At 70.4% G+C, this 54892-nt stretch carries 49 protein-coding genes and 1 pseudogene (1 of these 50 running past the window's edge); 29 read left to right on the forward strand and 21 right to left on the reverse strand.

The window, feature by feature from the left end:
- From Vlu01_RS23230 to tkt, 9 genes are all read right to left on the reverse strand, one after another.
- A protein-coding gene (locus tag Vlu01_RS23230) for an ATP-grasp domain-containing protein (protein WP_204003206.1) crosses the window boundary here: on the reverse strand, positions 1-556 show its start. Its footprint begins 704 nt before the window's first position; the window shows 556 of its 1260 coding nt (coding positions 1-556); the start codon lies at positions 554-556; its stop codon lies off the left edge, out of view.
- A 34-nt stretch (positions 557-590) separates the two neighbouring features.
- The gene (locus Vlu01_RS23235; RefSeq protein WP_204003207.1) at positions 591-1817 is read right to left on the reverse strand and encodes an ATP-grasp domain-containing protein; all 1227 of its coding nucleotides are present in this window, start codon (positions 1815-1817) and stop codon (positions 591-593) included.
- A complete protein-coding gene (locus Vlu01_RS23240; RefSeq protein ID WP_204003209.1) occupies positions 1805-2836 on the reverse strand; it encodes a Gfo/Idh/MocA family oxidoreductase in 1032 nt (343 codons plus the stop codon). The genes Vlu01_RS23235 and Vlu01_RS23240 overlap by 13 nt, the downstream gene beginning before the upstream one ends.
- A gap of 79 nt (positions 2837-2915) precedes the next feature.
- Positions 2916-4172: an ATP-grasp domain-containing protein gene (locus Vlu01_RS23245; protein ID WP_204003212.1), complete on the reverse strand. Its 1257-nt coding sequence runs from the start codon at positions 4170-4172 to the stop codon at positions 2916-2918.
- Between the two features lie 166 nt (positions 4173-4338).
- On the reverse strand, positions 4339-5103 hold the full coding sequence (gene pgl, locus Vlu01_RS23250; protein WP_204003214.1) for a 6-phosphogluconolactonase: 765 nt from the start codon (positions 5101-5103) through the stop codon (positions 4339-4341).
- A gap of 56 nt (positions 5104-5159) precedes the next feature.
- Positions 5160-6179 (reverse strand): glucose-6-phosphate dehydrogenase assembly protein OpcA, encoded by a 1020-nt coding sequence (locus tag Vlu01_RS23255; RefSeq protein ID WP_204003216.1) that lies wholly within the window; start codon positions 6177-6179, stop codon positions 5160-5162.
- A gap of 94 nt (positions 6180-6273) precedes the next feature.
- A complete protein-coding gene (gene zwf / locus Vlu01_RS23260; protein ID WP_204003323.1) occupies positions 6274-7845 on the reverse strand; it encodes a glucose-6-phosphate dehydrogenase in 1572 nt (523 codons plus the stop codon).
- A gap of 258 nt (positions 7846-8103) precedes the next feature.
- Entirely contained in the window at positions 8104-9285 is a 1182-nt protein-coding gene (gene tal, locus Vlu01_RS23265; protein WP_204003219.1) for a transaldolase, read from the reverse strand.
- A gap of 17 nt (positions 9286-9302) precedes the next feature.
- The gene (gene tkt, locus Vlu01_RS23270; RefSeq protein ID WP_204003221.1) at positions 9303-11441 is read right to left on the reverse strand and encodes a transketolase; all 2139 of its coding nucleotides are present in this window, start codon (positions 11439-11441) and stop codon (positions 9303-9305) included.
- Between the two features lie 287 nt (positions 11442-11728).
- Here tkt and Vlu01_RS23275 point away from each other — a divergent pair, with 287 nt between their 5' ends.
- From Vlu01_RS23275 to Vlu01_RS23285, 3 genes are all read left to right on the forward strand, one after another.
- On the forward strand, positions 11729-12685 hold the full coding sequence (locus Vlu01_RS23275) for a heme o synthase (protein ID WP_204003222.1): 957 nt from the start codon (positions 11729-11731) through the stop codon (positions 12683-12685).
- Positions 12686-12936: 251 nt separating this feature from the next.
- The gene (locus Vlu01_RS23280; protein WP_204003226.1) at positions 12937-13272 is read left to right on the forward strand and encodes a hypothetical protein; all 336 of its coding nucleotides are present in this window, start codon (positions 12937-12939) and stop codon (positions 13270-13272) included.
- Between the two features lie 6 nt (positions 13273-13278).
- Positions 13279-14199, forward strand: a complete 921-nt coding sequence (locus Vlu01_RS23285) for an ATP-grasp domain-containing protein (protein ID WP_204003228.1) — start codon at positions 13279-13281, stop codon at positions 14197-14199.
- Here the strand turns inward: Vlu01_RS23285 and Vlu01_RS23290 are convergent, their stop codons facing one another.
- Entirely contained in the window at positions 14200-15210 is a 1011-nt protein-coding gene (locus Vlu01_RS23290) for a COX15/CtaA family protein (RefSeq protein ID WP_373307504.1), read from the reverse strand.
- A gap of 97 nt (positions 15211-15307) precedes the next feature.
- On the opposite strand from Vlu01_RS23290, the gene Vlu01_RS23295 reads away from it, so the two are divergent.
- The 9 genes from Vlu01_RS23295 to Vlu01_RS23335 all read left to right on the forward strand — a co-directional run bounded on the left by Vlu01_RS23295 (position 15308) and on the right by Vlu01_RS23335 (position 23055).
- Complete coding sequence (locus Vlu01_RS23295; protein ID WP_204003232.1) at positions 15308-16117, forward strand: helix-turn-helix transcriptional regulator; 810 nt, start codon at positions 15308-15310, stop codon at positions 16115-16117.
- Positions 16114-17544, forward strand: a complete 1431-nt coding sequence (gene sufB / locus Vlu01_RS23300; protein ID WP_204003234.1) for a Fe-S cluster assembly protein SufB — start codon at positions 16114-16116, stop codon at positions 17542-17544. Before Vlu01_RS23295 ends, sufB begins: the two co-directional genes overlap by 4 nt.
- A gap of 128 nt (positions 17545-17672) precedes the next feature.
- A complete protein-coding gene (gene sufD, locus Vlu01_RS23305; RefSeq protein WP_204003236.1) occupies positions 17673-18815 on the forward strand; it encodes a Fe-S cluster assembly protein SufD in 1143 nt (380 codons plus the stop codon).
- Positions 18815-19141, forward strand: a complete 327-nt coding sequence (locus tag Vlu01_RS23310; protein WP_204003238.1) for a non-heme iron oxygenase ferredoxin subunit — start codon at positions 18815-18817, stop codon at positions 19139-19141. Before sufD ends, Vlu01_RS23310 begins: the two co-directional genes overlap by 1 nt.
- Entirely contained in the window at positions 19141-19914 is a 774-nt protein-coding gene (gene sufC / locus Vlu01_RS23315) for a Fe-S cluster assembly ATPase SufC (RefSeq protein WP_204003240.1), read from the forward strand. Before Vlu01_RS23310 ends, sufC begins: the two co-directional genes overlap by 1 nt.
- A gap of 27 nt (positions 19915-19941) precedes the next feature.
- Positions 19942-21246 carry a cysteine desulfurase gene (locus Vlu01_RS23320; protein ID WP_204003242.1) on the forward strand — a complete coding sequence of 435 codons (1305 nt, stop codon included), beginning with the start codon at positions 19942-19944 and terminating at the stop codon, positions 21244-21246.
- Between the two features lie 37 nt (positions 21247-21283).
- Entirely contained in the window at positions 21284-21760 is a 477-nt protein-coding gene (gene sufU, locus Vlu01_RS23325; protein WP_204003244.1) for a Fe-S cluster assembly sulfur transfer protein SufU, read from the forward strand.
- Positions 21757-22134: a metal-sulfur cluster assembly factor gene (locus Vlu01_RS23330; protein ID WP_204003246.1), complete on the forward strand. Its 378-nt coding sequence runs from the start codon at positions 21757-21759 to the stop codon at positions 22132-22134. The genes sufU and Vlu01_RS23330 overlap by 4 nt, the downstream gene beginning before the upstream one ends.
- Positions 22135-22407: 273 nt before the next feature.
- Positions 22408-23055: an acVLRF1 family peptidyl-tRNA hydrolase gene (locus Vlu01_RS23335; RefSeq protein ID WP_204003248.1), complete on the forward strand. Its 648-nt coding sequence runs from the start codon at positions 22408-22410 to the stop codon at positions 23053-23055.
- 104 nt (positions 23056-23159) lie between these two features.
- Here Vlu01_RS23335 and ypfJ read toward each other — a convergent pair whose 3' ends face one another.
- Positions 23160-24068: a KPN_02809 family neutral zinc metallopeptidase gene (gene ypfJ / locus Vlu01_RS23340; RefSeq protein WP_204003250.1), complete on the reverse strand. Its 909-nt coding sequence runs from the start codon at positions 24066-24068 to the stop codon at positions 23160-23162.
- Between the two features lie 231 nt (positions 24069-24299).
- On the opposite strand from ypfJ, the gene Vlu01_RS23345 reads away from it, so the two are divergent.
- The 4 genes from Vlu01_RS23345 (at position 24300) to Vlu01_RS23360 (ending at position 29188) form a co-directional block, all read left to right on the forward strand.
- Positions 24300-25904 carry an ABC-F family ATP-binding cassette domain-containing protein gene (locus Vlu01_RS23345; RefSeq protein WP_204003252.1) on the forward strand — a complete coding sequence of 535 codons (1605 nt, stop codon included), beginning with the start codon at positions 24300-24302 and terminating at the stop codon, positions 25902-25904.
- Between the two features lie 146 nt (positions 25905-26050).
- Positions 26051-26278: a helix-turn-helix domain-containing protein gene (locus tag Vlu01_RS23350; RefSeq protein WP_007072022.1), complete on the forward strand. Its 228-nt coding sequence runs from the start codon at positions 26051-26053 to the stop codon at positions 26276-26278.
- A 55-nt stretch (positions 26279-26333) separates the two neighbouring features.
- Entirely contained in the window at positions 26334-27101 is a 768-nt protein-coding gene (locus tag Vlu01_RS23355) for an enoyl-CoA hydratase/isomerase family protein (protein WP_204003325.1), read from the forward strand.
- Positions 27102-27211: 110 nt separating this feature from the next.
- Positions 27212-29188 carry an ABC transporter ATP-binding protein gene (locus Vlu01_RS23360; RefSeq protein WP_204003327.1) on the forward strand — a complete coding sequence of 659 codons (1977 nt, stop codon included), beginning with the start codon at positions 27212-27214 and terminating at the stop codon, positions 29186-29188.
- Between the two features lie 25 nt (positions 29189-29213).
- Here Vlu01_RS23360 and mug read toward each other — a convergent pair whose 3' ends face one another.
- The 6 genes from mug to Vlu01_RS23390 form a co-directional block, all read right to left on the reverse strand.
- Positions 29214-29735, reverse strand: coding sequence for a G/U mismatch-specific DNA glycosylase (gene mug / locus Vlu01_RS23365; protein ID WP_239096078.1), 522 nt, complete (start codon positions 29733-29735; stop codon positions 29214-29216).
- 113 nt (positions 29736-29848) lie between these two features.
- Entirely contained in the window at positions 29849-30610 is a 762-nt protein-coding gene (locus Vlu01_RS23370) for an SDR family oxidoreductase (RefSeq protein WP_204003257.1), read from the reverse strand.
- 62 nt (positions 30611-30672) lie between these two features.
- Positions 30673-31161 (reverse strand): SCO6045 C-terminal-like domain-containing protein, encoded by a 489-nt coding sequence (locus Vlu01_RS23375; protein ID WP_204003260.1) that lies wholly within the window; start codon positions 31159-31161, stop codon positions 30673-30675.
- The gene (locus tag Vlu01_RS23380) at positions 31158-31976 is read right to left on the reverse strand and encodes an MbnB/TglH/ChrH family RiPP precursor modification enzyme (protein WP_204003263.1); all 819 of its coding nucleotides are present in this window, start codon (positions 31974-31976) and stop codon (positions 31158-31160) included. The genes Vlu01_RS23375 and Vlu01_RS23380 overlap by 4 nt, the downstream gene beginning before the upstream one ends.
- Positions 31973-32893: a TIGR04222 domain-containing membrane protein gene (locus tag Vlu01_RS23385; protein ID WP_204003266.1), complete on the reverse strand. Its 921-nt coding sequence runs from the start codon at positions 32891-32893 to the stop codon at positions 31973-31975. Before Vlu01_RS23385 ends, Vlu01_RS23380 begins: the two co-directional genes overlap by 4 nt.
- Before the next feature lie 103 nt (positions 32894-32996).
- Complete coding sequence (locus Vlu01_RS23390) at positions 32997-33569, reverse strand: TetR/AcrR family transcriptional regulator (RefSeq protein ID WP_204003269.1); 573 nt, start codon at positions 33567-33569, stop codon at positions 32997-32999.
- A gap of 153 nt (positions 33570-33722) precedes the next feature.
- Between Vlu01_RS23390 and Vlu01_RS23395 the strand changes: the two genes are divergently transcribed.
- Both Vlu01_RS23395 and Vlu01_RS23400 read left to right on the forward strand, forming a co-directional pair.
- Positions 33723-34367 (forward strand): HAD family hydrolase, encoded by a 645-nt coding sequence (locus tag Vlu01_RS23395; protein ID WP_204003270.1) that lies wholly within the window; start codon positions 33723-33725, stop codon positions 34365-34367.
- A 186-nt stretch (positions 34368-34553) separates the two neighbouring features.
- The gene (locus Vlu01_RS23400; protein WP_204003272.1) at positions 34554-35489 is read left to right on the forward strand and encodes a serine protein kinase RIO; all 936 of its coding nucleotides are present in this window, start codon (positions 34554-34556) and stop codon (positions 35487-35489) included.
- A gap of 120 nt (positions 35490-35609) precedes the next feature.
- On the opposite strand, the gene Vlu01_RS23405 is transcribed toward Vlu01_RS23400, so the two are convergent.
- Entirely contained in the window at positions 35610-35858 is a 249-nt protein-coding gene (locus Vlu01_RS23405) for a DUF2630 family protein (RefSeq protein ID WP_204003274.1), read from the reverse strand.
- A 615-nt stretch (positions 35859-36473) separates the two neighbouring features.
- On the opposite strand from Vlu01_RS23405, the gene Vlu01_RS23410 reads away from it, so the two are divergent.
- The 4 genes from Vlu01_RS23410 to Vlu01_RS23425 all read left to right on the forward strand — a co-directional run bounded on the left by Vlu01_RS23410 (position 36474) and on the right by Vlu01_RS23425 (position 39785).
- Positions 36474-38084 carry a prenyltransferase/squalene oxidase repeat-containing protein gene (locus tag Vlu01_RS23410; protein ID WP_204003276.1) on the forward strand — a complete coding sequence of 537 codons (1611 nt, stop codon included), beginning with the start codon at positions 36474-36476 and terminating at the stop codon, positions 38082-38084.
- 306 nt (positions 38085-38390) lie between these two features.
- A complete protein-coding gene (locus tag Vlu01_RS23415) occupies positions 38391-38813 on the forward strand; it encodes a roadblock/LC7 domain-containing protein (RefSeq protein ID WP_204003279.1) in 423 nt (140 codons plus the stop codon).
- Between the two features lie 5 nt (positions 38814-38818).
- Positions 38819-39205: a DUF742 domain-containing protein gene (locus tag Vlu01_RS23420; RefSeq protein WP_204003280.1), complete on the forward strand. Its 387-nt coding sequence runs from the start codon at positions 38819-38821 to the stop codon at positions 39203-39205.
- Positions 39186-39785, forward strand: coding sequence for a GTP-binding protein (locus Vlu01_RS23425; protein ID WP_204003283.1), 600 nt, complete (start codon positions 39186-39188; stop codon positions 39783-39785). The genes Vlu01_RS23420 and Vlu01_RS23425 overlap by 20 nt, the downstream gene beginning before the upstream one ends.
- 65 nt (positions 39786-39850) lie before the next feature.
- Here the strand turns inward: Vlu01_RS23425 and Vlu01_RS23430 are convergent, their stop codons facing one another.
- On the reverse strand, positions 39851-42655 hold the full coding sequence (locus tag Vlu01_RS23430; protein ID WP_204003285.1) for an aconitate hydratase: 2805 nt from the start codon (positions 42653-42655) through the stop codon (positions 39851-39853).
- 158 nt (positions 42656-42813) lie between these two features.
- Between Vlu01_RS23430 and Vlu01_RS27655 the strand changes: the two are divergent.
- Positions 42814-43014, forward strand: a pseudogene (locus Vlu01_RS27655) (VOC family protein); the annotation flags it as partial.
- Between the two features lie 108 nt (positions 43015-43122).
- Here Vlu01_RS27655 and Vlu01_RS23435 read toward each other — a convergent pair.
- Complete coding sequence (locus Vlu01_RS23435; RefSeq protein WP_204003288.1) at positions 43123-43779, reverse strand: C39 family peptidase; 657 nt, start codon at positions 43777-43779, stop codon at positions 43123-43125.
- A gap of 464 nt (positions 43780-44243) precedes the next feature.
- On the opposite strand from Vlu01_RS23435, the gene Vlu01_RS23440 reads away from it, so the two are divergent.
- Positions 44244-45917, forward strand: coding sequence for a right-handed parallel beta-helix repeat-containing protein (locus Vlu01_RS23440; RefSeq protein WP_204003291.1), 1674 nt, complete (start codon positions 44244-44246; stop codon positions 45915-45917).
- On the opposite strand, the gene Vlu01_RS23445 is transcribed toward Vlu01_RS23440, so the two are convergent.
- Entirely contained in the window at positions 45914-46120 is a 207-nt protein-coding gene (locus tag Vlu01_RS23445) for a hypothetical protein (protein ID WP_204003331.1), read from the reverse strand. The two genes, Vlu01_RS23440 and Vlu01_RS23445, sit on opposite strands and share 4 nt — an antisense overlap.
- On the opposite strand from Vlu01_RS23445, the gene Vlu01_RS23450 reads away from it, so the two are divergent.
- The 5 genes from Vlu01_RS23450 to pulA all read left to right on the forward strand — a co-directional run bounded on the left by Vlu01_RS23450 (position 46119) and on the right by pulA (position 54638).
- A complete protein-coding gene (locus Vlu01_RS23450; RefSeq protein WP_204003295.1) occupies positions 46119-46778 on the forward strand; it encodes a hypothetical protein in 660 nt (219 codons plus the stop codon). The genes Vlu01_RS23445 and Vlu01_RS23450 overlap by 2 nt on opposite strands.
- A gap of 36 nt (positions 46779-46814) precedes the next feature.
- Positions 46815-47204, forward strand: coding sequence for a DUF6841 family protein (locus Vlu01_RS23455; protein WP_204003297.1), 390 nt, complete (start codon positions 46815-46817; stop codon positions 47202-47204).
- 154 nt (positions 47205-47358) lie between these two features.
- Positions 47359-48225, forward strand: coding sequence for a cellulose binding domain-containing protein (locus Vlu01_RS23460; RefSeq protein ID WP_204003300.1), 867 nt, complete (start codon positions 47359-47361; stop codon positions 48223-48225).
- Positions 48226-48314: 89 nt separating this feature from the next.
- A complete protein-coding gene (locus Vlu01_RS23465; protein ID WP_239096073.1) occupies positions 48315-49022 on the forward strand; it encodes a cellulose binding domain-containing protein in 708 nt (235 codons plus the stop codon).
- A 123-nt stretch (positions 49023-49145) separates the two neighbouring features.
- Complete coding sequence (gene pulA, locus Vlu01_RS23470) at positions 49146-54638, forward strand: pullulanase-type alpha-1,6-glucosidase (RefSeq protein ID WP_204003303.1); 5493 nt, start codon at positions 49146-49148, stop codon at positions 54636-54638.
- Positions 54639-54892: the final 254 nt, after the last annotated feature.

The following is a 54892-nucleotide window of genomic DNA, read 5'->3' on the forward strand; positions in this document are numbered from 1 at the left end:
CGCCTTCGTAGTCGGTGAACGACTCGTCGGTCAGCAGCCTGTTCAGTTCGTCCTGCGTACGGCAGACGAAGACTCCTTGACTGTCGGCACCCGCCCGGGGCTTGAGCACGATCGGCAGGCCCACCCGCCGGACCAGCTCCCGCACCTGGTCGGCCGAGTTCGCCGGGCCGTACGCCGGCACCCGCAGCCCGGCCTGCTCGATGTGCCGCTTCATGACCAGCTTGTCGCGGACCTTCAGCACCTCCGCCGAGTCCTTGCCGGGCACATCGAGGATGGCCCGCAACTCGGCCGCCGTCTCCAGGTCGAACTCGGACAACGCGATGATGTGATCGAACTGTCCGTACCGGGTGGACAGCTCCTTGGCCTGGGTGGTGACCGCCGCCACGTCACCGAGGTCAGGCAGCGTGATGATCGCCTCGGCGAGCTGCTCGTCCAGCGGTTCCCGCCCGGCCGGCGTGGTCAGGTACGCCACCCGGTTGCTCCGGTGGTCGACGTAGCGGTGGTACTCGCCGAACTCGTTGCTCCATCGGTTGAGGATGAGAATGTGACGGGACACGGTCAACTCCTGAACGAGGCGGTGGATGAGAAGATCATGAAAAGACGACCGCCGCGTCTACCGCGTCGAGTAGAGCGGTCGTCTCCTGATAGGTCGCGCCGGTGGCCACGACGTAGCCGAGCCGACCGGACGAGCTCCCGGGATCCGGCACCTCGGCACCGGGCGAATGCAGCAGGCAGATCTCCTTGATCCGAGGATCGTCGGCCACCCGGTGGCCGACCGTCATCGTCGTGAAGCGGTGGATCTGCGGCCGCAGGAAGTAACGGATGCCCGCGGTCTGTCGACGGACGCCGTGCGCCAGCGCACCGATCGGCTCACCCAGGTAGGCACGCAGCGTGATCGCGTGCATGTCGATGTCCTGCGCCAGTGACAGCAGGATCGGGATGTGATCGCCCGGCAACCTGGCCGCGAGCTCCATCAACAGAGGCCCCCGGTCGGCCAGCCGGACCTCGGCGTGGAACGGACCCAGCCCGAGACCGAGCGCGGCGACGACCCGTCGGACATAGGCGGTCACCTCGGCCGCCACGCCGGTCGGCAGGTCGGCCGGCAGGACGTGTCCCGCCTCCACGAACCAGGGCTCGGCCCCGAGCACCTTCTCGGTGATACACAGGACGTGTGTCACGCCGTCGTGGACGTACCCCTCGATGCTGAACTCCGGCCCCCGCACGTACTCCTCGACCAGCGCGACGGGCAACGTCTGCCGGTCCAGATAGGTGGCGGCCGGGTCGCGGATGCGGTCGATCGCGGCCAACGCCTCGTCCAGCGTGTCCACCCGACGGACGAAGAGGCTGCCGGACTGGTTGACCGGCTTCACCACACAGGGCAGGCCGACCTTCGTGACCGCGGCCTCGACCTCGTTCGGCTCGGTGACCAGCACGGCGGCGGGCTGGTCCACGGCCGCGTCGGTGACCGCCTGCCGCATCAGGTGTTTGTAGTGCAGCTTCATCGCTGCGTCCGGATCGATCCCGGGCAGACCCAGGTTGGCCGCCGCCCGGGCGGCGACCGGGACGTAGTGTTCGAAGCCGGGTAGTACGGCACCCAACGGCGAGGCGTCGTGCAACGTCTCCAGCAGGTCGAGCACGGAGGCGTCGTCGTTCGTGTCGATGATCTTCACCTCGCTCGCGGCGGCCAACCGCTCGCGGGGGATGGTCCGCTCACCCCGGTCGGCGGTCAGCACCACCGGATCGTGGCCGAGTTCCCGGGCGCGGTCGATGAGCAGGCAACCGGACGACCTTGGCTCGATGATGATCAGCCTTGCCATGATGCGAACTCCGTCAGCTGGGGAAGCGTCACCTGAGGCGGAACGGTCACGGCGGTGCTCCGAGCCTGGTCCAGCAGCTCGATGCTGCGTACGTGCATGCCGAGATCGCCGCGGGGTGGCGGGCTGGCGCCGCGCCGCGAGTCGTACGCGGCCTTCAGGAACTGGGACAGCGGCAGATCCCGGACGATCTGGCGATCGCCACGACCACGGATGCGTACCTGCCCGTAGTCGTCGTCCGAGCTCAGCGGATAGTCGGCCACGATCTGGCCGTGCGTGCCGGTCACGACCAGCCGGCGGCGTCGGATCGGTGCGGTGAGATCGGACAGCAGGGTGCTGGTGACGGCCGATCCGTGCGTCAGCGTGACCGCGGCGCCACCCATGACGTGTCCGTACTGGTCACAGGAGGACATCGGCCACCGGACGGCGGATCCGACGGCGGCGTCCACCCCGGCCAGGTGCAGCGCGAGCAGCATCTGATGCGGCAACTCGACGTCGAAGGGCGTGGTGTGCGCGTCGGTGGCCTCCAGGTTCCGCCGGAACCGGGGCTTGCTCTGCTCCATGTGCAGAGCCGTCACCTGGCCGACCTCACCGGCGGCGACTGCGCGCTCCACCACCGTCGTCGTGGTGCTCTCCAGCCAGACACTCACCGGCATGACGTCGATGGCGCCCGACAGGTCGGCGATCCGACGCGCCTCCGCCACGCTGGTGGCGATCGGCTTCTCCAGGATCACCTGACGGGCTCCGAGCGCGACGAGCTGCTCCACTCCGGACAGGTGCGCGACAGGGGGAGTGGTCAGGTGGAAGACCGCCCGACGCATCGGTACGGACATCGCGTGCAGGGCCTGCGTTGCTTCGGTCAGCGTCGCCACCCACCGGATTCCCGGCTGCGCCGGCACCGGACGTGGGTCCACGACGATCACCGTGTCGTCCGGGTCGAGGAGCGGCCGTAGCGCACGATGGTGCAGGTCACGACCGGCTCGTCCGTAGCCGACGATGACCGGCTGAAGGTCGCCTTGCATGAGGTGTCTCCCTAGGCCACACCCGTGGGGCACGAAGCGGAATCGAAAAGGGCCACAGCCCTGTGACGACTGCGTTCGGCTAGCCAGCTCGGCTGGACGACGGGGACACGGACGCGCTGAGCCCGATGGCCGGTTCGGACGGTGGTGGCTCGTCGACCAGTTCCACGGTGAGCGTGCTGCGGGCCAGCTCCATCGCCGCGGTCAACTCGTCGAGGTCGGGAGCCTGGAACAGGACGTGCCCCACCCGCTGCGCCGACGAGGAGTACGGGGTGATCGTCTCGCCGGCCCGCACCTTGAGCTTGACGTCGGCCACCCACGGCTGGGTGCGCAAGGCGTCCAGCCCGTTGACGCGTGCCACCCGACCGGCGGGGAACTGCGGGAACCAGCTGGCGCCGTGCGCTCCCGGCGTCGCGGTCGAGGGCAGGGCGACCGGCAGGTCCAGCGCCATCGCGATCAGCGCGGCGTACGGGTCGAACCGGTGGGTGAGTGCGATGACGTCCATGATGTAGTCGCCGGGCGTGCGGACCGCGACCTCGACGATCGCCGGACCGTCCGCGGTCATCCGGAACTCCAGGTGCACGATGCCGGTCTGCATCCGCATCGCCGCCACGACACCACGGCCCAGGCTGTTGATCGTGAACATGTCCGCACCGGACATCCGCGCGCCACCGACATGCGCCAGCTCGACGAAGTCCGGTGGGCCGGTCGTCTCCTTCGCGGTGACGTTCTCGAAGATCACCTCACCGCCCCGGACGAGTGCCTCCCAGCTGTACTCCGCGCCGACGAGGAACTCCTCCAGCAGCACCTTCTCCTGCGGCAGCCGGGACTGGAGCACGGCGACGAGAGTGGGCTCGTCCAGCACCTGGACCACGCCGGCGCTCCCGCTGCTGTGCAGCGGCTTGGCGATCACCGGATAGCGGTTCCGGGCCCAGCTGACACCCGATTCGACGTCCGGAACGATCAGGTACTTCGGTTGACACAGCCCGGCGGTCGCGAAACAGCCACGTTGCAGGGCCTTGTTCCGTGAGACGACGGCGGCATGCAGCGACGGGCCGGGCACGTCGAGGGCGTCCTGGACCAGGGCGGCGGCGATGACCTGCGGCTCGGCGAACCCCAACACACCGTCCGGTTCACACGAATAGGCGGCGGCGGTGGCCGCTGCCGCCCAGTCCTCCTCGGCGGTGCCTTCGGTGAGAATGAAGCGGTCCGCCTGCGGAGCGAGCCGGTCGCGGTGCAGGGCCGACTCGACCACGGTGACGCGTACCCCGAGGCGCTCGGCGGCGGTCAGGTAGGGGGTGCCCATGTAGCCGGCACCGATCAGCAACAGTTCCTTCACCGTAGCCCCTCCCGAGCCCACACCGTCGCATGGTGATCCGACCTCCCGGCGAGCGTGGACGAACAGGACTCACCTTCAGTCGGTGAGCACAGTCTTCGGTCAGGAGAGGGTGAGAGCCAGACCAGCTAGGTGACAGTCGCTGGTACCAGTTCGGTGTGCACGCCCGTCAGCGCAGGCTGCGGAAGCGGGCCGGCAGGTCGCCCGCGGCGGCGCGGTCCAGCAGCCAGAGGGTACGTCCGGTGCCCTGAACCCCGGCCGCTGGCACCTGCACCGGCCCGGCACCGGCCAGCGCCATGCCGACCGCGTGCGCCTTGTCGCCGCCACCGGCCACCAGCCACACCTCTTCGGCGGTGTTGATCGTCGAGAGAGTGAGGGTGATGCGTACCGGCGGTGGCTTCGGGCTGCCCCGCACCGCGCTGACCGGCCGGCTCTCGTAGTGCACCGGATGCTCCGGAAAGACCGAGGCGACGTGCCCGTCCTCACCGACGCCGAGCAGCAGCACGTCGAAGTGGGGCAGCACCGCGGTGCCGGGCCGGGCCGCGCGGGCCAGTTCTGCCGCGTACCAGGCGGCGGCCTCCTCCGGGTCGGCACCGCCGTCGGAGGCCGGCATGGCGTGGATCCGGTCCGGGTCCACCGGTAGCGCGTCGAGCAGCGCGGCGCGGGCCTGGGTCTCGTTACGTTCCGGGTCGCCGGCCGGCAGGAACCGTTCGTCGCCCCACCAGAAGTCGACCCGGGACCAGTCGACCGCGTCCCGGGCGGGCAGTGCGCCCACCGCACGGTAGACCGCCGCGGCGATCCGACCCCCGGTGAGCACCACCGACGCCTGGCCGCGTGCGGCCTGTGCGTCGAGCAGCCGCACCACCAGTCGGGCCGCGACCGCCTGCGCCAGCAGGTCGGCGTCGGCGTGGACCGCGACACTCGCCTCACTCATGGTGTCCTCCCAGGACCGCGTTGCGGTCGGTGTCGTGCGTACCTGAGGGTCGGGGGTCAGGAACTGGTGTTGTTCGTCGTGGCATGCGCGGTGACGCCGGCCTCGGCCCGCTGGGCGGTGGCCGGGTCCTTCCAGACGTGCACCCGCTGGCTGGGACGCCGGTCCAGGTTGGTGAGCCCGGCGAAGGCGCCCAACGCCTCCGCGTACACCTGGTCGGTGCCGAGCCGGCGCAGCTCCTCGGCCAGTTCGTCACCGAGCGGCCGGCGCACCAGCGGCAGGATCCGGTCCTCCTGGCCGGTACGCCGGAACGTGGCCACGCTGTCCTCACGGGTCAGCGTCAACTCGTCACCGTTGGCGCAGCGCAACTGGACCTCCCGCATCCGGGGATATTCCCGGGTACGGTCCCAGCGCGGCTTGATGTCGAGCCGGCTACGCAGCCAGCCACGCATCAGCGCGGCGGTCGGGTCGCTCGGTGGCGCGACCACAGTCGCCTCGGTCAGCTGCGCCTCCGTGGTGTCGAAGGCACCGGCCACCAGGGTGCGCCACGGCGTGATCCTGGTCCAGGCGAGGTCGGTGTCGCCGGAGACGTAGTCGCGGGCCCGCTGCCGCAGCGCCGCAATCGGGTCGGTGGCCTGCGCGGAGTCGGTGATGCGCCGGTCGGCGACCACCCCGAGGAAGTCGGTCGCGATCTCCTCGGGCGGCTCACCGTGCCACCAGGTGACCACTGGTACGTCCGGCACCAGCAGCGGCATCACCACGGACTCGGCGTGCAGCGCCAGCCGCCCGTACATCCGCATCACCACGGCCTCGCAGGGGCCCAGCCGCCCACCGACCACGATTTCGGCGTCGAGCCGGTTGCGGTCCCGGTCCACGTCGGAGCGGACCACCACCAACAGTCGGCACGGGTGCGCGGCGGCGGCGATGGTGGCTGCCGCCTCCGCGTCGCGGACCCGCTTCTCGTCCACCACCACGATCAGGGTCAGCGCCATGCCGCTGGCCACTCCGCCCGCGCTGCGCCGTTCCGCGGCGAGCGCTTTGACCACCTCGTTGCCGGTGGTGTCCCACAGTCCGATCACCGCAGCCTCCTGCCTCGCTCGCTCACGCCCGCCGCCTCGCTTCGCTCACCGGCGGCGCGAGGCGCGGCGCTGCTGAGCCCGATGGTTCGCTCGCTCACGCCCGCCGCCAGGCCCGGCCCTCGCGGGCCAGCATCTCGTCGGCGGCTCGTGGGCCCCACTCGCCGGACCGGTAGGGCTCGGGCTTCGTGCCGTCCCAGGCGTGCTCCAGCGGGTCGACCACGGCCCAGCTCTGCTCGACCTCGGCGGCGTCCGGGAAGAGCGTCCGGTCGCCGATCAGCACGTCCAGCACCAGCCGTTCGTACGCCTCCGGGCTGGACTCGGTGAACGCCTCGCCGTACTGGAAGTCCATCGCGATGTCGCGGACCTCCATCGTGGTGCCGGGCACCTTCGAACCGAACTTGAGCACCACGCCCTCATCCGGCTGAACCCGGATCACCAGCTGGTTGTTGCCGAGCATCTCCATGTCGGCCGCGGTGAACGGCAGGTGCGGCGCCTGCTTGAACACCACCGCGACCTCGGTGACCCGCCGCGGCAGCCGCTTGCCGGCCCGGATGTAGAACGGCACCTCCGCCCACCGACGGTTCTGGATGCCGAGCCGCACCGCCACGTACGTCTCGGTGGTCGACGTCGGCGGGACGCCGTCCTCCTCCAGGTAGCCCCTGGCTCGCTGCCCGCCGACCCAGCCGGGAAGGTACTGACCGCGTACCGTGCCCTCGCTGACGTCCTTCGGCAGCGTGATCGCCTTGAGCACCTTGAGCTTCTCGGCCCGGATCTCGTCGGCGTCGAAGCTGGTCGGCTCCTCCATCGCCACCAGGGCGAGCAGTTGCAGCAGGTGATTCTGCAACACGTCACGGGCGGTGCCGACCGAATCGTAGAAGCCGGCCCGGCTGCCGATGCCGACGTCCTCGGCCATGGTGATCTGCACCGAGTCGACGTACTGCGAGTTCCACAGCGGCTCGAAGAGGCTGTTGGCGAAGCGCAGGGCGAGGATGTTCTGGACCGTCTCCTTGCCCAGGTAGTGGTCGATGCGGAAGACGTCCTGCCGGGTGAAGACGTCGTCGACGAGATCGTTGAGCGCCTTGGCCGAGGGCAGGTCGTGGCCGAACGGCTTCTCCACCACCACCCGGCGCCAGCCGCCGCACTTCTCGTTGTCGGCCATTCCGGTGCGGGCCAGCTGCTTGAGCACCACCGGGAACGCCGCCGGTGGGATGGAGAAGTAGAAGGCCGCGTTGCCGTGGATCCCGTGGCTGTCGCGCAGGCCGTCCAGACAATTCGCCAGATTGTCGAAGGCGGTGTCGTCGTCGAACGACCCACCGACGAACCTGATGTTGTGTTCGAGTCGGGACCACACCTCCTCCCGCCACGGTGTCCGGGAGTGTGCCTTGGCCGCCTCGCGGGCCAGCGACGCGAAATCGCCGTCGCACCAGTCCCGCCGGGCAAAGCCGACGACCACGAAGCCGGGCGGCAGCAGCCCTCGATTGGCCAGGTCGTAGATGCCGGGTAGCAGTTTCTTCTGGGCCAGGTCACCGGTCACCCCGAAGATCACCAGAGCGCACGGCTCCGGGATCCGGGGTAGTCGCCGGTCCTGCGGGTCGCGCAGCGGGTTCACGCCGCCTCCTCGCTCCGCTCGTCCACGTCGTCCATCGTCGTACCCCTGGCGACCCATCGCGCCCGGGTTGCCGGCCGGGGCCGCTGACCGGTCTGGTCGGCTGCCGGCGCGGCAGCGACGTTGCCGACCGGCCGGGGCACCGGTCACGTCCGGCGACTTCCCCCAGGAGTACGGGTTTCCGGGTACCGGTAGATCAACGTCGACCGTACCGGTTGTCTGGAGAAGCTACCTACCGGTGAACCGCTTGCGTGGCAACCGCCGACCCATGCCGCCACCCGGTCCGGGTGGCGGCATGGGTGATGCCCGACGGCACCGTCACGCGTCTCCTCCGGCACGCCCGGCGGCGTCGGCGTTTTCGCGGGCGGCGTCCTTGGGGTTGTTGCTGCCCGCACTGGCGGCGGCCAACGACTTGCGGACGCCGTCGAGCAGTTCCTGCCAGCTGGCCTCGAACTTCTCCACGCCCTCCCGCTCCAACGTGGCGATCACGTCGGCCAGGTCCACGCCCACCGACTCCAGGGCGCTGAAAACCGTGCGGGCGTCGTCGTACGCGCCCGTGACGGTGTCCGGGTGGGTCTCCCCGTGCTCGGCGTACGCGTGGATGACCGGCTCCGGCATGGTGTTGACCGTGCCCGGCGCGATCAGCTCCTCGACATAGATGACGTCCCGGTAGTCGGGATTCTTGGTCGAGGTGGAGGCCCACAGGGGACGCTGCGGGTGAGCACCGGCGTCGGCCAGCGCCCGCCACCGGTCGCTGGCGAAGACCTCGCTGTAGCGCTCGAACGCCAGCCGGGCGTTGGCCACCGCGGCCTTGCCACGCAGCGCCTTGGCCTCGGCGGAGCCGATCTTCTCCAGCCGGGCGTCGACCTCGCTGTCGACCCGCGAGACGAAGAACGACGCCACCGAGCCGATCGTGCTGAGGTCGTGGCCGTTCGCCTTCGCCTGCTCCAGACCGGCCAGGAACGCCTCCATCACCTGCGAGTAGCGGTCCAACCCGAAGATCAGCGTGACGTTGACGCTGATCCCCTCGGCCAGCGTGGCGGTGATCGCCGGCAGGCCGGCCTCGGTCGCCGGAATCTTGATGAACAGGTTCGGCCGGTCGACCAGCCACCACAGCGCCTTCGCCTCGGCGGTGGTCTTGACCGAATCGTGGGCCGACCGCGGATCCACCTCGATGGAGACCCGACCGTCGACACCTCCGCTGGCGTCGTACGACGGGCGCATCACGTCGCAGGCCCACCGCACGTCGTACGTGGTGAGCATGCGGACGGCCTCTTCCACGTCGACACCCCGGGAGGCCAGGTCCCGTAGCTGCCAGTCGTACTCGTGGGCGTCGCTCAACGCCTTGGCGAAGATCGTCGGGTTGGTGGTCACTCCGGCCACGTGCTTCTCCCGGCGCAGCTGGTCCAGCCCGCCGGAGGTGAGTCGTACCCGGGAAAGATCGTCGAGCCAGACCGCCACTCCCGCGGCGGTCAGCTCACCCAGCCTGTCGGTCGTCATGTGCGCCAACGCCTCCCTCAGTTGCCGGTCGTGAAACCGGTGATGTCGCCGGCCCGGGTCAGCGCCGCGTGCGCGGCGGCGACGATTCGGTCCGGGGTGAAGCCGAACTGCTCGAAGAGCACGGAGTGCGGGGCACTCGCGCCGTAGTGCTCAATGCTGACGCTCTCGCCGCAGTCGCCGACGATGCCGCGCCAGGACATCGCGATGCCCGCCTCCACGCTCACCCTGGCCTTTACCCCGCGTGGCAGCACCGACTCCCGGTACGCCTCGTCCTGCTCGAAGAACCACTCCTGGCAGGGCATCGACACGACCCGGGTGGGGGTGCCGTCGGCCTCCAGCCGCTCCCGGGCGGTGAGGCAGAGCTGCACCTCGGAGCCGGTACCGATGATGATCACCTGCGGCTTGCCGGTGGACGCCTCGGCCAGCACGTAGCCGCCCTTGGCGACCCCGTCGGCCCCGGCCAACTGCGCGCGATCCAGCGTCGGCAGCGCCTGCCGGCTCAACGCCAGCGCGGTCGGCCGGTCGGTGTGCTCCAGCGCCTGCCGCCAGGCCCAGGCGGTCTCGTTGGCGTCGGCCGGCCGGACCACGTCCAGGCCGGGAATGGCCCGCAGCGCGGTCAGGTGCTCCACCGGCTGGTGGGTCGGGCCGTCCTCACCGAGACCGATCGAGTCGTGCGTCCAGACGTAGACCACCGGCAGCTTCATCAACGCGGCCAACCGGACGGAGGGCCGCATGTAGTCACTGAACACCAGGAAGGTGCCACCGTACGGGCGGGTGCCGCCGTGCAGGGCGATGCCGTTGAGGATCGCGCCCATGGCGTGCTCGCGGATGCCGAAGTGCAGGGTGCGGCCGTACTCGTGGCCCGGGAACTCCTTGGTGGCGTACTGGCTGGGGACGAAGGAGGGCTCACCCTTCATCGTGGTGTTGTTGCTCTCGGCCAGGTCGGCCGAGCCGCCCCACAGTTCGGGCAGCACCGGAGCGAGCGCGGCCAGCACCTTGCCGGAGGCGGCCCGGGTGGCGACCCCCTTGGCGTCGGCGGGGAACTCCGGCAGGGCGTCGGTCCAGCCCTCGGGCAGCGTCCGACCGGCCAGCCGGTCGTAGAGGGCGCGACGCTCCGGGTTGGCCTTGGACCACGAGTCGAAGGCGGCCGTCCACTCCTGCTGCGCGGCCTCGCCCCGAGCCAGCGCCGACCGGGCGTGACCGAGGACCTCCTCGCTGATCTCGAAGGAACCGGCCGGGTCGAAGCCGAGGATCTCCTTGGTGGCGGCCACCTCGTCGGCGCCCAGCGCCGATCCGTGGATCTTGCCGGTGTTCTGCTTGTTCGGTGCCGGCCAGCCGATGATGGTGCGCAGCGCGATGAACGACGGACGGGTCGTTTCCGCCTTGGCGGCCAGCAGCGCCTGGTACAGCTCCTCGACGTTCTCGTGGTAGTCGCCCTGGTCGGCGTCGCCGCGCCGCCAGTCGACCGTCTGCACGTGCCAGCCGTACGCGGCGTAGCGGGCCGCGACGTCCTCGCTCATCGCGATCCGGGTGTCGTCCTCGATCGAGATCTCGTTGTCGTCGTAGATGACGCAGAGGTTGCCCAGCTGCTGATGGCCGGCCAACGCGCTGGCCTCGTGGCTGATGCCCTCCTGGATGTCGCCGTCGGAGGCGATGCACCAGATGTGGTGGTCGAAGGCGGACTCGCCGGCCTCGGCCTCCGGGTCGAACAGGCCGCGCTCGCGCCGCGCCGCCATGGCCATGCCCACGGCGTTGCCCAGGCCCTGCCCGAGCGGACCGGTGGTGGTCTCCACTCCCGGGGTGTGTCCGTGCTCGGGGTGGCCCGGGGTGAGCGAGCCCCACTGCCGCAGCGACCTCAGGTCGTCCAGGCTGAGCGGGTAGCCGGCGAGGAAGAGCTGGATGTACAGCGTCAGGCTGGAGTGGCCGGCGGAGAGCACGAAGCGGTCCCGGCCGGGCCAGTTCGGTTCGGCCGGGTTGTGCCGCATCACCCGGTTGAACAGCAGGTACGCCGCCGGTGCGAGGCTCATCGCGGTGCCCGGGTGGCCGTTGCCGGATTTCTCCACGGCGTCCATGGCCAGTACGCGGACGGTGTCCACGGCACGGCGGTCGAGGTCGGACCAGTCAAGTGCGGGGTACTCGGGTCGGTTGGCAGCCACGATGGTTTGTGCTCCTCGGCGAGATGGGCGGAACCCTCAGTGGTGACCCTATCGAGCGTGGCTAAACGTGCGCCCGAGGATCTCAGCATGCTGGTCTGTACGTTTCAGTCCGCTTCACGGTTCAGCCTGCCGACGGGCGGCGCGCCAGCCGTCGGTGTGACGACTGGCACCGTTGCCGGGTCGCCCGGGCAGCCAAAACGACGACGCGTAGTGTGTGGGTCGGTGTGTGGACCTGAGTTGGTTCTGCCGCCGTAACCTCCCCTCCCGACGCCGGAAGGTGGCAATCCGTGAGCATGATCACCGAGCGCCCCGTCAGTACCCCTGCCGGGCAGAGGTCGGTGCGTACGGCCGGGGAGTCCCCGCTCCGCCCCCGCGATCTGCGGGCGGTGGTGGCGGCGTACGTGACGCTGACCAAGCCGCGGATCGTCGAGCTGCTGCTGGTCACCACGGTCCCGGCGATGATGCTCGCGCACGGCGGGCTGCCGTCGCTGTGGCTGGTGGCGGTGGTGCTGGTCGGCGGCTCGCTCGCGGCGGGCGCGGCCAGCGTGCTCAACTGCTACATCGACCGGGACATCGACCAGGTGATGCGGCGGACGAAGCGCCGGCCGCTGCCGACGCACACCGTGACGCCCCGCAACGCGCTGATCTTCGGCCTGGTGCTGGCGGCGATCTCGGTCGCGGTGATGGCGGTCTTCACCAATCTGCTGGCCGCCGGGCTCACGCTGGCCGCCATCGTCTACTACGACGTCGTCTACACGCTGTGGCTCAAGCGCACCACGACGGCGAACACCTTCTGGGGCGGCGCCTGCGGGGCCGCGCCGGTGCTGATCGGCTGGGCGGCGGTGACCGGCTCGCTGTCGCCGGTGGCGTGGGCGCTGTTCGGGGTGGTCTTCTTCTGGCAGATGCCGCACTTCTACCCGTTGGCGATGAAGTACAAGGACGACTATGCCCGGGCCGGCATTCCGATGCTTCCGGTGGTCGCCTCGGTCCGGCGGGTCAACGCCGAGATCGTGCTGTTCGCCTGGCTGACCGTGCTGACCTCGCTGGCCGTGTGGGCGTTGGGGCTGAGCGCGGTCTACGGCGTGCCGACGCTGGTGGTGGGCGCGATCTTCCTGGTCGAGTCGCACCGGCTCGCCGGGCGGGCCCGTCGGGGCGAGGCGGTCAAGCCGATGCGGCTGTTCCACTGGTCGACGTCGTACCTCACCATCGTCTTCGCCGCCGCGGCGCTCGACGCCCTGCTCTGACCGGTTGATGGGGGCTGATCGGGGCGGGGTGACGAGGCCCGTCGCCACGATGGTTGGTAGATGCGGATGCGTCCCGTCCTCCTCGGATCCGCCCCGGTTTGGTGACATTCTGCCGCTCCGAATGACCCGATTTGATGCTGATAAATACGGGCGAAACGGCTCCGTTGTCGGTTAAACCTGCGGGTAATGGGTATCACAAAAGCTTGCCTGTTCTCGCCCGTGCGAGTGCATGTCTGCTTAGGCTTCACGTTATGGCAGATGGTTCCGATACGACGCTGACGGCTGATCAGACCGCCTCCGGGCAGGCCCCCAACGGGCTGGTCGCGGGCATCAAGTCGTTCGCCGCCGAGCACGGCGGGGCGAAGGCGGTCATCGAGTACGTCGGCAAGCGCGGCGCCCGCATCGTCCTGGTGGGCGCAGACGGCGCTTGGGGCGACCAGTTCGCCGAGGACACGGTGACCGCTCGTGAGGCCTGCGCGCAGGCCGGGGTCGCCGTGGAGAACGCCTGGGAACGGGAGTTGATGGACCAGATGCGCCCGAGCAACGACCTCTGGCGCTCGATGGCCCGTCGCACGATGGCCCGTTGAGATAAATTGACCGACCACCACAAGTCGACCCGGGGGAAACCCCGGGTCGCTCTCGTCACCTGCACCGAACTGGCCGATCTCGACGAGGACGATCGGCTCGTTCTGGCCCCGCTGGCCGCGCGCGGGATCGCCGCCGAACCGGTCGTCTGGGACGACCCGGCCGTCGACTGGGCCCGCTACGACCTGGTCGTGCTCCGCTCACCCTGGGACTACATGTCCCGGCGGGACGACTTCGTCGCCTGGGCCGAGCGGGTACCGAGGCTCGCCAATCCAGCGGATGTGGTGCGCTGGAACACCGACAAGCGTTACCTGGACGAGTTGTCCGCAGCCGGCGTGCCCACCGTCCCGACCGGATGGGTGTCGCCCGGTGAGCCGTGGCAGCCCCCCGCCGACCACGGTGAGTACGTCATCAAGCCGGCGGTGAGCGCCGGCAGCCAGGACACCGGCCGTTACGACCTGGCCGACCCCGGACACCGGGAACTCGCCGTGGCCCACGTACGCCGGCTCGGGGCGGCCGATCGGGTGGCGATGGTCCAGCCGTACCTGAGCGCGGTCGACACCGCCGGGGAGACCGCGCTGCTCTTCCTCGCCGGCCCGACCGGGCTGACCTTCAGCCACGCCATCCGCAAGGGCCCGATCCTGACCGGGCCGGACGAGGGCGTCGAAGAGCTGTACAAGGTCGAGGAGATCAGCCCCCGCACCGCGCAGCCGGCGCAACTGACCGTCGCGGCGCAGACCCTCGCGGCGGTACCGGGCGGGTCCGACCGGCTGCTCTACGCGCGGGTCGATCTGATTCCCGGCCCCGACGGCACTCCGGTGCTGGTGGAGCTGGAGTTGACCGAGCCCTCGCTGTTCCTCGGGCACGCCGACGGCGCTGCCGACCGCCTCGCCGACGCCATCCTCACCCGGCTCGGCGGACTGAGCTGATCATGAGGTGGTGGTCGCCCCGCCCGACGTGGCGGTGACGACAACCTCGCGGTCACCGGCGTGGTGGGGTGAGAGGGGCGGGGTGGGTGGCTGGTGCTGGGCGGGGTGGGGCTCGCGGGTTGACCAGAGTGCGGCCAGGGTGGCGAGCCACACCAGGCAGGAGCCGAGCATGTGCAGGCCGACCAGCAGCGCCGGCAGGTTGGCGAAGTACTGCACGAAGCCGACAACCCCCTGACCCAGCTCGACCAGGAGCAGGGTCAGCGCGGCCCGCACCGCCCGTGCCGGTGCGCCCACCGCGCGCAACGCCAGCCACAGACCCACGGTCAGGCCGACGAGCAGGAATACCAGGTCGGCGTGGATCTGGGAGATCGTCTGCGGGTCCAGGCCGTTGCGGACGGCGTCGGCGTCCCCGGCGTGCGGGCCGCTGCCGGTCACCGCCACCCCGACGATGATGACGGCCGCGCTGACCACCACCGTGATCCAGGTGAGGGTCCGCAGCGCCGGGGGCACCACGGGAACCCTGCGGCCGTCCGGCTCGCTCACCCGACGCCACAGGGCGTACGCGGCCAGCAGCAGCAGCATCGACACCACGAAGTGGATGCCCACGATCGAGGGATGCAGCTGGGTACGGACGGTGATCCCGCCGATCACGGCCTGCGCCACGATGCCGAAGACGACGGCCAGCGCCAGCGGCACCGCACCTCGGCGGCGGGGCCGGTGCGCGAGTACGGCCAGCAGGGTGGCGCCCGCGATCAGCACCAGCACGAAGGTGAGCAGGCGGTTGCCGAACTCGATCGCCCCGTGCATGCCCATCTCGGCCGTGGTGGTGTACGACTCGTCGGTGCACCGGGGCCAGGTGGGGCAGCCCAACCCGGAGGCGGTCAACCGGACCGCCCCGCCGGTGACCACGATCGCGGTGTTCGCGACGATGTTGGCGAACGCCAGACGACGCAGCAGGGCGGCGGAGGCCAGGGATCGGACGGGTCGTTTCACGAGGCGAATCCTACGCAACGTAGTTGTCGCCGATCGGGTGACTCCTGCCCCGCGGTGGTTCGGATCACCGGGGTCGCGTTTGCGGGCCCAGATTGAATTACGTAACGTGGGCGTTGTGAAAAAGGCGGCGGGGCTCACCGAGCACCAGCCGACGGCCGACGCGGCCGCCGGCCGGTCGCTGCCCGGCGCTGCCGTCACGCCTGCCCCACCCGCCCCGACGGACACCCCGGCCACGCCGGTCGGTGAGCCGTCGACCCGGGATCGGGTCACCCTGTTGCTGCTGGAACGCCGCGCCGCCACCGCCGCCCAGCTGGGCGACGCGCTCGGCCTCAGCCCGGCGGCGATCCGCCGACACCTGGACGCGATGCTCGCCGACGGTGACGTGGTGGCCCGCGAGCAGACCGTACGCGGTCACCGTGGGCGGGGTCGGCCGGCCAGGGTGTTCCTGCTCACCGACGCGGCCCGTAGCCGGTGCGGCACCCATCACTACGACAACATGGCCACCGCGGCGTTGCGCTGGATCGCCCGCACCGGCGGTTCACGTGCGGTGGAGAGGTTCGCCGCCGAGCAGGTGGCCGCCCTGGAGGCACGGTGTCAGGCGGCCCTGGCCGACGCCGGCGACGATCCGATGGCCCGTGCCGAGGCACTCGCCGCGGCGCTGACCGCGGAGGGATACGCTGCCAGTGCTTCCACGATCGCCTCGGGCGGCCAGCTCTGCCAGCACCACTGCCCGGTGGCGCACGTGGCCGCCGAGTTCCCTCAGCTGTGCGAGGCCGAGACCACGGTGATCTCCCGCCTGGTCGGCACCCACGTGCAGCGCCTGGCCACCATCGCGCACGGCGACGGGGTGTGCACCACGCACATTCCCGGTCCGTCGCGCGCCCAGTCCGGTAAGACCGTCACCACTGTGAGGACAGATAGATGACCGAGCAGATCGTCCAGCCACTGACCCAGGAGGAGCAGCTCGCCGCCCTGGGCAACTACGAGTACGGCTGGGCCGACCCGGACGTCGCCGGGGCCTCGGCTCAGCGTGGCCTCAACGAGGCGGTGGTGCGGGACATCTCGGCCAAGAAGAACGAGCCGGCCTGGATGCTCGACCTACGCCTGAAGGGTCTGCGTCTGTTCGGGCGCAAGCCGATGCCGGCCTGGGGCGCCGACCTCACCGGGATCGACTTCGACAACATCAAGTACTTCGTGCGCTCCACCGAGAAGCAGGCCGCCAGCTGGGAGGACCTGCCCGAGGACATCAAGAACACCTACGACAGGCTGGGCATCCCGGAGGCGGAGAAGCAGCGCCTGGTCGCCGGTGTCGCGGCGCAGTACGAGTCCGAGGTGGTCTACCACAAGATCCGTGAGGACCTGGAGGAGCAGGGTGTCGTCTTCCTCGACACCGACACCGCCCTCAAGGAGCACGAGGACCTGTTCAAGGAGTACTTCGGCACGGTGATCCCGGTCGGCGACAACAAGTTCGCCGCGCTGAACACCTCCGTGTGGTCCGGCGGTTCGTTCATCTACGTGCCGAAGGGTGTGCACGTGGAGATCCCGCTGCAGGCGTACTTCCGGATCAACACCGAGAACATGGGCCAGTTCGAGCGGACGCTGATCATCGTCGACGAGGGCGCGTACGTGCACTACGTCGAGGGCTGCACCGCGCCGATCTACTCCTCGGACTCGCTGCACAGCGCCGTGGTGGAGATCATCGTCAAGAAGAACGCCCGGTGCCGTTACACGACCATCCAGAACTGGTCGAACAACGTCTACAACCTGGTCACCAAGCGTGCCGTGTGCCACGAGGGCGCCACCATGGAGTGGATCGACGGCAACATCGGTTCCAAGGTCACCATGAAGTACCCCGCCGTGTACATGACCGGCGAGCACGCCAAGGGCGAGGTGCTCTCGGTCGCCATGGCCGGCGAGGGTCAGCACCAGGACGCCGGCGCCAAGATGGTGCACGCCGCGCCGCACACCAGCAGCACCATCGTGTCGAAGTCGATCGCCCGGGGTGGCGGCCGGACCTCGTACCGGGGCCTGGTGCAGGTGCTGGAGGGCTCCTACAGCAGCGCCAGCACGGTCAAGTGCGACGCGCTGCTGGTCGACACCATCTCCCGCTCCGACACCTACCCCTACGTCGACATCCGTGAGGACGATGTGTCGATGGGGCACGAGGCGACCGTCTCCAAGGTCAGCGAGGACCAGCTCTTCTACCTGATGAGCCGGGGCCTGAGCGAGGACGAGGCGATGGCGATGATCGTGCGCGGCTTCATCGAGCCGATCGCCAAGGAACTGCCCATGGAGTACGCCCTGGAGCTCAACCGCCTGATCGAGCTGCAGATGGAGGGCGCGGTCGGCTGACCCGAGCCGCCGCAGCCCGACCGGTCGGGCCGGGCGACGCGCAAGCTCGGCCCGAGGGCCGGGAACGCCGAGTCCCGGCCTGCCCTCCGGTTAATGAGACCGCCGTCGTAGAACAGACCAAGGACGAGATGACTACCCAGGCTTCCGCGCCGCCGAGCACCAAGTCGCAGGCGCTGCGTTCGTACGATGTCGCCGACTTCCCGGCCCTGACCGGCCTGGAGGAGGAGTGGCGTTTCACCCCGCTCAAGCGGCTGCGTGGGCTGGTCGGTGACGACCCGACCGCCACCGGCGCGGTTCGGCACGAGTACGCCGACCTGCCCGAGGGCGTGTCCGTGGAACAGATCGACCACGACGACCGGCGGGTCGGCAGCGTGCTCACTCCGTTTGACCGGGTCAGCGCGTTGGCCTACAGCGGGGCCACCCAGGCGCTGCTGGTGCGGGTGGCACAGGACGCGGTGATCAGCGGCCCGGCCATCCTGCGGGTGGTCGGTGCGGGCGTCGAGGGCTTGGCCTTCGGGCACACCGTCGTGGAGGTGGGTCGGTTCGCCGAGGCGATCGTGGTGCTGGAGCACGTCGGGTCGGCCACCCTCGCCGACAACGTCGAGGTGTCGGTCGACGAGGGGGCGAAGCTCACCCTGGTCACCGTGGCCGACTGGGCCGACGACGCGGTGCAGGCGCAGCATCTGAAGGTACGGCTGGGCCGCGACGCGCGGGTGCAGCACGTCCAGGTGACCCTCGGTGGCGACCTGGTGCGCCAGCACACCACCGTCGAGTACACCGACCGTGGCGGCGAGGCCGAGCTGTACGGCGTCTACTTCGCCGACTCCGGCCAGCACCAGGAGCACCGCCAGTTGGTCGACCATTCCGTGCCGGACTGCCGCAGTTACGTGGGCTACCGGGGGGCGTTGCAGGGGGAGAGCGCCCGCACCGTCTGGGTCGGCGACGTGTTGATCCGGGCTGAGGCGACCGGCACCGACACGTACGAGATCAACCGGAACTTGCTGCTCACCGACGGTGCGCGGGCCGACTCGGTGCCTAACCTTGAGATCGAGACCGGCGAGATCGCCGGTGCCGGCCACGCCAGCGCGACCGGTCGCTTCGACGACGAGCAGTTGTTCTACCTGATGGCCCGGGGGATTCCGGAGGCCGAGGCGCGTCGGCTGGTGGTGCGCGGCTTCTTCACCGAGCTGCTGAACAAGATCCCGGTGGAGCCGCTGCGCGAGCGCCTCGGGGAGGCTATCGAGGCTCGGCTGACGAAGGCGGGCGTTTGATGATCCGCATCTGCGCCACCGAGGACGTGCCGAAGGGCACCGTGATCAGCGCCGACGTCGACGGCACCCAGATCGCGCTCGTGCACGGCGAGGACGACCAGTTCTACGCCGTGTTCGACGAGTGCTCGCATGCGGCCGTGGCGCTCTCCGAGGGAGAGGTCGACGGCTGCACGCTGGAATGCTGGCTGCACGGTTCCCGTTTCGACCTGCGTACCGGCGAGCCCACCGGGCCGCCCGCCACCGAACCCGTACCCGTCTACCCCGTCGAAGTCCGCGACGGTGACATCTACGTCAGTCTGACGCCGAGCAATGGAGTGACCCGATAATGAGCACCCTGGAGATCCGCGACCTGCAGGTGTCGGTGAAGCTGCCCGAGGGTGAGCTCAAGCCGATCCTGACCGGTGTCGACCTGACCGTGCGGTCGGGGGAGACCCACGCGATCATGGGCCCGAACGGCTCCGGCAAGTCGACCCTGGCGTATGCGGTCGCCGGCCACCCGAAGTACGAGATCACCGGCGGCTCGGTGACGCTGGACGGCGAGGACGTCCTGGAGATGTCCGTCGACGAGCGGGCCCGCGCCGGCCTCTTCCTCGCCATGCAGTACCCGGTCGAGGTGCCCGGTGTCTCGGTGGCGAACTTCCTGCGTACCGCCAAGACGGCCATCGACGGTGCGGCGCCGAAGCTGCGCACCTGGGGCGGCGAGCTGCGCGGTGCCATGGAACGGCTGCACATGGACCCGGCCTTCGCCCAGCGCAACGTCAACGAGGGCTTCTCCGGCGGCGAGAAGAAGCGACACGAGATCGTGCAGTTGGAGCTGCTCAAGCCGAAGATCGCCATCCTCGACGAGACCGACTCGGGCCTCGACGTGGACGCGCTGCGCGTGGTGAGCGAGGGCGTGAACCGGGTGCGTGACACCGGTGACACGGGCCTGCTGCTGATCACCCACTACACCCGGATCCTGCGCTACATCAAGCCCGACTTCGTGCACGTCTTCGTCGGTGGCCGGATCGTCGAGGAGGGCGGCCCGGAACTGGCCGACAAGCTTGAGGAGTCCGGCTACGAGCGGTACGCGGCCGGGGCTGGTCCGGCGCGGGTCTGATCTGCGAAGGAAGGACCGGTCACGACGATGACCACCATCGCGATCCCGCCGGGGATGCCGCAGTACGACGAGGTGCCCCGCTACGACGTAGCGGCGGTACGCGCCGATTTCCCGATCCTCGATCGGGAGATCAACGGGCATCCGCTGGTCTACCTGGACAGCGCCAACACCTCGCACAAACCGCGCCAGGTGCTCGACGTGCTGGCCGAGCACTACGCCCGGCACAACGCCAACGTGTCCCGCTCGGTGCACACGCTCGGCACCGAGGCGACCGAGGCGTACGAGGGGGCCCGGGCGAAGATCGCCGCGTTCATCAACGCGCCGAGCGTCGACGAGGTGGTCTTCACGAAGAACTCCACCGAGGCGATCAACATCGTGGCGTACGCGTTCTCCAACGCCTCGCTGCGTCCCGACGCCGACCCTCGGTTCCGGCTGGGGCCGGGCGACGAGATCGTCATCTCGGAGATGGAGCACCACTCGAACATCGTTCCGTGGCAGCTGCTGGCCGAGCGTACCGGTGCGACGTTGCGCTGGTTCCCGGTGACCGACCACGGCCGGCTGGACGAGTCGGGCCTGACCGACCTGGTTAACGAGCGGACGAAGATCGTCTCGCTGGTGCACATGTCCAACATCCTCGGCACCGTCAACGCCACCTCGCGGATCACCGCCCGGGTTCGCGAGGTGGGTGCGCTGCTGCTGCTGGACTGCTCGCAGTCGGTGCCGCACATGCCGATCGACGTGGTCGACCTGGACGCCGACTTCATCGTCTTCACCGGGCACAAAATGTGCGGCCCGACCGGCATCGGGGTGCTCTGGGGCCGGACCGACCTGCTGGCGGCGATGCCACCGGTGCTCGGCGGCGGCTCGATGATCGAGACGGTGACGATGGGCGGCTCCACGTACGCCGCGCCGCCCGCCCGGTTCGAGGCGGGCACTCCGCCGATCGCCGAGGCGGTCGCGCTCGGCGCGGCCGTGGACTACCTCACCAGCATCGGTATGCGGGCGATCCAGTGGCACGAGAAGCAGCTGACCGCGTACGCGCTGGACGCCCTGGGCACCGTCCCCGGTCTGCGGATCTTCGGCCCGGAGGTGCCGGTCGGTCGGGGCGGCACCATCTCGTTCGCGCTCGGCGACGTACACCCGCACGACGTGGGGCAGGTGTTGGACTCCCTCGGTGTGCAGGTGCGGGTGGGGCACCATTGCGCCCGCCCGGTCTGCACCAGGTTCGGGGTGCCGGCCACCACTCGGGCCTCGTGCTACCTCTACACCACCACCGAGGAGATCGACGCCCTGGTAGCGGGCCTGGAGCGGGTGCGGAAGGTGTTCCGATGAGCCCGGCGACGCAGCGAATCGACGGGGGTTCAGCCTGATGCAACTGGAATCCCTTTACCAGGAGATCATCCTGGATCACTACAAGCACCCGCACGGTCGCGGGCTGCGCGACGCCGCCGACCCGGCCGACCAGGTCGGTGAGGCGCACCACGTCAACCCGACCTGTGGCGACGAGGTCACCGTCCGGGTCGCCAGCGACGGCGAGACGCTGCACGACGTGTCGTACGACGGGATGGGCTGTTCGATCAGCCAGGCGTCCGCGAGCGTGCTGCACGAACTGCTGACCGGCCGCGGCGCGGCGGAGGCGTTCGAGGTGCACGAGGCGTTCCTGGCGCTGATGTCCGGTCGTGGTCAGGTCACGCCGGACGAGGACGTGCTCGGTGACGGGGTGGCGTTCGAGGGCGTTGCCCGCTACCCCGCCCGGGTCAAGTGCGCGCTGTTGCCGTGGATGGCGTTCAAGGACGCCGCGGCACGCGCCGGTGTGGGCGCGAGCCCGACGGAGGTGAAGGCATGAGCGAGAACGGTGTGACCGAGGCGGCCGAGGCGACCGAGGCAGGCGGCGGTAAGGCCGCCGTCGCCGACATCGAAGAGGCGATGAAGGACGTCGTCGACCCTGAGCTGGGCATCAACGTGGTCGACCTCGGCCTGGTGTACGGCGTACACGTCGACGATCAGAACGTCGCCACCCTGGACATGACGTTGACCTCGGCGGCCTGCCCGCTCACCGACGTGATCGAGGACCAGGCCCGTCAGGCGCTGACCACCGGTCCGGGTGGCGGGTTGGTCAAGGACATGCGGATCAACTGGGTCTGGCTGCCCCCGTGGGGGCCGGACAAGATCACTGACGAGGGGCGGGACCAGCTCCGCTCCCTCGGTTTCAACGTCTGATCCGGCGGCCGGTCGCCGTGATCATCGAGCGCGACGCCCAGACGGGCGTCGCGCTCGATGCGTCTAGCCGGCGGCCGGCGCACGGGCGGGCCGTCACCAACGCAGGACGCCCCAAGCTGTTGCCGCCTCCGGGCGGTCCCAACAGTTTCGGGGATGTTGCTGCCTCCTGGCCGGTCTCAGGTCACAGTTTCGGGGATGTTGCTGCCTCCTGGCGGTCTGATGCCACTCTGCCCGCCCAGGGGTGCCTGACTCCCACTGCCGTACGGTCAGGGGATGAGTAGCCGACCTGCGGCCGGGGGCGGCCGGTGGGTCGACGTCGACCCGGCCCGGATCAAGCGCTGGATCGCCGGCTTCATCGACCGGCACGGCCCGCCCACCGTCACCGTCCAGGAGTACGGGTTACTGCTGGCCGCTCCGGACGGCGCCAGCGCCGGGCTGCACAGCCCGCCGGGTGCGCCGGCCACCACCGACCTGGATGCCTTCGTGGCTGCTGCGGTCGCACCGCGCCGGATCGGTCTGCTGCTGGCGCGCAAGGGGGCGGTGGCGATGGGGATCGCCGAAGGGGAGCGGCTACCGGTGCACAAGGTCGACACCCGTTACGTACAGGGGCGTACCGCCGCAGGTGGTTGGTCCCAACAGCGGTTTGCTCGCCGCCGGGACAACCAGGCCAAGGCAGCGTTGGTCGAGGCGGCGGAGTTGGCGGTGCGGCTGCTGCTGCCGGAGGTCGATCGCCTGGACGCGGTGGTCACCGGCGGCGACCGGCGGACGGTGGACGGGATCCTCGCCGACCGGCGACTCGACTCGCTGGCGGCGCTGCGCGCGGAGCGGCTGCTCGACGTTCCGGAGCCCCGGTACGCCGTGCTGCTCGACGCGGCTGTCGCCGCCCGCGCGGTCCGCATCCTCGTCCGCGACCCCGCCTGACGACTCCCCGCCATGATGCAAGGAAGGGCCCCTTCTTAACACGAGCGGGTGAGAAGGGTTCCCTTCTATACCGCAGGCGTTAACAGGGGGCCCTTCCTTACACCTCAGACGGTGCCGGTGAAGGTGTCGCAGGTGGCCGGGTCGCCGCTCTCGTAGCCTCGGTTGAACCACTGCTTGCGCTGTTCCGACGAGCCGTGGGTGAACTCTTCCGGATTCACCGGCCGGTCGGCGCGCTTGGAGATGGCGTCGTCACCGATCGCCTCCGCGGTGTCGATGGCCTCGGCGATGTCCCGCTCGGTGATGCTGGTGAAGATTTTCTGGCCGCTGTCGTCGGCCGTGCCGGTGGCGTTCTTCGCCCACGCACCCGCGTAGCAGTCGGCCTGCAACTCCAGGCGTACCGACAGGTCGTTGGCGTTGCCCGGGTCGCGCTGCTGCTGGCGGCGCACCTGCTCGTTGGTGCCGAGCAGATTCTGCACGTGGTGGCCGTACTCGTGGGCCAGCACGTAGGGCTGGGCGAACTCGCCGTCGGCGCCCAGTTGCGTGGCGAGCACCTCGTAGAAGGAAAGGTCGATGTAGACCAGCGAGTCGGCCGGGCAGTAGAACGGGCCGACACCGGAGTCGGCCTGACCGCAGGCGGTGTTGACGGCCTGGCTGAAGAAGACGGTGCGGGTCGGGCGGTACTGCTCGCCGAGGGACTCCGGCAGGGCGGTACGCCAGTACGCCTGGATCGAGTTGACGTAGAGGGTGTTGCGGCAGTCGAGCTGCTCGATGGCGTTGTCGGCGGCGCAACGCTGTTCCAGCGCGGCGTTGTCGCCCTGCTCCTCGCCGCCGGTCATGGCGTTCAGGCCGAAGCCGCCACCGACGAGGGCCACCAGCACGGCGATGACGATGCCGACGATGCCGCCGCGCCCGCCGCCGATCGGGATGGGGATGCCCATCCCGCCGCCTCCGCCGCTGCCCCGCCGGTCCTCCACCTGGCTGGTGTCGATTCGTGCGTTCTCGTTCAGCTCCATGGTGACCCCGATCAGTCAGTGGCTCGTGGGCCGGAACCGGTCCGGTCGGCCCTCCGGTACCCGACGATCTTGGTCGGTAATCCGCGTGGAGCGCCGGCCGGGGCCCGGTACAATTGACGCCGTGCTGCGCTGCGAAGGCTGAACGCCCCGCGCCGACGGGTCACCTGGATCCGCCGGCGCTTTCGTGTGCCCTGAGTCAGCCCTTCGGATCCCGAGAGCGAGTACCTGGAAATGATCACTGCCACCGGCCTTGAACTGCGCGCCGGAGCCCGGATCCTGCTGTCGGACACCACGCTGCGGGTGCAGCCCGGTGACCGGATCGGCCTGGTCGGCCGCAACGGCGCCGGCAAGACCACCACGTTGAAGGTGCTCGCCGGAGAGGGCCAGCCGTACGCCGGCCAGGTCGACCGGCGTAGCGCCGTCGGTTATCTCCCACAGGACCCGCGTACCGGCGATCTGGACGTCACCGGCCGCGACCGGGTGCTCTCCGCCCGCGGCCTGGACGTGCTGATGGCCGGGATGAAGGAACTGGAGGCGCGGCTCGCCGAGGACGGCGACGAACGCCTGGTGCGCCGGTACGGCGCGCTGGAGGATCAGTTCGCCGCGCTCGGCGGGTACGCGGCGGAGGCCGAGGCGGCCCGCATCTGCGCCAATCTGGGGCTGCCCGACCGGGCCCTGGCCCAGACCATCGGCACCCTGTCCGGTGGGCAGCGTCGCCGCATCGAACTGGCCCGGATCCTGTTCCGGGACGCGGGCGAGAACGGCGGTGGGATCCTGCTGCTGGACGAGCCCACCAACCACCTCGACGCCGACTCGATCACCTGGTTGCGGGGTTTCCTCGCCAACCACAAGGGCGGGCTGATCGTGATCTCCCACGACGGCGACCTGCTGGAGTCGGTGGTCAACAAGGTGTGGTTCCTGGACGCCACCCGCAGCGTGGTCGACGTCTACAACCTGGGTTGGAAGGCGTACCTGGCGGCGCGGGAGACCGATGAGCGTCGTCGCCGCCGGGAACGGGCCAATGCCGAGAAGAAGGCTGGCGCGCTGATGGCCCAGGCCGACAAGATGCGGGCCAAGGCCACCAAGACCATCGCCGCGCAGAACATGGCCCGCCGGGCCGAGCGGCTGATGTCCGGCCTGGAGGAGATCCGGGTCGCCGACAAGGTGGCCAAGGTGCGGTTCCCCGCCCCGGCGCCGTGCGGCAAGACTCCGCTGACCGCGTCCGGCCTGTCCAAGTCGTACGGCTCATTGGAGATCTTCACCGACGTGAACGTGGCGGTGGACCGGGGTTCCCGGGTGGCCATCCTCGGGCTCAACGGTGCCGGCAAGACGACGCTGCTGCGGATGCTCGGCGGCCTGCTGGAGCCGGACACCGGCGAGGTGCGCCCCGGTCACGGTCTGCGGTTGGGCTACTACGCCCAGGAGCACGAGACGCTGGATGTGGAGCGGACCGTGCTGGAGAACATGCGAGCCGCGGCGGTCGAGCAGACCGACACCGAACTGCGGAAGATTCTGGGCGCGTTCCTCTTCTCCGGAGAGGACGTCGACAAGCCCGCCGGCGTCCTCTCCGGTGGGGAGAAGACCCGGCTGGCCCTGTCCACCCTGGTCTGCTCCGGTGCCAACGTGTTGTTGCTCGACGAGCCGACCAACAACCTGGACCCGGTCAGCCGGGAGCAGGTGCTCGACGCCATCGCCCGCTACCCGGGCGCGATCGTGCTGGTCACGCATGATCCGGGTGCGGTGCTCGCGCTCAAGCCGGACCGGGCGATCCTGCTGCCGGACGGCGACGAGGACGCCTGGAGTGACGACCTGCTGGAACTGGTCGAGCTGGCCTGAGCCCGCCGTGCCGTCACCTATCGGGAAGCTGACATTGCATAGCGTGTCGGTTGGCGAATAGTTGATATCTGGCGCATGATCGTCCGAGACGGTCTAATAGGTGGGACCGTATCCGAACCGCACAGTCTGGGACGTGAGGACACAGCATGGCAGCCACTGGCACAGCCACCAGCACTGAGAAGGGTCGCCGGATCGTCGGAGCCGAGCGTCAGACGCTCGCGAAGGACCTCGTCAAGCGGTACACCGGGGGCGAGAGCATCCGGGCGCTCGCGGCCTCGACCGGACGATCGTACGGATTCATCCACCGCGTGCTCACCGAGTCCGGGGTGCAGCTGCGGCAGCGTGGCGGCGCCCGACGTCGCAAGAAGGCGTGACCCGCCCGTCAGCTTCGTCCAGCACCGCCACCACCACCGCGACCCGGGCCGCCCGGTGACCGCCGAGGCGACCGGGGTCCGGCTGGAATGCGACGGGCCGGTCGCCACGGTCACCCTGTGCCGGCCCGACGTGCTCAACGCGCAGACCCCGGCGATGTGGCGCGCGATGAGCGACTTCTCCCGGGAGCTTCCCGGTGACGTGCGCGTCGTCGTGGTGCGCGGTGAGGGGCGAGCCTTCTCCGCGGGCCTCGACCTGTCGGTGGCCGGTGCCTCCGGTCCCGGCTCCTTCGCCGAGTTGACCACCCTGCCGGAGCAGGAGTGCGCCGACCGGATCGCCGACTACCAGGGCGGGTTCACCTGGCTGCACCGGCCGGACGTCATCTCCATCGCCGCCGTTCAGGGGCACGCCATCGGTGCCGGTTTCCAGCTCGCGCTCGCCTGTGACCTGCGGGTGCTGGCCGAGGATGCGAAGTTCTCCATGGCCGAGGTGACGCTGGGCCTGGTCCCTGACCTGGCCGGCACCAAGCGCCTGGTCGAGCTGGTCGGCTACGCCCGCGCGTTGGAGATCTGCGCCACCGGGCGGCGGATGGACGCCGCCGAGGCCGATCGGATCGGTCTGGCCACCCTGGTGGTTCCCGCCGCTGAGTTGGACGACGCGGTGCGTGATCTGACCGCTGGCCTGCTCGCCCACAGCCGCGACGCGGTCGTCGAGATCAAGGCGCTGCTCGCCGGAGCTGCCGGGCGTACCCACGCGGAGCAGCAGCGCGCCGAGCGGGAAGCGCAGACGCGACGGCTGCGGGATCTCGCCGGCCGGGGAGAATAGTAAGGACCGTCCGGGAAGATCAGGGTTACTCGCGTGGTTGTCGTAGTCATCGGGAGAATTGACCCGACAGCGTACGGCGTCCTGACCCGGAGGTGAACGTGTCCCACCCGATGACCGGTGGCGGCGTGGGCGGTTGGAGCATGCTCCGGTCGATGCGTAGTCAGGACGACATCTCGGCGCACCGGCTGAAGCGAGGTGTCGCTCGCCGGATCGTGGCCTTCGCCCACCCCTACCGACGCGACATCGCCATCTTCCTGATCACTGTGATCGTGGCCGCGGTGATCGGGGTGGCGACCCCGCTGCTGGCCGGCGACGTGATCGACACCATCACCCGAGGCGGCTCCGACGCCGGGGCGTTGGTGATCCGGCTGGCCATGTTCATCGCCGCCCTCGCGGTCGCCGACGCTCTCCTGTCGCTGGCCCAACGGTGGTATTCGGCCCGCATCGGCGAGGGCATCATCCTCGACCTGCGTACCCGCGTCTACGACCACGTGCAGCGGATGCCGTTGCAGTTCTTCACCCGCACCCAGACCGGCGCGCTGGTCAGTCGGCTCAACAACGACGTGATCGGCGCTCAGCGGGCGTTCACCTCGACGCTGTCGGGCGTGGTCAGCAACGTGATCCAACTGGTCCTCACCGCCGTTGTGATGCTCACCCTCTCCTGGCAGATCACCGCGCTCTCCCTGGTGCTGCTGCCGGTCTTCATCATCCCGGCGCGCCGGGTGGGCCGGCGGCTGGCCGAGATCACCCGCGAGTCGTACGACCTCGACGCCAAGATGAACGCGACCATGACCGAGCGGTTCGGGGTCGCCGGCGCGTTGTTGGTGAAGCTCTTCGGCCGGCCGGACGCCGAGGCGGCCCGCTTCGCCGCCCGGGCCGAACGGGTCCGCGACATCGGCATCACCTCCGCGATGTACTCGCGGACCTTCTTCGTGGCCATGCTGCTGGTGGCCTCGCTGGCCCAGGCCCTGACCTACGGCCTCGGCGGTTGGCTCGCGGTCAGCGGCCAGGTCAGCGCCGGCACCGTGGTGACCCTGGCGTTGCTGCTCACCCGCCTCTACGGCCCGCTGACCGCGCTGAGCAACGTCCGGGTGGACGTGATGAGCGCGCTGGTGTCGTTCGACCGGGTCTTCGAGGTGCTCGACCTGCAACCGGGCATCAAGGAACGGCCCGACGCGGTGCGGGTTCCCCAGGGGGCGGGAAGCGTCGAGTTCCGCGACGTCCGGTTCCGCTACCCGAGCGCCGCCGAGATCTCCCTCGCGTCGCTGGAGGAGGTCGCCGCGCTGGACCGTACGGTCAACGAACCGGTGCTCAAGGGCGTCTCCTTCAGCGTCGAGCCGGGGCAGATGGTGGCGCTGGTCGGGCCCTCCGGTGCCGGCAAGTCCACGCTGTCCATGCTGATCTCCCGCATCTACGACGTCACCGACGGGCAGGTGCTGGTCGGCGGCGTCGACGTCCGCGACGCCCGGCTCGACTCGCTGCGCGACGAGATCGGCGTGGTGACCCAGGATTCGCACCTGTTCCACGAGACCATCGCGGAGAACCTGCGTTACGCCAAGCCGGAGGCCACCGACGACGAGCTGTGGGCGGCCCTGGCGGGAGCGCAGGTCGCCGACCTGGTCAGGTCGCTGCCCGACGGGCTCGAGACCACCGTGGGTGAGCGTGGCTACCGCTTCTCCGGCGGTGAGAAGCAGCGCATCGCCATCGCCCGGCTGCTGCTCAAGGCGCCGTCGATCGTCATCCTCGACGAGGCCACCGCTCACCTGGATTCGGAGAGCGAGGCGGCGGTGCAGCGGGCGTTGTCGGTGGCGTTGACCGGGCGTACCGCCCTGGTGATCGCCCACCGGCTCTCCACGGTCCGGGACGCCGACCAGATCCTGGTCCTTGACGACGGTCGCATCGTGGAGCGGGGTCGTCACGATGAGTTGGTGGCCGTCGGCGGTCTCTACGCCGAGCTGTACCGCACCCAGTTCGCGGTGGCCGACTCGCCTACACCGTACGCCGACGCCACCGGTCCGGAGCCGGTGATCATTCCTTCCCGGGAGTACATCGCCGACGAGGCCATGCCACCCGCTGCCGCCAACTGAGTGGTGGAGCTGCAGGCCAGCCGGTTCACCCGAGGGCGGCCGCGTGGAGTTCGGCGAAGGCGGCACCGAGGGTCTGTGGGGTGTAGTGGGCGTTCAGCCCGCTGGGGTTGGGCAGCACCCACAGCCGGGCGTCGGCCAGTTGTTCCGGTTGCGGCCCGAACCGCGCCTTCGGTCGGGCGAAGCCGATCCGGTACGCGGTGACTCCGACCACCGCGACCCAGCGTGGCTGATACCGGGCCACCTTGTCCGTGAGCTGTGCCGCGCCGTCGACCAGTTCGGCGGCGGTCAGCTCGTCGGCGCGGGCGCTGGCCCGGGCCACCATGTTCGTGATGCCGAGCCCGAATGTCGGCAGTTCGTCCTGCTCGCTGGGGTGCAGTAGGCGTGGAGTGAACCCGCCTCGGTGCAGCGCCGGCCAGAACCGGTTGCCGGGGCGGGCGAAGTGCCACCCGGTGGCCGCCGACCAGAGGCCCGGGTTGATGCCGACGAAGAGCACGTCCAGCCCGACGCCGATGACGTCCGCGATGGTCTTGTCGGTCGCTGCGGCCAGGTCCTCCCGGCTCGGGCGCGGGTACGATCGCGGCTCCTCGCGGCCCGGTCGAAGCGGCGGCGCCGACCTGCTGCGGGCGGTCCTCCGCTGGGGTCGGGGCGGCTGTCCGGCGCTCACAGGCCGCGCAGTGCGCCACCGTCGACCGGGACGGTGACTCCGGTGAGGTAGCTGGCTGCGGGGGAGAGCACGAAGGCGGCGACCCGACCAAACTCGGCCGGGTCACCGATGCGGCGCAGCGGGATGCCAGCCTCCGCCTCGGCTCGGGCGCGGTCAGGGTCGCCGGTGGCGGCGAAGAGTTCCCGGTTGCGATCGGTCAGGATTCGTCCCGGCAGCAGCCCGACCACCCGTACGCCGCGTGGGCCGTACTCGTCCGCGACGTCCTTGGCGACACCGGCCAGACCTGGCCGCAGACCGTTGGAGATGCCCAGCCCGGGCACCGGGCCACGCGCCGAGGTGGAGAGCACCAGCGCGATGGCACCGCCCTCGGGCAGCGCGGCGGCGACCGTTCGTACCGTGCGGACGCTGCCGAGGAAGACGGTCTCGAAGGACTGCCGCCACTGCTCGTCGTCGACTGACGCGGCGCTGCCGGCGGGTGGTCCGCCGACCGAGACCAAGGCACCGTCGACACGGCCGAAGTGACGTTGCGCGGCGGCCAACAACCGTTCCGGTGTTTCCGGGTGTGTCAGGTCGGCGGTGACGCCGACGGCCCGGTCGGGCCCGCCGAGGCCGGCGACGGCTGACTCCACCGAGTCGGAGTGCCGGGCGGAGAGCACCACCCGGGCGCCGTCGGCCACCAGGCACTGCGCGGTGGCGTAACCAAGTCCACGGGAGGCGCCGGTGAGCACGTACACCCGATCGGTCAGTCCGAGATCCATGCCGACGATCCTGCCCCAGCCTGTCCGGTGGGAAACAGCCCGGTGCGGTGCCGGAGTGCGGTTCAGGGACGGGCCGGGCGCAGCAGGCGTACCCGGCCGGCGAACTGGACGGCGATCGCGCCGCCGGCCTGTCCGAGGGCGGGGAACCGGCGGCGGCGCGGGGTCCGGTGCCCGTCGTAGTGGAACTCCGCCTCCCGTACGGCCAGTTCCTCGGCGCCCAGCGGCGGTAGGGCGGCGCGGGCGTGCAGCGCGCGGGCCAGCTCCCAACCGTCGCGTAGTCCGCCACCACCGGGTCGGCCGGCTGCCCAGTCGATGAACGTCGTCGGCCAGGCGGGACCGAGCCCGGCGGCGAGCAGCGGCCAGTGCCGGGCGACCTCGCCCGCGCGCTTGCGCAGCAGCGCCGCGCGGGCGGCGGCCAGCGGACCAGGTGCGAAGCCGGCCGGCGGCGGACCGTCGGCCACCAGCGCCGCGACCAGCTCCGCCTGCCGGGAGGCGAGTGTCCCGGTGGGCGTCCCGGTCGGGTCGGGCGGTCCGGCTCCGGCCGGTGTCACGTCACCACCGGGAAGCCACAGGCGGCGGCGACGGCGTCCAGCTCGGTACGTAGCTCGCCCGCCGGTGGATAGTGCCCGTCGCGCTCCAGCATCGCCGCCGGTGGGCGGTGCCGGGCACACAGCTCGGCGAGCAGCTCCAACACCTCCCGCCCGATCGGGTCGGTGTGCGTGTCGTGGTAGAAGCCGCCGCGCTCGGCGCCGCCCGCGACGTGCAGGTACGCGACCCGTTCCAGAGGCAGGCGGTCGAGCAGCGCGACCGGGTCGGTGCCCCGGTTACGCGCGTTGGCGTAGACGTTGGCGACGTCGAGCAGCAGCAGCGCTCCGGTGCGTTCCAGGATCTCGTTGAGGAACGCCGCTTCGTCGAGTTCGTCGTCCGGCCAGTCGAACAGGGCGGCGATCGGCTCCAACGCGATCGGCACCGGCAGATCCGCCTGGGCTCGGGCGATGTTGGCGCAGACCGCGTCGACCGCCTCGTGGGTGCGAGGTAGCGGCAGCAGGTGGCCCGCCTCCAGGCCGCCCGCTCGGACGAAGGCGATGTGCTCGCTGACCAGTGGTGCCGCCAGTAGCTGCGCGACCGCCGCCAGGTGGGCGACCCGGGCCGGCTCGACCGGTGCCGCGCCGCCGAGGGAGAGCCGCACCCCGTGGGGTACGACGGTGACGCCACGGTTGTGCAGCTCGAGCAGGCCGTCCGGCGGCGGACCGGCGGCCGGCACCGACTCGGCGATCACCTCGACGAAGCGTAGGCCGGGCAATTCGGCGACGAAGCCGGAGATCTCCGGGCGCCAGCCGATGCCCACACCGTACGGGGTGTTCATCCGCCGCACCCGCCACCGCAACCCCCGCCGCCACCGCAACTCCCACCACTGCAGCCGCCACTGGCACCTGCGGTGCTGCCGCCGCCACACCCTCCGGTGGTGCTGGCGCCCCCGGCGGCGACGTGACGTTGGATCTGAGCCTGCTGGGCGAAGACCGGATCAAGTGCCCAGAGTGACGCGGTGCCGTAGAGGGCCACGGCCATGCCCGCTCCCGCCGCTCCATAGGTGGCGTACGCCGGGTTGGCGGCGGGGGCGAGGTGCCGATTGCGCTGGCGCAGCGTCCGTAGCGCGGCCTCGGCTGCCCGGGTCCGGCGAGGTACCCGGACGAGCAGCACGATGGTCAGTGCGGTGAGCGCGAGGACGGTGAGCACCAGGTACCAGACCGGGCGGTCGTTGGCGAGCCCGGCGACGATCCGGACGACACCGAGCACCACCAGCGCGACCAGCAGCAGCGGACCCTGGCGCAGTGCGGCCCGCCGGTCCGGACCGAGCGCCAGACCACGCTGGTCAAGTCCGTCGCGTAGCTCGACGAGGGCACGCTCGACCCATTCGGTGCGGCGCAGGTCCCGGGCCGGGATGCGCTGCGTCGCGGCGTAGTGGATGGCCCGATCGAGTTGAGTGGCGGCGGGCGGCAGCGGACCGTCGGCGGTCAGCCGGCGTTCCGAGTCGACACCGATCGCACCCCGGCTGCGCAGGGTGCCCAACGAGGTCCAGACGGCGAAGTCCGCACCGCCGTTGAGGTAGGCGACCTGCTGCGGGCCCAGTTGATCGGCGGGAGGAGCGGCCCGGCCGCCCAGCAGTGCCCGACGGCGGACCAGCACGACGGCGACGGCGATCACCGTGGCCGCCAGGTAGAGCGTGATGAAGGTGGGGCCGGGAACTCCCCAGGTGTCGTAATCGACCGCGAAACCCGTCATGGCCTGCTCCTGTCGCGCGAGGGAACGCGGCTTCATTGTGGAGCGGCGATGCCAGCGTCCGGTTGCCCGGTCGGTCGAGTTACCTTCTCGTTACCTGGCGAGGTCAGCGCCGCCGTACCGCCTCCTCGACCAGGTCGAGCACCGCGCCCAGATCGCCGGCCGGTCGGCCCATGGCCAGGTGCAGCACCAGTCCGTCGTAGGCGAGTTCGAGGAAACGGGCCAGAACGTCGATCGGGACGTCCTCGCGGAGCACGCCGGCCTCCCGTTGACGGACCAGCCGGTCCTGGGTCGCCGCGGCGATGGCGGCTGCCTGCTGTGTCCAGCGGGCGGCGAAGGCGGGATCGGTACGCAGCCGCCGGGACACCTCCAGCTGGCTGCCCAGCCATCCGGTGGTGTCCGGAGAGTAGGCCCGGGCGAGCAGGTCCCGCATCACCTGGACAAGACCATTGCGGGCGACCGTCTCCACCATCGTCGCCGCGTCGTCCTCGGCGACGGCGAGGAAGAGGGAGTCCTTGTCCCGGAAGTGGTGGAAGATGGCGCCGCGCGAAAGACCGGTGGCCTCCTCCAGGCGACGTACGGTCGCACCCTCGTAGCCGTGCCGGGCGAAGCAGGCTCGCGCGGCGGCGAGGATTTCCTGTCGGCGGGCGTCGAGCTGATCCTGGCTTACTCTGGGCACGTGTCGATCGTGTCAGCTCCCTCCCGCTGATGCAAACCGTACGTACGGCTTGTTTCCTTCGTCGTCGGTCCGGTCGACGCCCGTCCCGGCCCGACCCCACCGCGTAACACTCCGCCCTGTCGGCGAGGTACCCGATTCCCGTAAGGTGCCCGAGTGCCGCTGCTCCTGCTGGACCTGGACAACACCCTGCTCGATCGAGCTGGGCCGTTCCGCACCTGGGCAGAGCGCTTCCTCGACGGCATCGGTGCGCCACCGCACGACATCGAGTGGCTGCTTTCCATCGACGCTGATGGTTTGACGGATCGTTGGGACGTGGCGGACGCCATCCGGGATCGCTACCGGTTGCGGATCCCCTCCATCGACCTGGTGGAGGAACTGCACGACGGGGTCGTGGAGTTCACCCGGCTGGACCCGCTGGTGGCGTGCGCCCTGCGGATCGCCGACGACGCCGGCTGGATGCCGGTCGTGGTGAGCAACGGCGCGGTCCGGCAGCAGGATGCCAAGATCCGCCGGACCGGATTGGACCGCTACATCGCGGACTGGGTGATCTCCGAGGAGGCTGGGGTCAGCAAGCCCAACCCCCGCATCTTCGCGCTCGCCGCGCAGCGGGCCAGGATGCCGCTGCGCGGTGCCTGGGTGGTCGGGGACGGCCCGGAGGCGGACATCGGCGGGGCCACGGCCGTCGGCCTGCCCAGCATCTGGCTGCACCGGGGACGTCCCTGGACCGACGTGCGGTTCGCGCCGACGGCGACGGTGGACACCGTGATCGCCGCTATCGCCGAGGTCATGGGCGCCTGAGTCGCTCCACGAGCGACCGGCAACCGGTCGCGCTAATTCGGTTGACCCGGCCGATCGTGCCGACGAGCATGGTCCGCGCATCGTGCACTCCGGGCGTCGCCCGGTCGAGGAAAGGGGGTCGGTCATGGCCGTCTTCGCAGGTCACTTCCTGTCTCCTGACACCTCGACCAAGGGACTACCAGCGCCATGCGCGATCACGACTTTCCGGCGCCCGAGCGCCGTACCCGCGGCGGACGCCGCTTCGACGACGACGAACCACGTTTCCTGAAGCGCGGCCGACCGGCCGCCGCCACTTCCACCGAGCCCGACGACGAGCCCGACCCGGGCAGCGACGAGACCTGGTCCTCCTGGGACGAGGCGGTGCACGGTCCGTCACCCCACCCGGAGTGGCTGGTCATCGAGCTGGCCGCGAAGGACACCGAACTCGGTGTGCTCAAGACCGGCAAGGAGGCCGACGTCCATCTGGTGCGTCGGGGACTCCCCGGCACCGACCGGTCCTGCCTCCTGGCGGCGAAACGCTACCGCGACCCCCGGCACCGGCTCTTTCACCGGGACGCGGGGTACCTCGAAGGGCGTCGGGTACGTCGCTCTCGTGAGATGCGGGCGATGACCGGCCGGACGGCGTTCGGGCGGCAGATGATCGCCGGGCAGTGGGCGGCGGCAGAGTTCGCTGCCCTGAGTCGGCTCTGGGAAATCGGCCAGCGCTACGGCACGATCACCGTGCCGTACCCGGTGCAACTGCGGGGCACCGAGCTGATGCTGGAGTTCCTCGGCGACGCCGACGAGGGAAGGGCCGCGCCCCGGCTGGCTGAGCTACGCCCCTCCGGCGCCGAGCTGCATGGGCTGTGGGATCAGTTGGTCGACGCCCTGGTCGTCCTGGCCCGGTCCGGGTACGCCCACGGCGACCTGTCGCCGTACAACCTGTTGGTGCACGCGGGGCGGTTGGCGTTGATCGACCTGCCACAGGTGGTCGACGTGGTGGTGAACCCCCAGGGGCGGGACTTCCTGGCCCGTGATGTTCGGATCGTCGCCAACTGGTTCGTCAGCCGGGGCCTGCCGATGGACCTCGCGGACCCGACCACGCTGACCGAACTGCTGTGCCGCGAGGCCGGACTGGCCTGATCCGGCGGGCTCCGGATGCCGGTCACCGTCATCCGGAGCCCGTCCGCAGCGGCCGGCCCTGCCCGATCCTGGATCGGTCGGCACCGCGTGGTCGACCCGCCGGACCACGAGGCCGGGGACCTACTGGAGATACCGTTCGACCTCGGAGACCGGGCGGCCTCCCTGGGCGTCGGGGTCGCCATGAGCCTGCCGGGCGGCGCGGCGGCGGCGCAGCAGGTCCCAGCACTGGTCGAGGGACTCCTCCAGCTGCCGCAGGCGGGTACGGGCCGCGTCGTCGGTGCCCGTCTCCTGGGTCTGTGCCTGTGCGCGCAGCCGGTGCTCCTCGTCGACGAGGTCCGAGATCCGGTTCAGGATGGTCTTGTCGTCCATGTCCCTGAGCCTGGCACAGCGAGACCGGCCGCGGCCCGCATTCCCGTCGGGCGAATCCTACGGATGGGCACCCCCGCGTTCTACCGGTCGTCCCCGCCTGCCGGCCGTGCTCATCCAGTCCGTCCTATCGATGCCGACTGATCCCGCGCGCATGACGTAGATCACCCGGGCCGGTGACGGACCGGGCTGCGCGGTGGACGCACGCCGATGCGACGGTGGCGGTCCGCTGATCGCCGATCTCGCCCGTTCGCCCGCTGAGCAGGCAGATTGTGTCCCGGGGCCGCTCGCGCGGCGTGCTGCGGCTGCCGCCGAGGAGGTCGAACACGGACGGCGCAAGGTCGTCCGACCAGTCGAGTCTTGAGTGGACAGTGGGAATGTCCACCATGAAGATTCCACGCTGCGCGACTAGTGAGGATTGCCGGTGCGATGTCATGCTCTTCGCAACCGTGGCATTTCGAAGAGTAGCGCCCCACACCCCTGGGGCCCCTTTCAGGTGGGAGCCGACCACGCCATGTCAGTCCAGAACGGACAAGCGGGATCCGAGCCCCTGCTACCGGTGTCGCCGAACCTGCCGCGTGCCCTGGCTGACGTCGGGGGTACGCCGTGACGGCCTCGATGACCACCACCTCGACCGTGGCCGCGTCGGCCGTCGTCGACGCGGCGGGCGACCTGATCGCACAGCTCGAACGGGAACCACACGGACAGGTCAGCGCCTCGGTCTACGAGACGGGCCGGCTCGTCGCCGACGCACCATGGCTCACCGGGCACGGACGACGGCTGGCGTACCTGCTCAGGCAGCAGGGCGTCGACGGCACCTGGGGTGCGGCCGATGGTTACGCCCTGGTGCCCACAGCGAGCGCGGTGGAGGCGCTGCTGGCCGCGTTGGTCCGGGCCGATCCGGCCGAGCCCGGCGGGCCCACCCGGGCGGACCTGGCCGTGGCCGGCAGGCGTGGACTGGTCGCCCTGGCCCGGCTACTCGACGCCGCACCGTCCATGCCGGACACCCCGGCGGCGGACCTGATCGTGCCGGCCCTGGCGGCCAGGATCGACGCCCACCTGGACCGGATGCACCACGCCAACGACCCGTCGGTGACCGGGGCGCCGCGCGCACTGCCCCGGGTGGACCGGCGACGGCTCGACGCGGTCGGCGCATTGCTCGTCACCGACCGCCCGGTTCCTGACAAGCTCTGGCACGCCTACGAGGTGCTGGGCCCGGCCGCCGCCGGCCGCTCCGAGATCGGCCCGGTAGCGGGGGCGGTGGGCGCCTCACCGGCGGCGACCGCGGCCTGGCTGACGCATCGTCCCTCGGTGGAGCAGTCCGCTCGGGCGTACCTCGACGACGTGGTGGCCCGGCACGGCGGTCCGGTGCCCTGCTGCACCCCGATCACCGTCTTCGAGCGGTCCTGGACCCTGGCCACGCTGACCAGGGTGGGGTTGCCGGTCCGGCCGTCGGCCAGGCTGGTCACCGAGTTGGCGGCCGCGCTCGGGTCGCCCGGCGCGGCGACCGGCCCCGGCCTGCCCGCCGACGCCGACACCACCGCCGCGACGCTGTACGCCCTCGCCCGGCTGGGTCGTCCGGTGGATCCGGCCAGCCTGGACCACTACGACCTGGGCAGCCACTTCTGCACCTGGCAAGGAGAGGACGGGCACTCGGTCACCACCAACGCGCACGTGCTGGAGGCGTTGGGCTGGCACGCCCGCCACACCGGGGACGGGGCTGCCCGGTACGCGGCCCGGGTGGCCGCACTCGCGGGTTGGCTGTCCGACCGGCAGCAGCGCGACGGGCACTGGGCGGACCGGTGGCACGCCTCGCCGTACTACGCCACCTGTTGCGTGGTGCTGGCCCTGGCCGGATACGCGCCGCCCGGGACGGCGAGAGACCGTCTCGATCGGGCCGTGGACTGGGTGTTGGCGACGCAGCGTGCCGACGGCGGCTGGGGACGCTGGTCGAGCACGGCCGAGGAGACGGCCTACGCGGTGCACATCCTGCTCGGCACGAGCCAGCGGAGCCGACCCGAGGTGCCGTCGGCTGTGCGTCGGGCACTGACCCACCTGCCCGTCGACGCCATCGAGCATCCTCCACTGTGGCACGACAAGGACCTCTACGCGCCTCTGCTCATCGTACGGGCGGCGGTGCTGGCGGCTCGGCGGCTGGCGCTCCGGAGCGCCGAGGCCCCGTCGGACGGTGTGTCCGCAGGGGATGGCCCGAGCCGAGCAGGGTCATGATCACGAGCGCTTGAGTTGATGGGGTGACGCTGTTAGGTTGCGCCGGGGTCGGTGTGCTGTGTGACGCACTCCTGACTGGCCGATCATCGAGCTCAGTGCCAGGGACGGTGTAATGGGTTCCCGCGGGACGAATCTGCGCACCGAGGTGGTGGCCCTGTTGACCTCGCTGGCGGCGCTCTGGGGCTTCGCCGCCCGGGTCACCGTCCCCGACGATGACGACGCCGTGCTGGTTGCCCGGCGAGCCGGGCGAGGACGTTCAGGCCCAAGCGAGAACGGCGATGAGCCGGGGGAGAAGAGGACGACGAAGTGGCGCAGAAGACGGCTTCGAGTGCCGACCTGACGTGGTTGCTCGATGATCTGGTCGGTCGGGTCAAGCAGGCCGAGCACGCGGTCGCGCTGTCCGCCGACGGTCTGCTGATGGCCTCCTCGCAGGGGCTCAGCCGTGACGACGGTGAGCATCTGGCGGCGATGGCGGCCGGCATCCAGAGCCTGGCCCGCGGCGCGGGCAAGCGGTTCGGTGGCGGGCAGGTGCAGCAGACAATCATCGAGATGCAGTCGTCGTTCCTGTTCGTCACGGCCGCCGGCCGCAACGCCTGCCTGGCGGTGCTGGCCAGTGAGGACGCCGACGTCGGTCTGATCGCGTACGAGATGGCCATGCTGGTCACCCGGGTCGGCAAGTACGTCGCGTCGCCGTCGCGGTCAGCGGAGCAGATCAACGGGGAGAGTTAGCTCCGATGACGGCGCAGGGAGATGTCGCCGACCACCAGTGGGTGGATGACCATGCCGGTCCAGTGGTTCGTCCGTACGCGGTGACCGGCGGCCGGGCCCGTCCGGTCACCGGCACGTTCGATCTGATCTCCCTGGTGACGGCCACCCGTGCGGACGTCGCTCCGGAGGTCGGCCTGGGCCCGGAGCATCTGGCGATCGTCGGCCTGTGCCAGCGGATGCTGTCTGTCGCCGAGGTCGCGGCACACCTGGACCTGCCGGTGGGCACCGTACGGGTCCTGCTCGGCGATCTGGTGGCGCGCAATCTGGTACAGATCCGCGAGCCGAACACCACCGTCGGACTACCCGATCACAGCATCTTCGAGGCGGTTATCAATGGACTACGGGCACTCTGAGCGGTCGTCGGGCGCGACCGTCCTGCCCACAGCGATCAAGATCCTGGTCGCCGGCAGTTTCGGGGTCGGCAAGACCACGCTGGTCGGTGCGGTGAGTGAGACCCGCCCGCTGCGGACCGAGGAGGTGCTGACCGAATCGGGAGTGGGGATCGACGACCTGGCCGGCGTCGAGGCGAAGCAGACCACCACCGTCGCGATGGACTTCGGTCGGATCACCATCAGTGATGACCTGGTGCTGTATCTGTTCGGTACCCCGGGCCAGGACCGGTTCTCGTTCGTCTGGGACGAACTGGCCCTCGGCGCGATCGGTGCGGTGGTGCTGGCCGACACCCGTCGACTGGCCGACTGCTTCCCCTCCATCGACTACTTCGAGGGCCGGGGTACGCCGTTCCTCGTCGCGGTCAACTGCTTCGACGGCGCGCGGCGTTACCGGCTCGACGAGGTGCAGGCGGCGCTCAACCTCGATCCCGGCGTGCCGGTGCTGCTCTGCGACGCCCGGCAGCGCGAGTCGGTCAAGGAGGTGCTCATCACGCTGGTGGAGCACGCGATGAAGGTCCGGTACGCCCGTCGCACCGAGTGACGCGGTGCCACCACACGCCGAGGGCTCCCACCCCGTCCGGGATGGGAGCCCTCACGGCACTCCGGTCAGTTGGCGATCATGCGTCGCAGCACGTACTGCAGGATGCCGCCGTGCCGGTAGTAGTCCGCCTCACCCGGGGTGTCGATCCGCACCACCGCGTCGAACTCCACGCCGCCGTCGGTGGTGACCTTCACCGTGCGGGGAGTGTCGCCGTCGTTGATGGCGGTCACCCCGGTGATGGTGAACGTCTCGGTGCCGCTCAGCCCCAGCGAGTCGGCGTTCTCCCCGGCGGGGAACTGCAGCGGCAGCACGCCCATGCCGATCAGGTTGGAGCGGTGGATCCGCTCGTACGACTCGGCGATGACCGCCTGGACACCGAGCAGCATGGTGCCCTTGGCCGCCCAGTCCCGGGAGGAGCCGGAACCGTACTCCTTGCCGGCCAGGATGACCAGCGGGACGTCGGCGGCCTGGTACGCCATGGCCGCGTCGTAGATGGAGGTCTGCTCGCCGGTCAGGTGGTTGACCGTGAAGCCGCCCTCCACGCCCGGGACCAACTGGTTACGCAGGCGGATGTTGGCGAAGGTGCCCCGGATCATCACCTCGTGGTTACCCCGGCGGGAACCGTACGAGTTGAACTCGTGGCGAGGCACACCGTGCTCGGCGAGGTACTGACCGGCGGGGGAGTCGGCCTTGATGGAACCGGCCGGCGAGATGTGGTCGGTGGTCACCGAGTCGCCGAGCTTGGCCAGCACCCGGGCACCGGCGATGTCGGTCACCGGCTCCGGCTGCGGTCGCATGCCCTCGAAGTACGGGGGCTTGCGGACGTAGGTGGAGTCGTCAGCCCAGGCGAAGGTGTCCCCGGTCGGGGTCGGCAGGGACTGCCAGCGCTCGTCACCGGCGAAGACGTCGGCGTACGCGGAGCTGAAACCGGTGGCGCCGATCGCGGAGGCGATGACGTCCTGGATTTCGGCGGTGCTCGGCCAGATGTCGCGCAGGAAAACCGGGTTACCCTCGCTGTCCGTACCGAGTGGCTCGTTCGCCAGGTCGATGTCCATCGTGCCGGCGAGGGAGTACGCCACCACCAGCGGCGGGGACGCCAGGTAGTTCATCTTCACGTCCGGGTTGATCCGGCCCTCGAAGTTGCGGTTGCCGGAGAGCACCGAGACGACGGCGAGGTCGGCCTCGTCCACGGCGGCGGAGATCGCCTCCGGCAGCGGACCGGAGTTGCCGATGCAGGTGGTGCAGCCGTAGCCGACCAGGTGGAAGCCGAGCTTCTCCAGGTACGGCGTGAGACCGGCCCGCTCGTAGTAGTCCATGACGACCTTGGAGCCGGGTGCGAGCGTGGTCTTCACCCACGGCTTGCGGTTCAGGCCCTTGTCGACCGCGTTCCGCGCGAGCAGCGCCGCACCGATCATCACCTGCGGGTTGGAGGTGTTCGTGCAGGAGGTGATGGCGGCGATCACCACCGCCCCGTGGTCCAGCTCGTACTCGTTGCCGTCCTCACCGACCACGTGGATGGGATCGCTGGGCCGACCCTTGGCCCCGGTGGCGGCCGACATCAGGCCGCGCGGCCGGTCGACCGGGTCGTTCAGGTCGTTGGCGGGCGGGTCGCTGGCCGGGAAGGACAGGACGCTGGCGATGTCCGCGGGCCCCTTGACCGGCTTCCGCTTGCCGTTGAGATAGTCCGGGAGCGCGGCGCGGAAGAGGGTCTTCGCGTTGCCCAGCGGCACCCGGTCCTGCGGGCGCTTGGGACCGGCCAGCGACGGCTCGATGGTGCTCAGGTCGAGTTCCAGGCGCTCGGAGTAGTCCGGCTCGGCGTCCGGGTCGTGCCAGAGACCCTGCTCCTTGGCGTACGCCTCGACCAGGGCGATCTGCTGTGGGTCGCGGCCGGTCAGTTCCAGGTAGCGGACGGTCTCGGCGTCGATCGGGAAGATCGCGACGGTGGAGCCGTACTCCGGGGACATGTTGCCGATGGTGGCCCGGTTGGCCAGCGGCACCGCGCTCACACCGGGGCCGTAGAACTCGACGAACTTGCCGACCACACCGTGGTTGCGCAGCATCTCGGTGATGGTGAGCACCAGGTCGGTGGCGGTGGTGCCGGCCGGCATCTCGCCGGAGAGCTTGAAGCCGACGACCCGTGGGATCAGCATGCTGACCGGCTGGCCGAGCATCGCGGCCTCGGCCTCGATGCCACCCACGCCCCAGCCGAGCACGCCGAGACCGTTGACCATCGTGGTGTGCGAGTCGGTGCCGACGACGGTGTCCGGGTACGCCTGGCCGCCCCGCTCCATGATCGTGCGGGCCAGGTACTCGATGTTGACCTGGTGCACGATGCCGGTGCCCGGCGGGACCACCTTGAACTCGTTGAACGCGGTCTGCCCCCAGCGCAGGAACTGGTAGCGCTCCTTGTTGCGCGCGTACTCCAGCTCGACGTTGCGCTCGAAGGCGTCCTCGCGGCCGAACAGGTCGGCGATGACGGAGTGGTCGATGACCAACTCGGCGGGGGCGAGGGGGTTCACCTTGGTCGGGTCGCCACCGAGTTCGCGGACGGCCTCACGCATGGTGGCCAGGTCGACCACGCAGGGCACGCCGGTGAAGTCCTGCATCAGCACCCGCGCCGGGGTGAACTGGATCTCGACGTTCGGGTCCGCGTTCGGGTCCCACGCACCAAGCTGGCGGATGTGGTCGGCGGTGATGTTCGCGCCGTCCTCGGTCCGCAGCAGGTTTTCCAGCAGGATCTTCAGGCTGTAGGGGAGTCGTTCCTGCCCTTCGACTTTGCTGATCTTGAAAATCTCGTAGCTCGCGTCTCCGACGCGTAGCTGGGTTTTCGCACCGAAGGTGTCGAGGCTCGCCACGTCGTACTCCTTCACACCAGCGACCGTGAGTAGTCCTGAGCAGTCTTTCGCACCGGAGGGAGTGCCGCCGTGGTTAGGCAACACTTACCGCCGATTCGTACCGTCAATAAAACCGTACGTCCGTCTTGCTATTCGCGCAACCCGATGCGACGGTGGGTGCGGGAGGTGTCCTCATGATCCACCACGTCCAGCTCGCCTGCCCCCGGGGCTCGGAGAACCTGTCGCGCGCCTTCCATGTCGGCCTCCTCGACCTCACCGAACTGGCCAAGCCACCGGCCCTCGCGGCCCGCGGTGGTTGCTGGTTCCGTGGGTACGGAGTTGAACTGCACCTGGGCGTGGAGGACGACTTCCGTCCGGCGCGCAAGGCACACCCGCCCTGCTCTGACCCCACCCGACCGCCATACCCAGCGACCGTCGCCCTCCCGGGCGGCAGCACGAAGGGCCGACCCCGGGTGGGGGTCGGCCCTTCGTGGTGTCGAGCGTCAGGAGGTGGCGTAGCCGCGGGTGGCGATCCAGTTGGCCAGGTCCTTGGTGGTCATCCAGTAGGAGGCCTGGTTCGGGTCGGCCGAGTCGGCGATCTTCACCAGTTCGCCGCCGTCACGGTAGCCGACGACGCTGACGTAGTGGCCACCCTCGAAGCTGTGGGCGGTGCCGTCGATGTCGGTTGCGGTGCCGGCGATGTTGGCGACGATGGCCCGGCCGGCGTCCACCGTGCGCACGACGTCCTCGCGCAGCTTCTCAGCCTGCTTGGCGTCGGCCTTGGCGCCCGAGATCTCGACCGACTTGTAGACGTCCTTGCCGGTCTCCTTGTTCAGCACGGGCGTGATGTCGTTGATGGAGTTGGTGCCGGCCTCGGTGGTGCCCATCCGCTTCGCCATGTCGTGCTGGTCGATGTTCTTACCCTGCACCGACAGGGCGTTGCGGGTGGCGGCGGGGCCGCAGTAGTAGAAGGTGTCCTGGGCCTGGTAGCGCACGTCGAGCTGACGCTCGCCGCCAGGCTTGCGCTCGGCCTGCACCTGCACGACCGGCTTGGTCGAGGGGGCGGCCTGGGCGGCGACGGCGGGACCGGCGATGCCGCCGGCGGTGGCGGCAGCAGCAGCGATGGTCAGAGCGGTCTTACGCAGAATGGTGGTAGCCATGGTGATCTACACCTTTCGTCGGGGGTGCACGACGCACGCCGCAGGGGGATGCGGTGGGTCGTGTCAGAAGGGGGAGGATCGTCGGGGGATCGGGGATCCTGCTCGCGACGTCCGGAGGGTGTAACGCCCGGGGGGTGGGGGTCATTCCGGGGCCCGGGGTGCGGCGAGCGGAAGGCGCTCGCGGTCACGCGGGATGTAACGCCCCGGGGGTGGGGGTCATTCCGGCCGGACAGGCGGGCGCAGAGCCGCTCGCGGCCACGTCATGTTCAACGACCGGGGTGCGGGCCGGATTCCGCCACAGCGGTGACCGGCGTCACCGCAAACCGGCTGATACCGGACAGCACGGGTCAGACGTCGTGGTTGCTTCGGAGAAGAGCGGGCGCCACGCACGCCACCTGGCGTTTTCGGTGGGGGTGACGGGGAAAGCCGGGCGGGCAGCAGGTCCCGACCGAGGGGAGAGGTCCGTGCGGCAGCAGGATCGGTCCATCGCCACCCGCGAGCGCCCGTCTCCGGTCGCCGGGGCACCGTTGTGGTGCGATGCGCGCGACTTCGGACTTCAGGGCGATGGGGTGACCAACGACCAGCCTGCGCTGGCTGCTCTGGTCGACCGGCTCGGTGAGGGATATGCCGCCGACGGTCGGGCGCGGGTCATCTACTGCCCGCCCGGGATCTACTCGATCCGGGACGCGGGCACGGTATGGCGCAGCGGGGTGTCACTGATCGGTGCGGGGCCGGGAGCGACCCGCTTCGTGTTGAGCAACGAGGGCAACCGGGCGGACCCGACGCCGCTGGCTTTCTGGACCACCGTGCAGCACGGCGCCGACCGGGACCGGCACATCGCCGACTGCACCTTCGCCGACTTCGAGATCGACGGCTCTGGCGTGGCCTTGGCGACCTACAGCTATCTGGCCAAGGGCCTCGGCCTGCAGTACGTCGTACGGGGCGTCTTCCGCAATCTCTACATCCACCACACCGGCGCCACCGGACTCGGCTGCGACTTCCTCCAGGACAGCCTGATCGACGGCGTGGTGACGGTCGGCTGCGGGCGGCTGGACAACGGTGAGGAGATGGGCGGCGCGGGCATCGGTATCGGCATCGGCGGCTGGGGGGAGGTGGAGCGCTGCACCATCAGCAACTGCACCACGCTCGGCAACGGCACCAACGGGATCTTCCTGGAGTTGCAGAAGCCGTACTGGACGCCACCGCGCGGGTACCGCATCATCGGCTGCCACAGCCAGGCCAACCGGTTCGGCATCTCGGACTGGGGTGCCGACGGCCTGATCGTCTCCGCCTGCACCCTCACCGGAAACCTGGAGGCCGGCTTCGACGTCTCCGCCAACGGTACGGCGGGCATCGCCGGCCGAGGCGGCATCCTCAGTGACTGCGTGATCGACCGGAACGTCCGCGACGGGATCAGCATGGGCAACACCCCCGGGCCGTACACGATCCGGGGCAACCGGATCAGCGGCAACGGTTGGTACGGCTACCACCAGCATGATCTGGGCAACGGCTACCAGGGCCCGACCTCGGACGTGGTGATCGACAGCAACGACTTCTGGGACAACGGACTCGACGGCATCCGGGTGGACCGGCCGATGGTCGACGCGACGGTGACGAACAACCGGATCCGGAGCAACGGGCGGCAGTGCGCCCCGGCGGCCACCGGCTCAGGGGAGTCGGTGCGCTACGGCCGGCGCGCCGTGTCGGACCGGGCAGCGGCGTGGCCGCCCGACGGGCACCGGGGAAAGGTGCTCCGGGTGGGGTCCCGGCTGGCGCTGGTGGTCGGCAACACCGGGGAGGAACTGGATCTGGCCGATCTGCGGCCGGACGCGGCGATCGCCTGGAACGAGGACGTGCCGCCACCCGGGACGCGCTACGAACTGCCACCGGCGACCCCGCTGCGGGCCGGCATCGCGGTGAACGCCCACTTCGAGTCGGCAATGGTGCGCGGCAACCGGATCTGGGACAACCGAGACGACCCCACGCAGAGCTACGGGCTGTGGGTCAGCGACCGAGGTGCCTGCGTCTCATGCCGGGTCGAGGACAACGACCTCGTCGGCAACGTCGAGGGGCCGCTGCGGCTGGACAGCCAACCGGTCGGCGGCCGTTGGGACCGCAACCACGCCGAAGTGGACTAGGTCTCGTCGGCCGGCGAGATCGAGTTCGCCTCCGCGTACCGGTCGCGCAACCGGGCCCGGATCTCCTCCGGGGTGTACGCGCGCCGCCGTCGCTCCGCTCGGGCGATCACCACGCCCGAGGCTGCGACCCCGGCCAGACCGGCCAACCCGAGGACCTTCCACCACCGCATCCGTCGCCGCATCCGCTTAGGGTAGTCCTCCATGAGCATCAGCCTGGACGAGGCGGTGGAGCTGACCCGTACCGGCGATCTGTGGGTCTTCCGGGGCCGCAGTGTGCCTGACCGAGCCATCCAGCTGACCACCAACAGCCCGGTCAACCATGTGGGCATGGCGGTGGTGCTGGACGACATGCCGCCGTTGCTGTGGCACGCCGAGCTGGGCCGGTCGCTGCCGGATCTGTGGACCGGCACCCATCAGCGCGGCGTGCAGCTGCACGACCTGCGGGACGCGGTCGGCATCTGGGCGAACCGGTACGGTCAGCGCGGCTGGCTGCGCCAGTTGGAGCCGCCGGCCGACGGGGAGATGGAGCGGTCGGTGCTGCGGACCATCGCCCGGCTGGACGGCACGCCGTTCCCGTCCACCGCCCAGTTGGCCTGGCGGTGGCTGCGGGGCCGGGTGCCGTCGCCACGGCTGCCGTTGCCGACGCCCCGACGCCGCGTCCCGGCTGCGCAGGACCTGGCCCTGGAAACCGCGTACTGCGCGGAGGTCGTCGCGGTCACCTACGAGGCGATGGGGCTGCTGCCGGCGGGGCGGCGACCGAACTGGTACGACCCGGGCCGCTTCTGGAGCGGCGACGACCTGGAACTGCACGGGGGTGCCCGGCTGGGCAGCGAGATCGAGGTGCGGATCCCGCCCCGTTGAGGTTTCGTCGAGCCGCCGGCCGGTAAAGCTTGCGGCGTGACTGCTTCCACCGATCTCGACACGCTGACCGACTTCTTCGACCGGTACGGCGTGGCGCTGACCGTCGGGGACCTGCCGGCGATCGCCGGCTGCTACGCGCTGCCCGGGCTGGTGGTGGCCGACACCTACAGCTTCTCGTTCAACTCCACCGCTGCCGTCGCGCTGTCCTTCGTGGGCGCCGCGCCGGACTACACCGAGCGTGAACTGGTCGCGGCGCACGCCGACATCGAGCAGGTGCAGCAGGTGTCCGCGCTGCTCGTGGAGGTGGCGGTGCGCTGGGAGTTCCTGGACAGCCAGGGTCGCCAGGTGCCCGGCGAACGTTACCGCTACCTGCTGCGCAGCACCGACGACGGGCCGGCGATCTGCACTGTCGTGCGGACGGGCTGAGCCGCCGGTACGGCCGCCGCCGTCAACCGGCCAGGTGCGGGGCGTCGATGCGTCCGGTGCGCCGAGCGAGTCGGACGGCTTCGGTACCTGCCCGTTTCGCACCCGGGCCGGGCGTGACTAGGCTGCCCGTCGGCGACGACGAGTGGGGACCTCAATGTCAGTGCGGCCGTCCGGTGATGCCAACGACGATGCCACCGGTGACCAGTACGGCGACGGCAACCGTGCCGCCACCGGCGACCAGTACGACGATGCCGTCGGCGACCGGAACGGCGATGTCGTCGGTGATGCCGGGACGGTCGGCGGGCACGCCCTGCCGAGAATGATCGCCTCCGCACCCTGGGTGATGGTGCTGGTCGGTGTCGCGGTCCTGGCGGTGCTGCTGGTGGTCGCGCTGTTGTCGTTCCGTGGTCCTGAGCAGCCGGTGGCCTGGTCGCCGGGTCCGCCGATCACCCTGCCGACAGCCGCCGGGGAGAGCGCGGAGTCGGCGTCGACCGCACATTCGACCACGACCGGCCCCTCGGTCCCGGCTACTCCGCCGCTCTCGGTCCCCCCGAGCGCCTCGGTCACGCCGAGCGGCTCACCCGCGTCGAGCGCGACGTCGGCCCGGCCGACCGGTCCGTCGCGCAGCGGAGCGCCCGGGCAGCCCGAGACCTACTGGTCACCGAGCGCCTCCGCACCCGCAGGGTCGACCGACGGCGGCGGTACGGTCACCGTCAGCTACCGGGTGCAGGGCAGCGGCGCGGACTACTTCGAGGCACAGATGGTGGTCCGCAACAGCTCCGGTCAGTCGAACGACTGGAAAGTGGAGCTGCGCTTCAACGGCGGCGTCACGGGCGTCCGGGCGTCCAGTGGCCCGGGCGTGGCGGTCACCATCAGGGGCAGCGGCTGGTATCTGCTCAGCGGAACCGGTCAGCTCGCCGCCGGGGCTCAGCAGTCGGTCCAACTACGTTTCACGCGTACCGGGGGCGGGGAGTACCCGGCACAGTGCACGGTCAACGGAACATCCTGCGGGATCGGCTGAGTCGCCTGTCGGCACAGTTGGCGTTCCCGCGCACTTTTCGGCACGGCTGAAGATCGTTACGCTTGCCGGGCTGCCCGCTGAGGAGAGACATGTCCGGTATGCGTCGCGCTCCCCGTCAGTTTCCGCCGCGCGGCTCCACTGCCGTGGCTTCCTCGCCGTGGATCCTGGTGTCGGTCGGGGTCGTCATCATGGTGGCGTTGCTCGTCGTCGCGGTCGGCGCGTACCGAGGCCCCGGGCCCGACTTCCAGCCGGTGCCGCCGGGGCAGCCTCCGGTCGCCGCCGCGCCGATGCCCGAGCGCGCCTCGTCTGCGGGGCGGCACGCGTCGGCGCCACCGTCGATGGTGGTGCCGGGGCTGTCCCCGCGCCGCACCGACCCACCGAGCCCCACTCCCAACGCGACGCGTACGGCCTCTCCACCGCCGACCACCGTGCCGCCCGTCAAGCCGTCCCGCACTCCCGCGCCTCCGCCCGCCCCGTTCGACGCGCGTTACCAGGTCTTGCACATGTTTCAGGGTGGCTTCATCGCCGAGGTGCTGATTCGCAACACCTCCCGGGGCGACCTGGGCTGGGTGGCGCGGGTGGAGTACCCGGGCGGGCGGGTGGTGACCGCCTGGCTGGAAGGGGTCCCACAGGGGACGTTCACGGGTCGCGATGGGACGTTGACCTACCGCAGTGGTCCGAAGCTGGCGGCGGGATCGTCGGTGTACCTGCGCTTCCACATCGAGTCGGCCGGCGCCCGGCCGGCGAGTTGCAGCGTCTCCGGACGGGCCTGCCACCGCACTAGCGGCCCTCGGTGAGGAGCGACGACGTCATACCTTGCGCAACGTCCTGCTTGATTGCAGGGAAGTTTGCAAAGTATTGCAGAACCTTTCGGCAAGAGCTAGCGTGCGGGCCAATCAGCGACCAGAGGAAGGCCGTCGATGAAACCCCCGCCGACACCGCGCAAAAGCCTGCTCGCCCTCGTCTTCCTGCTCACCGTCACCCTGGTCGGCGCGCCGGTGGCGGTGAACCCCGCCGCCGCAGCCGGGCGATCCGCCGTCACCGGGACATTGACCGCCACCGGAGCCGTCACCTGGCATGCCGAACCCTCCACCACAGCCCTGCTCGACGCCGGCCGCAGCCAGGTGGGGGCCGAGCAGTTCTACTTCGTGCTACCGGACCGGTTCGCCAACGGCGACCCGCGCAACGATCGCGGCGGTCTCGCCGGGGACCGGACGCGTACCGGGTACGACCCCACGGACAAGGGGTTTTACCAGGGCGGCGACCTCAAAGGACTGACCGAGCGGCTCGACTACATCGAAGGGCTGGGCACCACCGCCATCTGGCTCGCACCGGTCTTCAGGAACCAACCGGTGCAGGGCGAGGGTGACGACGTGTCGGCCGGCTACCACGGTTACTGGATCACCGACTTCACCCAGGTCGATCCGCACTTCGGTGACCCCGCGGACCTGAAGAAGCTGGTCCAGCTCGCCCACCGACGCGGCATCAAGGTCTACCTCGACGTCATCGTCAACCACACCGCCGACGTCATCACCTACGCCGAGGACCGGTTCAGCTACGTCGACAAGGCGAGCGCGCCCTACCGCGACGCGCAGGGCCGGCCGTTCGAGGACCGCAACTACGCCGACGGCAGCCGGCACTTCCCGACGGTCGACGGCGACTCCTTCCCGTACACCCCGACCTTCAAGACCCCGGCCGACGCGAAGGTCAAGGTCCCGGCCTGGCTGAACGATCCCACCATGTACCACAACCGTGGTGACTCGACATTCGTCGGAGAGAACAGCGAGTACGGCGACTTCTTCGGCCTCGACGACCTGTGGACCGAGCGGCCCGAGGTGGTCCGGGGCATGACGAAGATCTACGCCGACTGGGTACGCGCCACCGGCGTCGACGGCTTCCGCCTGGACACGGTCAAGCACGTCAACATGGACTTCTGGCCCCAGTTCAGCCAGGGCGTGCAGCAGGCGGCGGACCGCGCCGGCAAGAAGGACTTCTTCATGTTCGGTGAGGTGTACAGCGCGGACCCGGAGATCGCATCGAGCTACGTGCGGCAGGGTGGCCTGCCCGCGACACTGGACTTCGGCTTCCAGGAGGCGGCGCGGGACTACACCGCGAACGACGGATCAGCCAAGGCGCTGGCCGACCTCTACGCCCGCGACGACCTCTACGCCGCCCGGGACACCCACGCCGGCCGACTGACCACCTTCCTCGGCAATCACGACATGGGCCGGATCGGCTCGTTCATCGCCAACGGTCCCACCGACCCGGCCACCCACCTGCGCCGGGACCAGCTCGCCCACGAACTGATGTTCCTCACCCGTGGCCAGCCGGTGATCTACTCCGGCGACGAGCAGGGCTTCACCGGCGCCGGCGGTGACAAGGACGCCCGGCAGCCGATGTTCGCCTCGCGTACGCCGGACTATCTCGACGACGATCTGCTCGGCACCGACCGCACCCATGCGGTCGACCAGTTCGACCGCCAGCACCCGCTCTACCGCACCATCGCCGAGCTGGGCCGGTTGCGTCAGGCGCACCCGGCCCTGCGCGACGGGGTGCAGGTCACCCGGCACGCCGCTGACGGTCCCGGCGTCTTCGCCTTCTCCCGCGTCGACCCGGGCAACCGCACCGAGTACCTGGTGGCGGTCAACAACGCCGCGACCGCGCAGACCGTCACCGTGGACACCTGGTCGGCCGGCGCCACCTTCACCGGCATCCACGGCAGCACCGCCCGGCCGGTGGCCGCCGGCGACGGGAGGCTGACCCTGACCGTGCCGCCGCTGTCAGCGGTGGTGCACCGGGCGGGCACGGCGGTCGCGCTGCCCAAGGCCAAGCCGGGCATCACCATCGCCCCGGTGGGGTCGCCGGCCACCCGGGCGGAGGTCACGGCCCAGGTCACCGGCGATCCGCTGGCCCGCGTGACGATGGCGGCGCGGACCGCTGGCGGAAAGTGGACGCTGCTCGGCTCCGCCCAGCGTGCGCCGTACACCCTGCACCACGACCTGACCGGTCAGGCCGCCGGCACAAGGATCGAATACAAGGCGGTGGTCCGCGACGGTCGGGGCCGGACCGCGTCCGCCCGCGCCACCGCCACGGTGGGCACCCCGGAACCGTCCGGCTCGTCGCGGGACTGGCTGGTGGTCCACCATCAACGTCCCGACGGCGACTACGACGACTGGGCGTTGTACGCCTGGGGTGACATCGACCCGGAGTACACCACCGAGTGGCCGAAGGGGCAGCCGTTCGCCGGCACCGACGCGTACGGACGGTTCGCCTGGGTGAAACTCAAGCCCGGGGCGAAGACGGTCGGGTTCCTGGTGGTCGACGCCGACGGCACCAAGGACGTCGACAACGACCGAATCATCGACGTGACGCAGACCGGTGAGGTCTGGGTCAAGCAGGGCGACCCGGCGACGTACCAGACCCGGGAGGAGGCCGCGGGCGGGCCTGCCCCGCCGGTCGAGGAGGGCGTGGCGGTCGTCCACTACCACCGGCCCGACGGCGACTACGACGGCTGGGGCCTGCACCTGTGGGACGGTGCGGCCACCCCCACCGACTGGGCGAAGCCGATGCCGCCGACCCGCGTCGACTCCTTCGGCGCCGAGTTCCGGGTGCCGCTGGCCGAGGGCGCCACCGGGCTCAGCTACATCATTCACTCCGGTGACGAGAAGGATCTGCCGCAGGACCAGCGGCTCGACTTCGCCGACGCCGGCCGGGAGGTCTGGTTGCTCGCCGCGACACCGGGCCGGCTGCTGCCGACGACCACCGGCACCGGCACCGGTACGGACACCGAGATCAGCAAGCAGCGAGCGCACTGGATCGACCGGTCCACCGTCGCCTGGCGCACCGGCCCCACCGACGGTCGGGCGTACGCGCTGGTGACCGCGCCGGCCGGCGGGGTGCGCGTGGTCGACGGCGAGCTCGTCGGGACGTACACCTCGCTGCCGTTGACCGCGCAGCGCAACGGGCTCACCGAGGCACAACGCGCGGCCTTCCCCCACCTGTGGGATCACCGGGCTTTCACCCTCGACCGACGTGACCTGGCCAAGGTGCCGGCGGCGCTGCGCGGCCTGCTGCTGGTGACCGAGCGGGCCGCCGACGGCACCCTGCTCGGCGCCACCGGTGTGCAGATCCCGGGCGTGCTCGACGACGTCTACGCCCCGGCCACCTCGGCCCGGCTCGGCGCCACCTTCACCGGTGGCGTGCCGACCCTGTCGGTCTGGGCGCCGACGGCCCGGACGGTGTCGCTGGAGCTGTTCGACTCGCCGACGGCCACCGCGCGGCCGGTGGCGATGCGCCGCGACGACCGCACCGGCGTCTGGTCGGTACGCGGGCAGCGCTCCTGGAGCGGCAGGTACTACCGCTACCGGGTGCAGGCGTGGCAGCCGGCGACGCAACAGCTGGTCACCGCGTCGGTCACCGACCCGTACTCGGTGGCGCTGGCGGCGGACTCGACGCACAGCCAGATCGTCGACCTGACCGATCCGAGGCTCGCTCCGGCGAGCTGGGCGCGGCTGCGTAAGCCGGCGGCGGTGCCCTCGGCCAAGGTGCAGATCTCCGAGCTGTCGGTGCGGGATTTCTCCATCGCCGACGACACCGTGCCGCAGCAGCGGCGGGGCACCTTCCTCGCCTTCACCGACCCGGCCACCGCCGGCATGCGGCACCTGAGGGCGATCGGCGACGCCGGGGTGACCCACCTGCACCTGTTGCCGGCGTTCGACTTCGCCACCATCCCGGAGCGCCGGGCCGACCAGCGGCAGCCGGCCTGCGACCTGGCGGCCCTGCCGCCGGACTCGCCGCGGCAGCAGGAATGCGTGGCCGAGGTAAAGGAGACCGACGGCTACAACTGGGGGTACGACCCGCTGCACTACACCGTTCCCGAGGGTGGGTACGCGGTCGACCCGCAGGGTGCGGCACGTACCACCGAGTTCCGGCAGATGGTGGCCGGGCTCAACGGCGTGGGTCTGCGGGTGGTCATGGACGTGGTCTACAACCACACCTCGGCCGCCGGCACCGACCCGAAGTCGGTGTTGGACCAGATCGTCCCCGGCTACTACCACCGGCTGCTCGACGACGGCACGGTGGCCACCTCCACCTGCTGCGCGAACACCGCACCCGAGCACGCCATGATGGGCAAGCTCGTGGTGGACTCGCTGGTGACCTGGGCGAAGGCGTACAAGGTGGATGGCTTCCGCTTCGACCTGATGGGCCACCACCCGAAGGCGAACATCCTGGCCGTACGCGCCGCGCTGGACAAGCTGACGGTGGCCCGTGACGGGGTGGACGGAAAGAACATCCTGCTCTACGGCGAGGGTTGGAACTTCGGCGAGGTGGCCGACGACGCCCGCTTCGTGCAGGCCACCCAGGCCAACATGGCCGGTACCGGGATCGGCACCTTCAACGACCGGCTGCGTGACGCGGTACGCGGCGGCGGCCCGTTCGACGACAACCCGCGCCGGCAGGGCTTCGCCTCGGGGCTCTTCACCGACCCCAACGGCGATCCGGTCAACGGCTCGGCCGCCGAGCAACGGGCCCGCCTGCTGCACCAGCACGACCTGGTCAAGGTGGGGCTGGCCGGCAACCTGCGCGGCTACCGGTTCACCGACTCGTCGGGCCGGCAGGTCACCGGCGCCGACGTGGACTACAACGGCTCGCCGGCCGGCTACACCGCCGCGCCGGGGGAGGCGGTCACCTACGTCGACGCGCACGACAACGAGATCCTGTACGACGCGTTGGCGTACAAGCTGCCGCAGGCCACATCCGCGACGGATCGAGCCCGGATGCAGGTGTTGGCGTTGAGCACCGTGGTGATGGGCCAGGGGGCCGGGTTCGTCACCACCGGCACCGAGCGACTGCGGTCGAAGTCGCTGGACCGCAACTCGTACAACTCCGGGGACCACTTCAACCAGATCCGCTGGGACTGTGCCCAGGGCAACGGCTTCGGCCTCGGGCTGCCGCCGGCCGAGGACAACCGGGACAAGTGGCCGTACGCACAGCCGTTGCTGGCCGATCCGAAGCTGGTGCCGGACTGCGCGGCGGTCGAGTTGACCGACGCCCGCTACGCCGAGCTGCTGCGGATCCGGGCCTCCTCGCCGGTCTTCGGGCTGCCCACCGCGAGGCAGGTGCAGCAGCGGGTGGCCTTCCCGCTCTCCGGTGTGGACGAGACGCCGGGGGTGCTCACCATGACGCTGGACGCCCGGGGGCTCGGCGGGGCGTGGCGGTCGGTGACGGTAGTCTTCAACGCCACTCCGGAAGCCGCCACCCAACGGGTGACCGGGCTGCGCGGGGCGGACGTGGCGTTGCACCCGGTGCTGCGCGCCTCGGCCGACCCGGTGCTGCGTACGGCGTCGTTCGAGCGGTCCAGCGGCACGTTCACCGTACCGGCGCGCAGCGTGGCGGTCTTCGTCCAACGGTAGTTCCGGTCGGTGCCGCGAGTCGGAACGTGCTCCGGCCCCGCCGGTCCGATCCATCTGGATCGGTCCCGGCGGGGCCGGAGTCAGTGCGTGCTGGGCGGCTCGGGTTGCGGCAACTCGCGCTTTCCCGTCGATGTATAGGCCCGACTCGCCGCAAGGCGTGACTGGCTCGGTACCACGACGGCGGCCCCGCCGGGTCTGGTCCGAGGACCGGTCCCGACGGGGCCGCTTTTGTGTGCCTGCGTGTCCGTTACCCC

It is taken from the genome of Micromonospora lutea, from assembly GCF_016863535.1.
In the GTDB taxonomy this organism is placed as follows: Bacteria; Actinomycetota; Actinomycetes; order Mycobacteriales; family Micromonosporaceae; genus Micromonospora; species Micromonospora lutea.

Coding starts and splice junctions, on each gene's coding strand:
- Vlu01_RS23420 (WP_204003280.1), top strand. CDS start 38,819: ATGACGGCGCAGGGAGATGTCGCCGACCACCAGTGGGTGGATGACCAT.
- Vlu01_RS23330 (WP_204003246.1), top strand. CDS start 21,757: ATGAGCGAGAACGGTGTGACCGAGGCGGCCGAGGCGACCGAGGCAGGC.
- pgl (WP_204003214.1), bottom strand. CDS start 5,103: ATGAGTGAGGCGAGTGTCGCGGTCCACGCCGACGCCGACCTGCTGGCG.
- tal (WP_204003219.1), bottom strand. CDS start 9,285: ATGACGACCGACAGGCTGGGTGAGCTGACCGCCGCGGGAGTGGCGGTC.
- sufD (WP_204003236.1), top strand. CDS start 17,673: ATGACTACCCAGGCTTCCGCGCCGCCGAGCACCAAGTCGCAGGCGCTG.
- Vlu01_RS23425 (WP_204003283.1), top strand. CDS start 39,186: ATGGACTACGGGCACTCTGAGCGGTCGTCGGGCGCGACCGTCCTGCCC.
- Vlu01_RS23435 (WP_204003288.1), bottom strand. CDS start 43,779: ATGGCTACCACCATTCTGCGTAAGACCGCTCTGACCATCGCTGCTGCT.
- sufC (WP_204003240.1), top strand. CDS start 19,141: ATGAGCACCCTGGAGATCCGCGACCTGCAGGTGTCGGTGAAGCTGCCC.
- pulA (WP_204003303.1), top strand. CDS start 49,146: ATGAAACCCCCGCCGACACCGCGCAAAAGCCTGCTCGCCCTCGTCTTC.
- Vlu01_RS23410 (WP_204003276.1), top strand. CDS start 36,474: ATGACCACCACCTCGACCGTGGCCGCGTCGGCCGTCGTCGACGCGGCG.
- Vlu01_RS23405 (WP_204003274.1), bottom strand. CDS start 35,858: ATGGACGACAAGACCATCCTGAACCGGATCTCGGACCTCGTCGACGAG.
- Vlu01_RS23350 (WP_007072022.1), top strand. CDS start 26,051: ATGGCAGCCACTGGCACAGCCACCAGCACTGAGAAGGGTCGCCGGATC.
- Vlu01_RS23335 (WP_204003248.1), top strand. CDS start 22,408: ATGAGTAGCCGACCTGCGGCCGGGGGCGGCCGGTGGGTCGACGTCGAC.
- Vlu01_RS23320 (WP_204003242.1), top strand. CDS start 19,942: ATGACCACCATCGCGATCCCGCCGGGGATGCCGCAGTACGACGAGGTG.
- Vlu01_RS23385 (WP_204003266.1), bottom strand. CDS start 32,893: ATGACGGGTTTCGCGGTCGATTACGACACCTGGGGAGTTCCCGGCCCC.
- Vlu01_RS23370 (WP_204003257.1), bottom strand. CDS start 30,610: ATGGATCTCGGACTGACCGATCGGGTGTACGTGCTCACCGGCGCCTCC.
- sufU (WP_204003244.1), top strand. CDS start 21,284: ATGCAACTGGAATCCCTTTACCAGGAGATCATCCTGGATCACTACAAG.
- Vlu01_RS23235 (WP_204003207.1), bottom strand. CDS start 1,817: ATGGCAAGGCTGATCATCATCGAGCCAAGGTCGTCCGGTTGCCTGCTC.
- zwf (WP_204003323.1), bottom strand. CDS start 7,845: ATGGGTCGCCAGGGGTACGACGATGGACGACGTGGACGAGCGGAGCGA.
- Vlu01_RS23450 (WP_204003295.1), top strand. CDS start 46,119: ATGAGCATCAGCCTGGACGAGGCGGTGGAGCTGACCCGTACCGGCGAT.
- sufB (WP_204003234.1), top strand. CDS start 16,114: ATGACCGAGCAGATCGTCCAGCCACTGACCCAGGAGGAGCAGCTCGCC.
- Vlu01_RS23445 (WP_204003331.1), bottom strand. CDS start 46,120: ATGGAGGACTACCCTAAGCGGATGCGGCGACGGATGCGGTGGTGGAAG.
- ypfJ (WP_204003250.1), bottom strand. CDS start 24,068: ATGGAGCTGAACGAGAACGCACGAATCGACACCAGCCAGGTGGAGGAC.
- Vlu01_RS23345 (WP_204003252.1), top strand. CDS start 24,300: ATGATCACTGCCACCGGCCTTGAACTGCGCGCCGGAGCCCGGATCCTG.
- Vlu01_RS23465 (WP_239096073.1), top strand. CDS start 48,315: ATGTCCGGTATGCGTCGCGCTCCCCGTCAGTTTCCGCCGCGCGGCTCC.
- Vlu01_RS23280 (WP_204003226.1), top strand. CDS start 12,937: ATGGCAGATGGTTCCGATACGACGCTGACGGCTGATCAGACCGCCTCC.
- Vlu01_RS23460 (WP_204003300.1), top strand. CDS start 47,359: ATGTCAGTGCGGCCGTCCGGTGATGCCAACGACGATGCCACCGGTGAC.
- Vlu01_RS23380 (WP_204003263.1), bottom strand. CDS start 31,976: ATGAACACCCCGTACGGTGTGGGCATCGGCTGGCGCCCGGAGATCTCC.
- Vlu01_RS23240 (WP_204003209.1), bottom strand. CDS start 2,836: ATGCAAGGCGACCTTCAGCCGGTCATCGTCGGCTACGGACGAGCCGGT.
- Vlu01_RS23310 (WP_204003238.1), top strand. CDS start 18,815: ATGATCCGCATCTGCGCCACCGAGGACGTGCCGAAGGGCACCGTGATC.
- Vlu01_RS23360 (WP_204003327.1), top strand. CDS start 27,212: ATGACCGGTGGCGGCGTGGGCGGTTGGAGCATGCTCCGGTCGATGCGT.
- Vlu01_RS23400 (WP_204003272.1), top strand. CDS start 34,554: ATGCGCGATCACGACTTTCCGGCGCCCGAGCGCCGTACCCGCGGCGGA.